We start from the raw sequence: 57,671 nt of genomic DNA, 5'->3' as shown, positions 1-57,671 counted from the left end.
TTTGTAATTTCGATTACTGCAACCCTTCTGAAATATATTTATTTTAATAACATTATGCTACAACAGTTGGTTTTTGCAATATTTGTGGTTTTGTTAATTTCGTTATTTGGTTTGCCTATGTTACTAATTCCATATTTTTATAAAAAGGCAATTTCAAGCCTAAACTCAATTAAGTATGTTAGCAATTAATATAAAAGAAAAGAAATTTACTCAAGAAATACTTCTTAAAAACATAACTATTAATATTGACAAACCTGGTATTTTCGGTTTAGTTGGTAAAAACGGACAAGGAAAAACTACTTTGTTTAAATGTGTATTAGGTTTAGAAAAATTCACAGGAACATGTACATTTAATTCAGAAAACATTAAAAAGCAAAATGTGGCATGGTGTCCTACTGAACCTTCGGTTTATGGTGAATTAACTTCCGATGAATTTTATGATTTTTACAGGAAATTGTTAGATGTTAAAAAGAATAAAACCAATGCTAATAATTTATTGTTTGAAATTCCAAAAGATAAATTAATACGAGAGTTTTCAACAGGAATGAAAAAGAAAGTATATTTAAATGCAGTCTTTCAAAAAGCTTATCCAGTTTATTTTTTAGACGAACCATTTAATGGATTAGACTTAGAGTCTAATTTTATATTAATTCAGTTTTTAAAAAAACAAGCCCAAAATAGTGTAATTATAATTTCGTCGCATATCATGGAAATATTATATGCAAATTGTTTAGAAATTTTTGTACTAAATAATAAAACAGTTGTAAAATTTGAAAAACAAAATTTTAATTTAATTGAAGAGACTCTTTTTGTGTAAATAAATTTAAAAGTCACCAATTCTCTCAAAATCTACTACTCAGAATAACCTAAAAAAGCTAAATATTAGTTATTTCGCTTTTTTATTGAAAAAAATTTAAAAAACATATTGCATAATTGCATCTAAAAAAACTATCTTTGCACTCTGAAAAAAGTATGTTTTTTTCAAATATAAATAGCTATTAAATAAATACATAAGCAATGTCTAAAGTTACAGGAAAAGTTGCACAAATTATTGGACCAGTTGTAGATGTAGTGTTTGACACTACTAACGGTGAACTTCCAAAAATTTATGATTCATTAGAAATTACTAAAAAAGACGGTACTAAGTTAGTATTAGAAGTACAATCTCACATTGGGGAAAATACAGTACGTACTATCTCAATGGACTCTTCTGATGGTTTATCAAGAGGTACTGAAGTGGTTGGAACAGGAAATCCAATCAAAATGCCAATTGGACCAGATGTTTATGGTCGTTTATTCAACGTTATTGGTGATGCTATCGATGGTTTAGGGGAATTACCTAAAGATGGAGATAACGGAATGTCTATTCACCGTGCTGCACCAAGATTTGAAGATTTAGCTACTTCTTCTGAAGTTTTATTCACAGGTATTAAAGTAATCGACTTAATTGAGCCTTATGCAAAAGGAGGTAAAATTGGTTTATTCGGTGGTGCTGGAGTTGGTAAAACAGTATTGATTCAAGAATTAATTAATAATATCGCAAAAGGTCACGGTGGACTTTCAGTATTCGCAGGAGTAGGAGAAAGAACACGTGAAGGAAATGACTTACTTCGTGAGATGTTAGAGTCAGGTATTATTAAATATGGTGATGATTTCATGCACTCTATGGAAAATGGAGGATGGGATTTATCTAAAGTAGATATGCCAGGAATGAGAGAGTCTAAAGCTACTTTCGTTTTCGGACAAATGAATGAGCCTCCTGGTGCTCGTGCTCGTGTAGCATTATCAGGATTATCTATTGCGGAATATTTCCGTGATGGAGCTGGAACTGGACAAGGAAAAGACGTGCTTTTCTTCGTAGATAACATTTTCCGTTTTACTCAAGCGGGTTCTGAAGTATCTGCACTTTTAGGACGTATGCCTTCTGCAGTAGGTTACCAACCAACTTTGGCAACAGAGATGGGGGTAATGCAAGAGCGTATTACTTCAACAAAAACAGGATCTATTACATCTGTACAAGCGGTTTACGTACCTGCGGATGATTTAACTGACCCTGCTCCAGCAACAACATTTGCTCACTTAGATGCTACAACAGTATTGTCTCGTAAAATTGCTGAGTTAGGTATTTATCCAGCGGTAGATCCATTAGATTCTACTTCTCGTATCTTAACTCCAGATGTTTTAGGTGATGAGCACTACGATTGTGCACAAAGAGTAAAAGAAATTTTACAACGTTACAAACAATTACAAGATATTATCGCGATTTTAGGTATGGAAGAATTATCTGAAGAAGATAAATTAGTCGTATCTCGTGCTCGTAAAGTACAACGTTTCTTATCTCAACCTTTCCACGTAGCAGAACAGTTTACAGGAATTCCAGGGGTTTTAGTAGATATTAAAGATACTATCAAAGGATTTAATATGATTATGGATGGTGAATTAGACCGTATCCCAGAATCAGCTTTCAACCTTAAAGGAAGTATTCAAGAAGCTATTGAAGCTGGAGAAAAAATGTTAGCGGAAGCATAATAAAAAGCTGGATGCCAGAAGCGAGAAGCCAGAAGTTAAACCTTCATCTTCCATCTTCAAACTTCCATCTTCAAACTTAAGAAAATATGATTTTAGAAATAGTATCACCAGAAGCAACCTTATTTTCAGGAGAAGTTACATCAGTATCTGTTCCAGGAATCAATGGCGAGTTTCAAATGTTAAATAATCACGCTGCTATTGTTTCCATTTTACAAAAAGGGAACATTAAAATTAGTGCAACAAGTTTTAATATTGATAAAGCCAATTTAGCAAAATTTACAAAAGTAAATGAGCAAACATATTGGTTAGCAATTAACTCTGGTACTATAGAAATGAATAACAATAAAGTAATTGTTTTAGCAGACTAATTCAGTTTTTTATTAAAATATCAATCCCGATAAGTGTTTTCTTATCGGGATTTTTTTATTTTTACCTAATGAAAATTCCAAACGTACTTCAGCAAAAATTAAACCTTCGTATCGAAACTAATGCTTTACGAAAATTGCCTATTCCCACAAATGGTATCGATTTTTCATCAAACGATTATTTAGGTTTTGCGAAAAATGAAAATGTATTTGATGCGACTCACCAATATTTAGTAGAAAACAACATAAAAATAAACGGTGCAACGGGTTCACGATTAATCTCTGGAAATCATAATCTATATTCAGTTACAGAAAATTATATTGCTAAATTTCATCAATCGGAAGCTGCTTTAATTTTTAATTCAGGTTACGATGCGAATGTGGGTTTTTTCAGCGCTGTTCCGCAACGAAATGATATTATACTTTTTGACGAATTATGTCACGCTTCCATTCGCGATGGCATTCAAATGAGTCATGCTAAATCTTATAAATTTCAACATAATGATTATGAAGATTTAGAAGCTTTATTAAGTAAATTTCAGACTTCTAACTCTGAGCTTGTTGAAGGGCAACTCCCAACTCCCAACTCCCAGCTTCCCACTATTTATATTGTTACAGAATCCGTTTTCTCCATGGATGGCGATGCACCAAACATGGAAACTTTAGTGCAACTTTCAGAGAAATTCAACGCGCTTTTAGTGGTAGATGAAGCGCACGCTTTAGGTGTTTTTGGAGAAAAAGGGGAAGGTTTAATGCAATCACAAAATCTTCAAGATAAAGTTTTTGCCAGAATTATGACTTTCGGTAAAGGCTTAGGTTGTCACGGCGCTGCCATTTTAGGAAGTGCTAGTTTAAAAGAATATTTAGTCAATTTCGCCAGAAGTTTTATTTATACAACCGGACTTTCACCGCATTCGGTTGCTACAATTTTAGTAGCGTATCAAAATGTGAATCAGTCAACGGAACTTCAAAAATTAAAAGAAAATATCAATTTTTTCAATCAACAAAAGCAATTATTAGGCATCAAACCTTTATTTGTATATAGTAAATCAGCGATTCATTCGGCCATTATTCCAGGTAATGAAAAAGTAAAACATATTGCTGCTCAATTACAAGAAAAAGGTTTTGAAGTGAAAGCCATTCTTTCACCAACTGTTCCAGAAGGACAAGAAAGATTGCGTTTTTGTTTACATAGTTACAATTCTACAGAAGAAATATCAGCCGTAATCAACTGTCTTTACTCACTTCTTTAAAAAAAAATATATTTTTTTTGTAACGTTTTTGTTTTTCTTTTACTTACGAGTTGTAATCAAATTAAACTTTTAAATTATGGAAACAAAAACAGTAAATTCACAAAAAGTAAAAAACGGAGCTAGTTATGTAATGTTATTTTTATCAGCTTTCGGAATTGGGTATTCAGTTGTAAAATATTTTATGCAATTGGAAACAGAAGTAAAATGGTCTTCAATTTTGCCACTATTTATAGTATCGGTAATTGTGTTTTCTAAAAACATAATTTCATTAACAAAAAAGTAAGCAATAACTTATATAGAGTTTCAATCATCAAATTTAAAATCAATCAAAAATGAAAAAAATAGTAAAATCAGCTTTACTAGCTGTAGTATTGTTAATTGCAAATTTTGGAAATGCTCAAACTACAAAAAAATCGGAAGTAAATAAAATTGAAAATTCTTTGCTTTGGGAAATTACTGGTAATGGGTTAGAAAAACCATCTTATTTGTTTGGTACAGTCCATATGATTTGCGAAAACGATTATGTTTTAAAAGAAAAAGTAACTATAGCATTTAATAAATCGGAAGAATTAGCTTTAGAATTAGATTTCGATGATCCTAAAGAATTGCAAAACATGCAAAAATTAGCAGTGTCTTCTGTTCCTTTATCTCAAGCATTGTCAAAAGAAGAATATGTAAAATTAGAAAATTTGTTAAAAAATAAGTATGCATTAGATATTAAGCAATTTGAAAACTTTAATTTAATTGGTATTATGAGTACAATAATGTTTAAACAATTAAATTGCCCACCTAAAATGTATGAAATTGAATTTTTGAAGATGACTAAAGGGAAAAAAACGGTTATTCACGGGTTAGAAACCGTTGAAGATCAAATTAGAACTTTTTCAGGTTCCTTTACTAATGAAGAATTTATAAATCAATTTAGCGAGTATGATTCTAGTTATTTTGAGCAATTGTATGGTTTTTATAAAAATGAAGAATTGTCTAATATTCTTGAAATGACCACTAATGATAAATTTATGGATGCTGAAGCTCAAAATTTAATGTTAGATAGTAGAAATAAAAATTGGATTAAAAAAATGCCAGAAATGATGCAGCAACATAGTGTTTTCTTTGCAGTAGGTGCAGCACATTTACCAGGTAATAATGGTGTGATAAATTTATTAAAACAAGCTGGTTATACAGTAAAACCTATAGAAAAATAAGCGTTTTGAAAGTTAAAGAACAAGAATTTTTATCTCGAATTGAAAAGCATAAAGGAATACTTTACAAAGTTTCCAAAATGTACATGGACAATATAGATGATCAAGAAGATTTGTTTCAAGAAATTGTTTGCCAATTATGGAAGGCTTACGATTCATTTAAAGGTGAAAGTCAATTTTCAACCTGGATGTATCGGGTGGCTATTAATACAGCTATTGTTTTTTTAAAAAAAGAAAAACGTAAGGTAGACAATTATGAATTGCCTTCTACGAATATTCGTGAAGAAGAAAACGATTCAGAAGTAAAAGAAAAACAAATTGAACATTTCTATAAAGCTGTTCAAAAATTGGAAAAAATTGACAAAGCCATAATTTTCTATCAATTAGAAGGGTTTTCACATAAAGAAATTGGCGAGAACTTGGGTATTTCTGAAGGGAATGCACGAGTAAAATTAAATAGAGCAAAAGAAAAATTAAAAGAATTAATTAAAAATCAAGGATATGGATTTTAATGATATGCAAAATGCATGGAATAATGATACGAATGAAAATATCAAACTTCCTGAAAATTTAGAAAAAATTCAATCGGCAAATACGCCATTGGATAAAATTAGAAAAAATTTAAGGAATGAATTTTTCTATCAAATAATTTCTATTGTGTTAATTGGTTTTTTACCAGTTATGAATGATTTCCCCTCAACAATGGTAAAGCCTTTTTATTTGTTGTTTAGCATGTTTGTAGCTGTAAGTATTTATTATTTAGTAAAATTATATTTATTTTATAAACGATTAAACAACGTGTCGCTAAACACAAAAGATAGTTTATATGAAACATATTTTGACATCCGATTGAATATGGAATTGTATAAAACGTTTGGTTTTGCCTTAACTCCCTTTATGGTTTTATTTATTGTTGGTGCGGGATATTATCAATGGTCGAAATCAGGAGAAATTGTGTTAAGTAATTTACATAATTCGCACTTTATAGGGTTGTTTGTTGTTGTTGCAATTTTTATATTATTTATGGGCTTAGCTTTGGAATGGTGGGTTCAATACTTCTATGGAAAATACGCAAAGGAAATTAGAAAAGTAATCGACGAATTAAAAGAAGATTAAATAAATTAGCCTGTCAATATGATGGGCTTTTTTTATGTTAAGCTGACAAGTATTTTATAAATTTGTTCATGGAAAATTCTAAATTTATAAAAATTGCCAATTATCAATATGCATCTGAAGCGTATTTATACAAAGCTAAACTACAATCTGAAGGAATTAAAGTTTTTTTGCAAAATGAAAACACAATTAACACCGATCCTTTATTAAGTAATGCTCTTGGTGGCGTAAAGTTATTTGTAAAATCTGAAGATGTCATGAAAGCCAAACAAATTTTAGATGCTATTCCGGAATATTCTGTTAATGATAAAGGTGAATTGTTATCTTGTCCGAATTGTGGCTCTACTACCATTACAATGGTAACTAGTATTAAAGATGTGAAATCTTTTTTTGCTTTTGTTTATGGACTTCTCACCCTATCAATGCCATTATTTTCGAAGCAAAAATATAAATGCGAAAGCTGTAATTTTGAATTTTAAATTTATTATCCAAATTTTCACAAAACATTAAGACACTTTCTTTGCGAACCTTGCAAATTCTTTGCGAACTTTGCGGTTAAATAAAACTTATGAAACTATTTATTACAGGAATTGGAACTGATGTAGGCAAAACTATCGCCTCATCAATTATTGTAGAAGCTTTAGAAGCGGATTATTGGAAACCGATTCAAGCTGGCGATTTAGATAATTCCGACACAAATAAAGTGGAGAAGTATGTCTCAAATTCCACTACTAAATTCCATAAAAACGCTTATGCGTTGCAAACGCCTGCAAGTCCGAATTTAGCTGCTGAAATTGATGGAATTACAATAGAATTAAAGAAAATTATCGAACCAACAACTAAAAATCATTTAGTAGTTGAAGGCGCTGGTGGAATTTATGTTCCTTTAAATAATTCAGATTGCGTCATCGATTTAATTCAACCTGATTATAAAGTCATTGTGGTTTCTCGTCATTATTTGGGAAGTATCAATCATACGTTAATGACTATCGAAATATTAAAATCAAGAAATTTAGATGTAGCAGGAATTATTTTTTCTGGAGATGAAAATAAAGCTACAGAAATTATTATTCTCGAAAAAACAAATGTTCCAATGATTGGAAGAATTGACAACGAACCGTATTTTGACCAAAATGTAATTAAATATTACGCCGATTTGTTTAGAGAAAACCTATTGAAAATAGAATAATTATGAAAAGAATATTTTATCTAATCCTACTTGTTTTTTTATTGATAAACTGTAAATCAAAAGAAGTTAACTATATAGAATATTATTCTAAAATAAATGAAGCGGATAGTGTTTTTAGGTATGAAAAAGACACACTTAAAGCCATTAAAATATATAAAAATGTTTTTAAAGAATTTGAACCTAGAAATCAATACGGGAAAAGAGAATTAGAACATTATATAGACTTTTGTGATAAATTCAAAATGAATTTTGGTGGCAAAAAAACATTAAGAAAATTAATAAATTTAGAGGCTCCAAATAGAGAATATTTCTATGGTTATGGTATTTTAAAAAAATATGGTATTGATAGTCTTGAAGTTGTGAGGAGATTTGATAAGTGGGAAAAAAGTTTAGATAAAGTTTTAGTTGATTCTTTTAAGGTTGCATTCGAAAGAGATCAATATTACAGAAAAAATTTTGATGAAAAATTATTGCTTTTAAATGATAGAAAGAATGAAGATTTAATATTAAAATTGATAAAGAGTAATAATTTTCCAACCATTGATAAAATTGGTTACGCAGGTGGATCTGATTACCCAATAAAAATTATTACGCTTCACATTGGTAGTAGTACAAAAAGGTTTGAATATTTTAAAGAAGAATTATATAAATGTGTTAAGAAAGGTTATATAAGACCAATTGTATATGCAGAATTTGTAGACAGAGAAAGTGTGTTTGGTGTTCGTCGTGACACAACAAATTCTATTTATGCAGCTTATAGATCACCTCATGCAATTAAAGACTCCGCTCAAGTAAATAGAAATAGAAGAAAAATTGGTTTGCCAAGTTTATATCATAATAGGGATATGATTAAAGAGTTTGAAAGGTATCTCGATGTCATGTATGAAAAGAAAATGAAATTAAAATCCAAGAACAATCAAATTAATAAATAATTAAAAAAGTTGATTCTAATTTGTTTAAAATTTTAAATACGGGTTTGCGTTAGTGGGTGAAGTGGCATCCTTTTTTTTCTAAGGAATAAGAAAGGCAAAAAAAAAGATATAACGGAACTCACGACCTAAAAGGGAACGCCAAAATAAAAATGTTTGTTTACCTTTGCACTCACGACTAATTACAAACTCTAGTCACTAACAAAATGACACTTTCAGAAAAAGATAGTTTATACAACTGGCATCCCTATACACAACATAAAATTAATTCACATTTTCCAGCTATAGTAAAAGGTAAAGATGAATTTTTATGGGATGAAAACGGGAAACAATATATTGATGCGATTGCCTCATGGTGGGTGAATCCATTCGGACATAGTAACACATTTATTGCTGATGCGATTTACAAACAACTGACCACTTTAGAACACGTTTTATTTGGTGGTTTTACACATAATGTTGTGGTAGAATTAGCGGAGAAATTAGTCGAAATTTTACCTTCCAATCAAAGAAAGTTTTTCTATTCTGATAATGGTTCGACAGCGGTCGAAGTGGCGATAAAAGCTTCCTTTCAATTTCATTATAATAAAGGTGTAGTGAAAAATACCATTATTGCTTTTGAAGATGCTTTTCACGGCGATACTTTCGGAGCGATGGCAGTAAGTGGAATTGGTTTATTTACAGAAGCTTTTCAAGATGCATTAATAAATGTAATCCGAATTCCGGTTCCAACAAAAGGGAATGAAGCCATTTCAAAAGCAGCTTTACAAAAAGCAATTTCAGAGAATGAAGTCGCGGCTTTTATTTTTGAACCTTTGGTTTTAGGAGCAGCTGGAATGGTTATGTATGAAGCTTCGGAATTAGATGTTTTGATTTCAATTTGTAAAGAAAACAATGTGTTTACCATCGCAGATGAAGTAATGACAGGTTTCGGAAAAACGGGTAAAATGTTCGCTTGTAATTATTTGAAAAACCAACCGGATATGATGTGTTTGAGTAAAGCACTAACTGGTGGAACTATTCCAATGGCTATTACAACTTTTACTCAAGAAATTTTTGATGGTTTTGTAAGCGATAATGTCAATCACGCCTTATTTCACGGACATACTTTTACGGCGAATCCAACAGGTTGTGCAGCGGCATTGGCAAGTATTTCATTATTGAAAAAACCAGAAATATTTGAAAGTATTCATAAAATAAATGCTTCGCATCTTCAATTTGAAAAACATATTGCACAACATCATAAAGTAAAAACAACTCGAGTTTTAGGTGTCATTTTCGCTTTAGAAGTTCAAGTTTCCGAAAAACAAGACTATTACAGTAATTTACGCAATCAATTTTATAATTTTTTCATAGAGAAAGGTGTAATTTTGCGCCCAGTGGGAAATATCATTTATATTTTACCTTCTTACATTATTTCCGAAGAAAGTTTGCAACAAATTTACGCCACCATCGAACAAGCATTAAACGAGATTCCATGTTAAAACAACCGGTTTTTATTAATTCAATTGCTTCCATTTCTGCTTTAGGAACTACTTCTGCTGAGATTTGGAACAATTATTTGCATGAAAATTCTTTGTTTCAAAAAATGGCTGCCAATCAGAAACACTATTGGGTGTCTAAATTTTCCGAAAAAGAATGTCAACTTCTGGAAGAAATAATAACTTCTGATTCTAAATATAAACATTTAGATAAATCGGTGGTTATGGCTATTTTGGTGGCTAGAAAGTGTTTCGAAAACAGTCATTTTTCAGATAAAAATGTCGGTATTAATTTTGGCTCGTCTCGTGGTGCTACGACTTTATTTGAAAAACATCATTCTGATTTTATAAATGAAGGAACCGTTTCTACGTTTACTTCTCCAGCCACAACTTTAGGAAATATTTCTAGTTGGGTTTCACATGATTTACAAACGGATGGTCCAGAAATTTCACATTCTATAACGTGTTCCACAGGTTTACATGCTTTATTGAATGGAGTTGCTTGGTTGCTATCAGGAATGTCTAATCAGTTTTTAGTTGGAGCAAGTGAAGCGCCTTTAACACCTTTTACATTAAGCCAATTATCTGCTTTAAAAGTGTATTCTAATGAAGAGAATTCTTTTGCTAATAGAAGTTTAGATTTTTCTAAAAATGCCAATACTATGGTTTTAGGTGAAGCAGCGGCTTGTTTGTCTTTATCACTTTCTCCAGATAATGCGATTGCTAAAATTACAGGGATTGGGTATGCAACAGAAGTTTTATCAAGCAGCACTTCTATTTCATCTGATGCAAAATGTTTTCAAAAATCTATGAAAATGGCTATTGGTTCTAATAATTTAGAGGATATTGATGCAGTTGTGATGCACGCACCTGGAACAATTCAAGGTGATAGTACAGAATTTGAAGCCATTAAAGTTATTTTTGGTAATAACTTACCTATGTTAACTTCAAACAAATGGAAAGTTGGGCACACTTTTGCCACTTCTGGTTTGTTAAGTCTTGAATTAGCTATTTTAATGTTGCAAAATCAACATTTTGTAGCCTCACCTTTTTACGAAAATTCAAATTCTAAAAATCTAAAAAAAATACTTGTTAATGCCGTTGGTTTTGGCGGTAATGCGGTTAGTGTTTTAGTAGAATTGTAGTTTTTTTTCCTTTTTTTTTCTTGTTTTTGAAATGATTCTGTGTTGTGAATCTATTTCTTACAATAATTTTGTTTTTTAAGTTTATCAAATTATTAAGTGTTTTACATCGATTTTCTAAAGCAAAATATCGATAGTTTCGGCCTATTATTTTTTTATTATATAAAATCTTAACAAAAAATACATCTATTGTTAAAAACATAAAAAAAACATCTAAATTTTAGATATTTAATATGAAATACTTTTTTTGTTAGAATATAATTCATACTTTTAACAAAATAATTAGATATATTTTAATAAATTTTAACAAAAAACAACTGTTTATTAACAATAAAATAATACAAAATGCATTGACTTTAGTTTAACCTCAAATCTTCCCCGGATATGATTAAAAAAAATACTCCTTTTAAAAGATTTCTATTAACTACAATAGTTTTCTTTTTACTTACTTCAGTAAGTTTTTCTCAAAATGCAAATTTAGTGATATCTGGAAATGGTGCTATTATTGCAAATGGTGATATTACGCCAAGTTTATTAGATTTTACTGATTTTGGAAATGTAAATATTGGTGCTACCCAAGATAATACATTCGTATTACGAAATAATGGTGTTGGCGGAACTAATGCTTCTCGTAGAATAACGTTTTCAAATCCTTCTGTGGTAATCTCTGGTGTCAATGCAGCACAATTTTCAATAGTGTCAGGACCAAATCCTGGAAATACTTTAAATGGAGGTGGAACTGTTTTTTCTCCTGATTTGGTAATTCGTTTTACTCCTGCAGCTCCAGTCGGATTTAAAAATGCAACTATTACTGTTAGATATACAAATAATGGCGGGGTTCTTACTTATGTATATGCAATAAGAGGAAATGCAGTTTCTTCCCCAGAAATGGATGTTCAAGGAAATGCAAACTCTATTGTTGATGGGGATGTTACGCCATCAATCATAGATTTTACAGATTACGGTACTACTTCTGTCGGAATAGGAGTTACTAGAACTTATTTTGTATTTAATACTGGTAATGTAAATTTAAATTTAGGTCTTATAACATTTTCAGGAGCTAATCCTGGTGATTTTTCAGTTACAACTGCTCCTTCAGCAATTGTTGCTCCAGGAGGAAATACTTCTTTTGTAGTAACATTTACACCACCGTCAATTGGAACAAAAACTGCTACAATTTCAATTGTAAATAATGATTCAAATGAAAACCCATACAACTATAATTTACAAGGAGTTTGTATTCAAACTTTTTTTGATAGTGATGGTGATGGAATTTTTGATAATGTAGATATCGATGATGATAATGATGGAATTCGAGATACAATTGAAGAAACAAACTGTAATAACGCCAACGGTCCTAAAGTAAACTATAAATTTTTAAATGAAAGTTTTGGCGCAGGAACAAGAACTACAATTAATACAACTTATAACGCTATTACTACTTATTGCTATGAAAACGGAATAGGTGCGCCAAATACAGCCGCTTGTCCAACTTTAAGTTCTATCGATTTAAACGATGGTGAATATGCGGTAGCTTCAAGTTGTCAAATCGCATCTTGGGCACCAACATATTGGCACATGGGTAGAGATCACACGGGTGATGCAAACGGAAGAATGGCTATTTTCAATGCTTCCTATACTCCAGGAATTTTTTACACCGCTTCAATCACAGGTGCTTTACCTAATATTCCAATCACTTATAGTTTCTGGGTGTTAAATATTGACAGAACCGATGCTCCAGGAATCGCAACCAGACTTCGTCCAAACGTAAGAGTAGAATTTAGAGATATAAACAACAACCTTTTAACTTCAATTAGCACGGGTAATATTGCGCCAACAACTGCAGGTAATTTAGCTGGAGATTGGGTTCAGTTTACAGCAAGTTTAAACTTAAACGTGGATGCTTTTAATGTAACTTTTATCAATAACGAAACGGGTGGTTTAGGAAACGACTTAGCTTTAGATGATATTTTAATTACGCAAGCTTTATGCGATCTTGACTTAGATGGTGTGGCGGATGTTTTCGATTTAGATTCTGATAACGACGGAATTGAAGATATTATTGAAGTAGGTTTAGGGAATTTAAGCAATGCAAAAGGAAGAATGGATGTAGCTTGGATGGATGCTAATGCTAATGGTTTACATGATAGCGCTGAAGGAATTTTATCTGCGCCTGATTTTGATGGTGATGGTGCTGCAAATTATATGGATTTAGATTCTGATAATGATACCCTTTTTGATGTAGATGAATCTGGTGCTGGAAATACAAATGCAGTTCCAGGATATGTAAATGGTGATGGAGATATTACAGGAGATGGAAGAGGCGATGGTGCAGACACAGAAAATTTTAGAAGCAAAGACACAAATGGGGACGGAATTGTTGAAGGCTTCGGAGATGGAATTTTAGATTTATACGATTATGGTTTAAATATATATGGTAATTTAGATCAAGGAACTCTGATTGCTCCATTTTTAAATTATGTTTTAGATTCTGATGGTGACGGTTCTCCGAATTATTTAGATGTAACAAGCAACGGAAGTTTTGATATTGCCAATACACTTTATGCTTCTTTAGATGCTAACAGCAACGGGATTATTGATGGTAACACAGATATTGATAAAGATGGAATTCTTGATGCTTTTGATACCAATACAGCATATTTCGGTTCGCCAAGAGATTTAAACAGAAAACTATTATTAGAATTTGATGGTAGAAACGATTACGCTCAAAGTACTGCAATATTAGGTGGTTTGCCTTCTGCAACTTTAATGTCGTGGATAAATTTAGCAAACGGATATAATGCAGATGGAGTCATAGTTGGACAAAATAATTTCCAATTAAAAATATCTAACATCAGAAGATTACAAGCTACTGTAAATGGAACTACAGTTACATTCAATACGGCTTTAAATACCAATCAATGGTATTATGTGGCAGCCATTTATTCTGGTGGAAGTGTAAGATTATATTTAAACGGATTACAAGTCGCTTCTCAAGCATTAGCGGGAAACATTGCAGCAGATGTTTCTTTACTAACTTTAGGAAAAAATCCAATCGCAAATAATTCTTATTTTAATGGGAAAATTGATGAGGTTCGTGTGTTTAACATCGGATTAACCGTTGCTCAATTACAAAGAATGGTGTATCAAGAAGTTAGAAATAACGCAACTCAGGTTAGAGGTGAAATAGTACCAAAAGATGTAGGAACTTTGCCTTTTGTTAATTTAGTAAGATACTATAGAATGGACGTGTATAAAGATGACATTATCGACGATTTATCAACTCCAGCAATTGACTTGGTAGGAACAAAAATTTTCAACCATAAAGTGATTAATGTACAACAAGCGCCAATGCCATTCTTAACGGAAAGAACTGGAGATTTTGCAACTGCTGTAAATAGTCCAACAAAAGAAATTAGAGGATTAGATATTATGGATTACGATTGGTCAATTGTAAATGTAAGTCATAATATTACTGAAACTTCCAACTCTACAGATTTAGGATTGATTTTAAATCCAGGTGCTACTATTAATATGATAAATGATAATAAATTACAAAACGATTGGTATTTATTACTAGATGGAGTAATTGATTTAGTAGGTCGTTCTCAATTGGTACAAACTACTCAAAGTGATTTAGAACCAACAAGTGATGGTTGGATTGAAAGAGACCAACAAGGATCTTCAAATGTTTTCAATTACAACTATTGGTCTTCTCCAGTTGGACCAATTAACGGTAGTACAAATAACAATAATTATACAGTTGAAACTGTTTTAAGAGATGGTACAAATCCTGCAAGTCCAACGTCAATTAACTGGATTGGTGGATATAATGGTGCGCCAACAAGTCCAATTAGCCTTGCTGGATACTGGATTTATAAATTTCAAAATGTTTCTGGTGTTTATGCCAATTGGTCTCAAGTTTTACAAACGGGAGCTTTAAGTCCATCGCAAGGATTTACGTTGAAAGGAAGTGGAGCAGCAACTCCAAAACAAAATTATACTTTCGTTGGAAAACCTTTTAACGGCGTAATCACCAATCCAATTTCTGCGAATAACTTAAATTTAAGTGGAAATCCTTATGCTTCAGCTATTGATGCGGATAAATTTATTGATGATAATATTTCTTCTGTTGCTGGAGATTCTAGCACAACAGGAACCATTTATTACTGGGAACATTCACCATTAAATAATACACATGTTTTACAAGGTTACCAAGGTGGTTATGCGGCGTACACAAAAGTTGGAGGAACACCACCAATTGCACCTCCCGGAATTAATGGGTTAGGAGGAAATACTAAAATTGCGCAACGTTTCATTCCTGTAGGACAAGGTTTCTTCGTTTTCGGAAGTGCAACTGGTGGAAATATTAATTTTAATAATACTCAAAGACTATTTGTAAAAGAAAATGATCCTAATTCTTTTGAAATGTTTAAATCAAACCATACAACAGCTGCAAATCCGAATGCGATTAAAAATGCTAATGATTCTTATAGCGTAGCTGAATATGCTAAAATTCGTTTAGGATTTAATTCTGCAAATAATTACCACAGACAAATATTATTAGGATTTATGAACGAAAGAGCTTCTGATAATATTGATCGTGGTTTTGATGGCGTACTTTTAGATGATCAACCAAATGACATGTATTTTAGAACACACAACACCAACTTAATTATTCAAGGTGTTGGTTATTTTAATGAAAGTAAAAGACATTCCTTAAGTGTAAAAGTAAATCAAACAGGTCTTGTAAAAATTGTACTGGATGGAATTGAAAATTTTGATGCGAACAGAAGAATATACATTTTTGATACTCAAACGGGTTTATATCATAATATTAAATCTCAACCTTTTAGTGTTAAGTTAAATGCTGGAGTTTATAATGATAGATTTTATTTAACTTTTACGAAAGAAAACACATCATCAGTAGCTTCAAATCAAATCAAAACAAATTCTGATGTTGATGTGAATGATAATGGATTGATAGATGCAAAATATGTAAACACCAATGAAGTATTACAAATTACCAATGAAGATAGAAACGCAACGGTTAACCAAGTGTATTTATATAATGTAGTTGGACAATTAGTAAATACTTGGGATGTTAGAAACGAAAATCAAACTAACATTCAAATTCCAATGCACGCAAACAGTACAGGAGTTTACATTGTAAAAATAGAAACCACTAACGGAAGTTTTAGTAAAAAAATAAGTATAAAATAAGTATAAAATAAGTAAGATGATTTATAACTCATATAATTAATCCCAACTTGGCAACAGGTTGGGATTTTTAGTACAATTAAGTTGCTGTTTTTACTTATTTACCACTTAAAGTAAACTTAACAGGTATTTATTTTATAAGCACTTGGAAATGTGTGGTTTTTCTTATTTCTTTGTAGGGAATTTAACTTTTCCTCCAAATGAAAAAAACATTACTTTTCCTTTTATTTTCAATATTTACAACCGCTCAAAGTTTAGATACAACTTTTGGTTATAATGGTGTTTCAACAGAATATCAAAATACTGTAAATTCTTCCCAAGTAATTTATGATGAAGTTATTCAAAATGACATTTTATATCGAGTAGGTTATGTAAGACGTAATAATGTTATTAAAGGTATAATTGCAGGATATAATACTTCTGGAATTTTCATGAATAAAGAAGTCGGTTCTGTTGCTTTACAGACTGTATGTTTTCAAGCAGACGATAAAGTAGTAACTGCTGGTCAAAACAAAATATATCGAATTTTACCAAATAATAATTTTGATACTTCGTTTAATACTTCTGGAAACCAAACAATTAATTTTGGGACTTTTCCAATGAATATTAAATGTATTTCTACACAAGCTGACGGTAAAATAGTAGTTTCTGGATATGTTTCTAACGGTACAAATAACGATTTTGCTATTGCAAGGTTAAATGTTGATGGGTCTTTTGATACCACTTTTGATAGTGATGGTATGCAAACTATTGCTCTAGGAACAAGTAATGAACAAGCTTTTTCTCATAAAATGCAAACTGACGGTAAAATTGTAGTAGTTGGAGAATCATTTATTGCTAATTATGATTTTGCCATTGTAAGATTAAATACAAACGGTTCTTTGGATACTACATTTAACGGAACAGGAAAAAAAACAATAGATTATGCTACAAGTTCCATAGATAGAGCAAGATCATTTGAAATATTGTCAGATGGTAAAATAGTAATATTTGGGCAAGTTGCAGGTACATTTGGTTGTATGAAATTAGATGCTGATGGAATAAGCTTAGATACAAGTTTTGGAAGTTCTGGAAAAAAAACATTTACTGATTTACTTTCAATGTCAACAGGAATAACACCAACTTCAGTTCATTTAATACCAAAGATTAAAGTTCTGCCTGATGGTAAAATGATACTTAACGGTACTTCAAATAGTGATGTTAAATTTATGAAGCTTCAAACAAATGGCCAGTCAGATACAACTTATGGAACAAATGGAGTTGTTGTAGTTACTAATGATATTGATACGGCAAGTTCTTTTCGTTTTAACAGTTCAGGTGGTATAATTTTTACAGGCACCACTACATCAGCTACTTCAAATGGCAATTTTAAAATATTTGATGGATTTATATCCAATAATGGATTAACAGTAAATAGTAGTACTAATTTTCTTTACAATGAAAATTATTTTAAAGACTTTCAAGTGTTATCTGATGGGAGTTATCTTAAATTAATATATATACATTATTTGAATTTAGTTAGATTAATCAAATATTTACCTGATGGAAGCATTGATGTTACTTTTGGGGTTAGTGGAATTGTAAATATGTCGTCATCTGATAATATCTTAACGGAATCATATATTAATGTTTTTTCTGATAAAATATATGTTTCTACAAACACTGAAATTTATAAATTTAATAGTAATGGAACACCAGATGTAACTTTTGATAGTGATGGTAAAATAACTATCAATGATTTAATAGTTGCTAACAATTCTAATTATGCTCTTCAATATATAAATGATTTTAAAATTGATGAATTAGGTAATTTATTTTTAGCCGTTGATTTAATAATAAACAGCCCGTTTTCAATATCATATGGGATTTTAAAAATTTCAAACAATGGAATTTTAATAAATAGTTTTGCTAATAATGGACTATATACTACTAGATTTGAAAGCGATTTAAATATAATGGAGTTTCCTAGAAGAATACTTTTCCAAAATGACGGAAAAATTGTTGTTGTCGGTTTTTCTCAATTAATTAATGGTTCTAATAATAAATATATTTCTCTAAGGCTTAATTTAAATGGTGTTTTAGACTCAAGTTATGGAACAAGTGGGAAAAATTCTATGCAATTTTCTACTGGTCCATTAGATAATGTTGTAAACAATGTATTTATTTTAAACGACAATTCAGTTTATTCTTTTGTAAATATAAATGGAGTTTATAAAAATGTAAAATTCTTAACGAATGGTAATGTAAATTTATCTCATGGTACAAATGGTGTTTCAAACGATGTTATTGGAACAACAAACTACGCAATGGCAGTTCAACCAGATGGTAAAATTTTAAAGGCTGGTAAGAAAAATGAACAATTTTCTATAAGTCGTTATAATGTAAATGGAAGTATTGATACTACTTTTGGAATAAACGGTGAGGTAAATGTAGTGAGTTTAGGTATTGATACAGATTGGGATTTTGTAGAATCAAGTTTTTCTAAAATACTACTTCAACCTGATGGTAAAATAATTTTAGGTGGTAATTCTTTTGATGGGTCTTCTCAACTTTCTACTTTAGTTCGTTTAACTAATACTACTTTAGGTACTTTAGATTTTTCTTCAACTAATAATGCACTTTCAATTTATCCAAATCCGATTGAAACTTCAGCCACTTTTGAGTTTACTTTACTTAATCCTGAAAATATTACAATAGAATTATACAATGTTCAAGGTAAATTGGTACAAACTATTGCAACAAACAAAGAAATGGCTTCGGGGAATCATAATTTACCAATTGAATTAAACCAAAACTTAACTTCAGGAAATTATTTTCTGAAATTAACAACAGCAAATGGTAGTCAATCTATTCAAATTATAAAAAAGTAGGTTTGTAAAAGTCAATCTGAAAGAAGTTCTATAGTCTTTCAGTTATCATATGCTTAAAATCTAAATCCCAACTTGGCAACAGGTTGGGATTTTTTTGGTTTTATATAGTTTGTGTTAGACCCTTTCAAGGTGACAAGTTTTCGGTGAGATTATTATCAAAATAAACCGCAAATTCGCAGATTTCAAATTTGATTTAATTAGCGAATCTGCGGTAAAAATATTACACACATCGTTTGCCACCCTGAAAGGGTCTCACGCAATCCACATCACCAATTCAACTCAAATAAATCCTTCAAATCCTTTTAATCTGCGTGCCTATTAACTCCAACTTACCCACAATCTTGTCATGCTGAACTTGCCGAAGCAATTCATAATCCAATCGTAATTCGTAAATCCCAAATTGTTAATCCTTCAAATCCTTTTAATCTGCGTGCCTATTAACTCCAACTTACCCACAATCTTGTCATGCTGAGCTTGTCGAAGCATCTCATAATCCAATCGTAATTCGTAAATCCCAAATTGTAAATCTTTCAAATCCTTCAAATCGGCGTGCCTATCAACACAATCTTTAAAATAAAAATCCCAACTTCTAATTTCTAAAAGTTGGGATTTTCTATATAAATTATTTTGGTCTTAAATCAAATTCATAATCGCATCTGGGAAGATACCAATAAGTACTAATAAAACCGTTGCTACAATTCCAACAATATAATATTCAGAATGGTTCGCATATACTTTGCCGTAATTTGGTTCTTTTGTGTACATCGCCACTACAATTTTGAAGTAGTAAAATACCGCAATCATCGAGTTGATAATCGCAACAATTGCTAAACCAATAAATCCACTTGAAATAATTTGATTCAATAAGAAAAACTTAGCAAAGAAACCTGCTAAAATTGGAATACCCGCCATAGACAATAAAGCAATTGTCATTACGAAAGCCATTAATGGATGTTTTTTACCTAAACCATTGAAGTTATCAATAAAGTCGTTGTCTTCGTTTTTAACTACGAATAAAATTACTGAAAACGCTGCTAAACCTGCAATCGCATAAGAAGTTGCGTAAAAAAGTAAATTATTTTCTGCAGAGTTGATATTTAATAAAGTCATTAACATAAACCCAGTATGAGAAATACCAGAATACGCAATCACACGTTTTACTTTTTTCTGACGCAATGCCATTACGTTACCAAATAACATCGTTGCAATAACAACAACCACAATTACTTGTGTATAACTGTATAACATTTGACTGTTTAAAATCGTAATCAATTTAAAGAAAGAAGCCATAGCTGCCACTTTTGCAAGTGTACTCATGATAGCTGTTACTTGAGTTGGCGCACCTTCGTAAACATCTGGAGCCCAAAAGTGCATTGGAGTTGCTGCTACTTTAAACAACATTCCAATAGTAATTAAAATTACACCAATGTAAAACCAAAATTCTGTACTTGCAGAAATAGACGCTTCGTATAAAGTTCCTACATCAAAAGTTCCTGTAGCACCATATAACATCGTAATTCCGAATAATAAAATTCCTGATGCAAATGAACCCATTAGGAAATATTTCATTCCGGCTTCGTTACTTTTAATGTTTAATCTGTCGCTTCCCGCTAATACGTATAATCCAATAGATAAAACTTCGATACCTAAAAAGAACATCGCCATATTACTGAAACTTACCATAGCCACAGCTCCAGAAAGCATAAATACTTTTATAGAAATGAAGTCAGATAATTTTGAACTTTTAGCGTAACTCGGTGCACTCATTAAAATTAAAAGTGCCGTTAATAATATAAATAAACTTGAAAATGCAACTGAGAATTTATTCACCTCAATCATAGATTCGTAGCCTGTAATTTCAGGTAATTGACCAGTAATGTTTAAACCAAATAATGCCATCAAAGACACAATTGACACAGGAATAATAATCTTTTTTAGATTCATTATTTCTGCTAATAAACAAAATATTCCGATTCCTATTATAGCAATTAATGTAGTCATTTTATGATGATTATTATTTAATTTGTGTTAAAATTGATTGTAAACTTGGCGTAATTAAATCGATAATTGGTTGTGGAAATAATCCGAAGAAAATAGTTAAACCTACTACAATTACTAAAACAATACTCTCTTGTTTTGATATTTTATGAAACGTTTTTGTTTCAGAACCTAACATTACTTTTTGAAACATTCTTAACATATAAAACGCTCCTAAAATAATTGTTGTTCCTGCAATTACTGCATACCAAATGTTCACTTTGAATAAACTATATAGTAAATTGAATTCACCAATAAAGTTGAAAGTTGTTGGTAAAGCTACTGAAGCCAACATGATAATCATAAATAAAGAAGCAAAATACGTATCTTGAATTCTGATGCCACCCATTTGTTTGATTTCATATGTGTTGTATCTGCTGTAAATTAATTCTACCACATAGAATAATCCAACAATTACAATACCGTGAGAAAGCATTTGTAAAACCGCACCTTGAAATCCTTCAATAGTTAAAGAATATAAACCTGCAGCAATTAATCCAACGTGTGATAAAGAAGAATACGCTAAGAATTTCTTAATGTCTTTTTGTTTTAAAGTTACAATCGCACCGTAAATAATTCCAGCAATTGATAACGCCAAAATAATTGGCATATATTCTTTAGCAGCACTATCAGACAATGGTAATTGCCATCTTAATACACTGTATAATCCCATTTTCAACATAATTCCAGATAATAACATCGTACCAACTGCTGGTGCTTTGCTATACGTATTCGCTTGCCAAGTATGAAAAGGAATTAATGGGATTTTAATCGCATACGCTAAAAAGAACGCGAAGAAAATATATGTTTTTTCAACATGAGTTAATTGTAATGCATATAATTTATTGATGTCAAAACTTCCACCTTTTGTGTACAAGTAAATGAATGCTAAAAGCATAAACAATGAACCTGCAAATGTGTAAATGAAGAATTTTAAAATGGCTTTTTTACGTTCTTCTAAATCTCCGTTACCCCAATTTAAGGCGATGAAATAAATCGGAATTAAAGCAATTTCCCAAAAGATATAATATAAAAATCCGTCTGATGCTAAGAAGGTTCCTGCCATAGCAAATCCCATGAATAACATTAAGGCATATATTGATTTTGAATTTTCAAATTTTGTGATAAATCCAGATAAGATAATTAGTGGTAACAAACCTGTTGTTAATAATAACATCACTAAAGATAAACCATCAACATGTAAGGCGAAGTTTATGTTTAGTTGAGAAATCCAAGGTAAATTCACATCTAAATTTTCGCCAGCTTGATAAGCATTTAAAGCCAATACTGTTGCTCCGAAAGCAGCAATACTTGAAACTAAAGCTATTTTAGAAGCGAACTTGTTTCCAGATAAATAGGTGACTAAAGCGCCAACTAATAATACAATTAAAACGATACTAATATCCATTATTTTAAATCTCGAATTATAAATACATAAACTAAAAACCCAACCATTCCGAATATGAATGCGAATAAATACACACCAATATTACCATTTTGAATTTTCTTTCCTTTTATAGATAATGCATAAGTAGCACCACCTAAACCAATAACTGCTTTTGAAATGAATTTCTCCACATATTTTTTAGCAAAACTTGAAATCATATAGATAGGTTTCACAATTGTTGCCATATAAATTTCATCTAAATAATATTTGTTCGATAAAACTTTGTGTAAACCTTTTATTTCTGAATCTGCTACTGGAATTTCTTTTTTCTTTAAATATTTAGAATATGCGATACCGATTCCAACTAAAGCTCCAACTGTAGCGATAGCCATTAACATATAAGCTTGACCATCTAAATGATGTGCTTCATGCTTTTTGAATAAAGGAGCTAAATAATGATTTAACCAACTGTTTCCTGGTAAGCTAATAGCTCCACCAATTGCAGCTAATGTTGCTAGAATTACTAAAGGAATAGTGATTAAAGCTGGACTTTCATGTAAATGATGTTTTTGTTCTTCCGTTCCTCTAAAGTCGTTGAAGAAAGTTAAATACATCAATCGGAACATATAAAATGCTGTCATAATAGAAGCAATCGAACCGATAATCCATAATGGAATATTTCCGTGGAAAGCTGTCATTAAAATTTCGTCTTTAGACCAGAATCCTGAGAAAGGAAAAATTCCTGAAATTGCTAACGTTGAAATCATCATTGTCCAGAAAGTAATTGGCATTACTTTTCTTAAACCACCCATATTTCTCATGTCTTGTTCTCCGTGTAATGCATGAATTACAGAACCTGAACCTAAGAACAAACAAGCTTTAAAGAAAGCGTGCGTAATTACGTGGAATACAGCAACTTCATAAGCTCCTAAACCTAAGGCTAAAAACATTAATCCTAATTGCGAAACTGTAGAATAAGCTAATACTTTTTTAATATCGTTTTGAACCAAACCAATTGATGCTGCAACAATTGCTGTGATAGCACCAACAATAGCAATTACATTTTGAACATCTGGAGTTAAGTCGAATAAGAAATTCATTCTAGTAATCATAAAGATACCAGCTGTTACCATTGTTGCTGCGTGAATTAAGGCAGAAACAGGTGTTGGTCCAGCCATCGCGTCTGGTAACCAAGTCGCCAAAGGTAATTGAGCCGATTTACCACAAGCTCCAATGAATAAACATAAAGCTGCGATGGATAATAGGCTAGGAGTGATTACATCTTTTCCTAATAAAGCTTTTATTTCTAAGAATTCTAAAGTACCGAATAAATGTCCTAAGATGAAAATTCCAATTAAGAAACCTAAATCTCCAATACGGTTCATGATGAAGGCTTTTTTAGCCGCATCATTATAATCTTGGTTTTTATACCAAAATCCGATTAGTAAGTAAGAACATAATCCAACGCCTTCCCAACCAATGAACATAATTAAAAGGTTACTTCCAGCCACTAAAGTGATCATGAAGAATACGAACAAATTTAAATAAGAGAAAAATTTGTGCATATTTTCATCTTCATGCATATAGCTGATAGAGTAGATGTGAATTAAAGATCCAATTCCTGTTACAAACAACAACCATAAAACAGATAATTGATCGAATAAGAAAGAAAAATTAATTTTGATATTTCCAATTGAAAACCAATCTGCTAAATGAAAAGTAATTGCTTTTCCGTCAGCGTTAATGCTGAAAAATAATGTTAGAGTTGCAACAAATGAAAGTGCAACGGCTAAAGTTCCAATCACACCCGAAACGGTTTTTCCTAACTTTTTTCCTAAGAAAAGCGTAGTTAAAAAACCAACAAGTGGTGCAAATAATAAGAGTAATATAGTAGTATTCATTTCAGAATTATCCTTTTAGATTTTTTAAATTATCGATGTCAATATTTCCAATATTTCTAAATACCGAAACTAATATAGCTAAACCAACAGCTACTTCAGCTGCGGCAACAGCCATAGTAAAAAATACAAATACTTGCCCAGATGGATCTTCATGATAAGAAGAAAAAGCAACTAAAAGTAAGTTTACGGCATTTAGCATAATTTCAATAGACATAAACATGATTATGGCATTTCTTCTGTATAAAAGACCAAACGCACCAATACAAAATAGCAATGCTGAAAGTGTAAGGTAGTTTTCAATACCAACGTGTTCTAATATGTTCATAATTATATTTTTTCTTCTTTTTTAGAAATTAAAACGGCACCAATCATAGAAACTAAAAGTAGGATAGAGGCAAATTCGAAAGGAACTTGGTATTCGTTTAATAACACTTTTCCTAAAACTTTAATTGATTGATAATCTACTCCAGAATTAACATATTCAATATTTTCTGGTTGTGCTTTACGTAAAGCAGCAATTAAAACTAAACCTAAAATTCCAGCAGAAAAAACAGCTGCGAATTTTGCCAATAATGGTTTTGAAGTTTCATCTTCATGGTCTAGATTCATTAACATTAAGGTAAATAATAACAATACCATAATGGCTCCAGCATAAACAATAATATGAACGATGGCTAAAAATTGTGCGTTGAACATTAAGTAATGACCTGCTAACGAAAAGAAGCAAATCACTAAATAAATCGCACTATGAATAGCGTTTTTACTAAAAACTGTTAAGAAAGCAGTTCCTAATGTAATGGCTGATAATATATAAAAAACTATTTCTAACATGATTAATTTACTGTATTAGATTGGGTGTTTTTAATAGCCATGTCTAAAGGCATAACCAATTTGTCTTTTCCGTAGATAAAATCTTCTCTTTCGTAACCCGATTTTACAATTTTTTTAGAAGTTGTTAAGTAAATGGCTTCTTTTGGACAAGCTTCTTCACATAAACCACAGAAAATACAACGCAACATATTTATTTCATAAATCTCTGCGTATTTTTCTTCTCTATATAAGTTTTTTTCTTCTGGTTTTCTTTCAGCAGCTTTCATTGTAATGGCTTCAGCCGGACAAGATAAAGCACATAATCCGCAAGCGGTACATCTTTCTCTGCCTTGATCGTCACGCATTAACATGTGTTGTAAACGTGCTACTGGACTCATTTCACGTACTTCTTCCGGGTATTTTATGGTCACTTTTCTTCTAAACAAATGTTTTAAAGTAGTCCATAAACCTTTCAGAATTGTCCAAACGTAAATTCGTTCTAAAAATGTCATTTCCTTGTTGGAAACTTCAATTTTTCTTCCTGATAATGATATTTGTTGTACTGACATTTTCTTACTAATTAAATATAACCATTACAATTCCCGTTACAATAATATTGATAACAGCTAACGGAATTAATATTTTCCAACCTAAATGCATTAATTGATCGTATCTGAAACGTGGAATCGTCCATCTTACCCACATGTAGAAAAAGATGAAGAAACATATTTTTGCAAATAAAGCTAAGAAACCAATTAGTGCTGTTAAATTCATTCCAATCGCTTCTTTACATTCTGCCATAAAAGGGAAGTGGTACCCACCAAAGAATATAACTGAAATGATTGTTGCTGAAATAAACATATTCGCATATTCAGCAAATAAATAGAATCCCATTTTCATTGAAGAATATTCGGTATGATATCCACCAATTAACTCTGATTCACATTCTGCTAAATCGAATGGCGTTCTGTTGGTTTCTGCAAACGAACAAATTAAGAAAATAAGGAAAGCAACTGGTTGATAAATCACATTCCAACCACCAGTTGTTTGCATTTCTGTAATGGCTTTTAAAGATAAAGAACCAGACATCATTAAGATAGAAATGATTGCTAATCCCATCGCCACTTCATAAGAAATCATTTGAGAAGAAGCACGAACCGCAGACATTAAGGAATATTTGTTGTTAGAAGCCCAAGCACCAATCATAATTCCGTAAACTCCGATTGATAAAACTCCAAAAACATACAAAATTGAAACATCAATATCTGTTGCTTGAAGCACTACATCTCTTCCGAAAACATGAATTTTATCTCCCCATGGAATTACAGCACTCGTAATTAATGCGGTACTCATGGCGATAGCTGGTCCTAAAATAAATAGAAATCTATTAGGTGTGTTTGGGAAAAATTCTTCTTTTGTAAATAATTTGGCTCCATCGGCAAGTGGTTGTAATAATCCACCCCAACCTGCACGGTTTGGTCCAACACGGTCTTGTAAAAATGCGGCAACTTTACGTTCTGCCCAAGTTGAATACATCGCCATAAACATGGTTAATGCAAAAACGGCAACAATTACAACACTTTTTTCTATGATAAATGCACTATCCATTATTTTTGAGTATTTTTTAATGGAACACCTGACATACTAATTTTTATACGATCTTCATCACGACCTAATAATATGTTTTTCTCTGTATCGATAATTACTTTTTCCAAAGGACGTGTGTAATTATTTTGGTTGATAACTGAATCTTTATTGAATACTTTCGGACCTTCGATTGTCCAATCTGACACTTCTTTTTTATCGAAACGACACGTATTACAAATGAATTCCTCTACTTCACCATATTGGTCTTTTCTACCTGTAACTCTTTGAATTTCGTTTCCGAACATCCAAACTGTAGTTTTTCCACAACATGTTGTACATTCTCTGTGTGCATTGAAAGGTTTGTTAAACCAAACTCTACTTTTAAAACGGAATGTTTTATCAGTTAAAGCTCCAACAGGACAAACATCAATCATATTTCCAGAAAATTCATTGTCAATTGCAGCAGAAACACAAGTTGAAATTTGTGCATGATCTCCACGGTTTAAAACACCATGAACTCTTTTATCTGTTAATTGGTCAGCTAAAGTTGTACAACGTTGACATAAAATACAACGGTTCATATGTAATTGAATTTTATCGCCAATGTTTTCTGGTTCAAAAGTTCTTTTTTCTTCAATGAAACGTGTTTCTGATTTTCCGTGTTCGAAACTTAAATCTTGTAAATTACATTCTCCGGCTTGGTCACAAACGGGACAATCTAAAGGGTGGTTGATTAATAAGAATTCCGTTACTGATTTTCTTGCTTCAGTTACTCTGTCCGAATTTTTACTATTCACTTCCATACCGTCCATACATCCTGTTACACAAGATGCCATTAATTTTGGCATTGGTCTTGGATCGGCTTCGCTACCTTTAGCCACTTCGACTAAACAGCAACGACATTTTCCACCGCTTCCTTTTAATTTAGAATAATAACACATGGCTGGTGGCACTAAATCGCCTCCAATCATACGCGCAGCTTGCAGGATCGTTGTTCCCGGTTCTACTTCAACGCTTTGTCCGTCTATGGTTACTTTCATGTTATAAATGTTTGATTCCTAGTGGAATCATTTTTGAATTTTTATTAAACAGTTTGTTTTCCAATTAAGTGACGTACTTTTTCAAATGGTTCGTTCACAAAATGGTTTCTATCTTTAATTTTTTCTGGGAATCTTACATGGTATTCAAATTCTTCTCTGAAGTGACGAATAGCAGCAGCTACTGGCCAAGAAGCAGCATCACCTAATGGGCAAATCGTGTTTCCTTCAATTTTAGATTGAATATTCCATAATAAATCGATATCTTCTTCACGACCTTGACCGTTTTCAATTCTCCACAAGATTTTTTCTAACCAACCTGTTCCTTCACGACATGGTGTACATTGTCCACAACTTTCATGGTGGTAGAAACGAGAAAAATTCCAAGTATTTCTAACAATACAAGTAGTATCATTATATACGATGAAACCTCCAGAACCTAACATCGAACCAGTTGCGAAACCTCCGTCAGATAAAGACTCGTAAGTCATTAATCTGTCAGTTCCAGCAGCAGTTTTATATATTAAATGTGCTGGTAAAATTGGCACAGAAGAACCTCCAGGAACCAAAGCCTTTAAAGGTCTGTCGTCAATCATACCGCCACAGTATTCGTCAGAATTCATAAATTCTTCTACAGTAATTCCCATTTCAATTTCGTATACACCTGGATTTTTAATATGTCCAGAAGCAGAAATTAATTTAGTACCCGTAGAACGTTCTAAACCAATTTTTGCATATTCGGCACCAGAATTCATTACAATCCAAGGCACAGCAGCAATTGATTCAACATTATTTACTACAGTTGGGTTTGCCCATAATCCTGATATTGCAGGAAACGGTGGTTTGATACGAGGATTTCCTCTTTTTCCTTCTAAAGATTCAATTAAAGCTGTTTCTTCTCCACAAATATAAGCTCCCGCACCAACGTGAACATATAAATCTAAATCGAAACCAGAACCTTTAATATTTTTTCCTAACCAACCCGCAGCATAAGCTTCTTTGATGGCTTTTTCTAAAATTTTGTAAACCCACATATATTCCCCTCTAATATAGATGTAAGAAAGATTAGCGCCAAGTGCGAAACTTGAAGTAATCATTCCTTCGATTAAAAGGTGAGGAATATATTCCATTAAGAAACGGTCTTTGAAAGTACCAGGTTCAGATTCGTCTGCATTACAAACTAAGTGACGAGGTTTTCCTGATTTTTTATCGATAAAACTCCATTTCATTCCTACTGGGAAACCGGCACCACCACGACCACGAAGTCCTGAAGCTTTTACTTCTTCCGTAATATCGTCTGGTTGCATGGTTAATGCTTTTTCCACTGATTTATAACCGCCATTTCCGCGGTATACTTCATAGGTTTTAATTCCTGGAATATTTATTTTGTCTAATAATATTTTCTTTCCCATGATATTATTTATCGTGTAAAGTTATTTTTTCTGCTTTGCAATCTTCAATCAAATTATCGAAGGATTCCTTTGATAGTTTTTCGTGATAAAAATCGCCTAATTGCAACATTGGAGCATATCCACAAGCGCCTAAACATTCTACACCAACTACTTGAAACAAGCCGTCTGAAGTAATTTCTCCTTCTTTCACGCCAAGTTTTGAACAAGCGTAATCCATTAAATCTTCTACACCACGAGTAGCACAACATGAAGTTCTACAAAATTCGAACATATATTTAGCTACAGGTTTTGTGTTAAACATCGTATAGAAAGTTACCACTTCGTACACTTCAATTGGAAGAATTTCCAATATTTCAGCCACTTTTTGTTGTAATTCTACACTTAACCAGTTGTCATGAGCATCTTGTACTTCATGCAAAACTGGGATTAATGCCGATTTCTTTTTATCTGCAGGATAATGACTGATTAATTCGTTAATACGAGTCATTAACGCTTCAGTTATGTTTATCTCTTGTTTGATATTTGATATTTCCATTTGTCTTATTTTAAATTTTGAATTTTAAGATTTTAAAACTCATCATTTATAATTTATTAAGCGTCTAATTCGCCAGCAATTACATTTAAACTTGATAAGATTACAATGGCATCTGACAACATTGAACCTTTAATCATTTCAGGGTAGGCTTGATAATATATAAAACTTGGTCTTCTGAAATGTAATCTATATGGAGTTCTACTTCCGTCTGTAATTAAATAAAAACCTAATTCACCGTTACCACCTTCAACAGGATGATATACTTCGGCAACTGGAACAGGAACTTCACCCATTACAATTTTAAAGTGATAAATTAAAGCTTCCATATTATGGTATACGTCTTCTTTTGGAGGAAGGTAATAATCAGGAACATCTGCGTGGAATACATTCCCTTCTGGCATTTTTTCTAAAGCCTGACGGATAATGCTTAAACTTTCCCAAACTTCAGCATTTCTTACACAGAATCTGTCGTACGTATCACCTGATTTTCCAACAGGAATATTAAATTCGAAATCTTCATAAGAAGAGTAAGGTTGTGCGACACGAACATCGTAATCCACACCTGCTGCTCTTAAATTCGGACCAGTAAATCCGTATGACATTGCGCTTTCTGCAGTAATCGCACCTACATTAACTGTACGATCAATAAAAATTCTATTTCTTGTAAATAAATCTTCAAATTCTTTCCAGGCAACTGGGAAATCTTTTAAGAAAGTATCTAATAATTCAAAAGCTCTTGGCGACCAGTCTCTTTCGAAACCACCAATTCTTCCCATATTTGTGGTTAAACGAGCACCACAAATTTCTTCGTAAATTTCATAAACTTTTTCACGGAATTGAAACACATATAAGAAACCTGTATACGCACCAGTATCCACTCCTAAAATTGAGTTACAAATTAAATGGTCCGTGATACGAGCTAATTCCATCACAATCACACGTAAATATTGTGCACGTTTTGGAACTTCGATGTCTAATAATTTTTCTAAAGTCATCCACCAAGCCATATTATTGATTGGCGATGAGCAATAGTTCATACGGTCTGTTAAAGGAGTAATTTGATAAAACGGACGGTTTTCAGCAATTTTTTCAAAGGCTCTATGAATGTATCCGATTGTAGGTTCTGCGTCTAAAATTCTTTCACCATCCATTAATAAGATGTTTTGAAAAATTCCGTGAGTGGCAGGGTGAGTAGGTCCTAAGTTTAAGATAGCTAATTCGCTACCATCTTCGTTGTGACGTTCCTCTATGTATTTGTAATATCTGTGATCTGCTGGTAATGCTACTGTTCCCATCTTAAATTGTTGAATTGTTAATGGTTCTACCAAAGAAACGGTCGTCTTTGTCTGTTCTTCCTGAATCTTCCATTGGGAATTCTTTTCTCATTGGGAAAGAAACCATTTCGTCCATATTTAAAATACGAACTAAATTTGGATGCCCTTTGAAAATGATTCCGTAGAAATCGAAAGTTTCTCTTTCCATCCAATCTGCGCAATTGTATAAAGAAGTGACAGATTTTACTTCAGGAGTGGTTCCGTTTAAAAAAGTTTTCACTCTAATTCTTTTGTTTTCGTACCAATTGTGTAAATGATATACGACACAAAATTGTTCGTTTTCTTCACTATCTGGATAATGAACACCACAAAGGTCAGTAAGAAAATTAAAGTTCAAAGAAGGTTCTTCTTTTAAAAACTTGATTACGTTATACACTACATCTGCATTTGCTTCTAAAACAAACATGTCGTATTCTGTTCTGAAATACTTTACATGCTCACCAAAAGTTTCTTGCAGTTTGTTTTGTATGTCTAATGATTCTAAAGCCATTATTATTCTATGTTATAGGAAGCCAACAATTCTTTGTATTCTGCAGAATGTCTTCTTCTTTGAGATTCACTTTTCACTAGTTCTTGTAATTGCATTACGCCATCTACGATTTGTTCCGGACGTGGCGGGCAACCAGGTACATAAACGTCTACTGGGATTACTTTGTCAATTCCTTGTAAAACAGAATACGTATCAAAAATACCACCTGAAGAAGCACAAGCTCCAACGGCAATTACCCAACGAGGTTCTGACATTTGTTCGTAAACTTGACGTAAAATTGGCGCCATTTTTTTAGAGATGGTTCCCATTACTAATAGCATATCCGCCTGACGAGGAGAAAAACTCACACGTTCAGAGCCAAAACGAGCTAAATCGTAATGTGAAGCCATTGTTGCCATAAATTCAATACCACAACATGAAGTAGCGAATGGCAATGGCCATAATGAATTGGCACGAGCTAAACCAACTACTTGGTCTAATTTCGTAGCGAAAAAACCTTCACCAACATGCCCTTCTGGAGCGTCAACCATATTTACTTTATTCTTTTCCATTCGTTCCAATTTGTTATTCCCAAACTAACGCTTTCTTCTTAATTACATAGAAGAAACCAATTAGTAATAAAATCATGAAAATACTCATTTTAATTAATCCATCCACGCCCATTTCTTTGAAATTTACAGCCCAAGGATACATGAAAATTACTTCCACGTCAAAAAGAACGAATAAAATAGCTACTAAAAAGTATTTTACAGAAAAAGGAATACGTGCGTTTCCAACAGATTCAATTCCGCATTCGAAACTTTTATCTTTGTTTGCAGAGGATCTTTTTGGACCTAAAAGGCTTGAGCCAAATATAGTTAAAGCAACAAACCCTACAGCAAGAACAACTTGCATCAGAATAGGTATAAAATCGATTTGAGAATTTTGCATTTTAGTGTTGATTTGAAAATAGCTACAAAAATAATTTGTATTGTGGTATTATCAAAATTTAAACCCTAATAAGAATAGTAATTTCATTAAAATGAATACATTTATAATCATTCTAAATAAAGAATAAGGCACAAAAAAAACGCTCCTTTATGGGGAGCGTTTTTAGAGGGTAATAAATTAATCGTTTAATATTACAACGTTTGTTGCTACAATTCCTTTTCTTCCTTCTTCTTCTTCGTAACTAACACGGTCTCCTTCGTTTAAGTTTTCAACCTTGATTCCTGTAGCGTGAACAAAAATGTCCTTACCTGTATCTTCGTTAGTGATGAAACCAAAACCTTTAGTCTCATTGAAGAATTTTACTGTTCCTGTTTGCATTATATGCGTATTTAATTATTAATAATGAGCAAATATATAAATTTATTTGACACAAGCAAGAAAAATGTGATTTTATTTTGTGATATTTAACTTAATACTTAGTTCTTCTAATTGTTTATCGTCAATTTGTGAAGGTGCATCAATCATAACATCTCTTCCAGAATTGTTTTTAGGGAAGGCAATAAAATCTCTAATTGTCTCTTGTCCGCCTAAAATAGCAACTAATCTGTCCAATCCGAAAGCTAAACCTCCGTGTGGTGGTGCGCCGTATTGGAAAGCATTCATTAAGAAACCAAATTGATTTTCTGCTTCTTCTTTTGAGAAACCTAACAATTCGAACATTCTAGCTTGTAAGTCTCTATCGTGAATACGAATTGAACCTCCACCAATTTCATTTCCGTTTAAAACCATATCGTAAGCATTGGCTCTAATTTTACCTGGATCGGTAGTAATTAAATGCATGTCTTCTGGTTTTGGAGAAGTGAATGGATGGTGCATCGCATGATATCTTTCAGATTCTTCATCCCATTCTAATAAAGGGAAATCTAAAACCCAAAGTGGTGCAAATACATCCGGATTTCTCAATCCTAAACGAGTTGCTAATTCCATACGTAAGGCTGAAAGTTGTGTTCTAGTCTTATCTGTATTTCCACATAAAACAAAGATCATATCTCCAGGTTTCGCGCCTGTAATTTCTGCCCATTTTTTTAAGTCTTCTTGATCGAAAAATTTATCTACAGATGATTTTAAACTTCCGTCTAATTCATATTTACAATAAATCATTCCTGTTGCACCAATTTGTGGGCGTTTTACCCAGTCAATTAATGCGTCAATTTCTTTTCTTGTGTACGATGCACAACCTGGAGCGGCAATTCCAACTACAAATTCAGCAGCATTAAATACAGGAAAATCTTTATGTTTTGTCACTTCGTTTAACTCACCAAATTCCATTCCGAAACGAATGTCTGGTTTGTCATTACCGTACGTTTTCATTGCGTAATCGTAGGTAATACGAGGAAATTTATCTACTTCAATGCCTTTTACTTCTTTCAGTAAATGACGCGTTAATCCTTCAAACTGATTTAAAATATCTTCTTGTTCTACGAAAGCCATTTCGCAGTCGATTTGTGTAAATTCTGGTTGTCTGTCGGCACGTAAATCTTCATCACGGAAACATTTCACAATTTGGAAATATTTATCCATTCCGCCCACCATCAACAATTGTTTAAAAGTTTGTGGCGATTGTGGTAACGCGTAAAATTGTCCTTCATTCATTCTACTTGGTACAACGAAATCACGAGCACCTTCTGGAGTAGATTTAATTAAATATGGTGTTTCCACCTCACAAAAACCTTCGTTAGATAAATAGTTTCTTACTTCTTGCGCCACTTTATGACGGAATAATAAGCTGTTTTTAACTGGATTTCTACGAATATCTAAATAACGATATTTCATTCTGATGTCTTCACCACCGTCCGTTTCATCTTCAATAGTAAATGGAGGCGTCAAAGAGTCGTTTAGAATGGTTAATTCAGAAACTAAAATTTCAATTTCACCAGTTGGTATGTTTTTGTTTTTAGATTCACGCTCAATTACCGTTCCTTTTACTTGAACTACGAATTCACGACCTAAAGATTTTGCTTTATCAAAAATAGCTTTGTCCGTTCTGGTTTCGTCTAAAATTAATTGCGTAATACCATATCGGTCACGCAAATCAACCCAAATCATAAAACCTTTATCACGCGTTTTTTGAACCCAACCTGCTAATGTAACTTCCTGATTAATATGTGTAGCGTTTAATTCACCACAAGTAAAACTTCTAAACATTGTTTTTTATTTTTTGCAAAAGTATAATAATTTTAAATTTTATTAAGTTTAATGGCTGATAATCTTAACAATTTTTTAGATAATTCTATTTTTAATTCTATTATATTTACGCTTTGTATTTTTAAAATTTAAAAAATGACACACAACAAAACATTTTTATTTTCAGTAGTAGCGGGTGTTTTTTCTTTAACAGCAAGCGCTCAAGTTAAATTTTCAGCAAAAATTGCTAACAAGCCAACAGATACGATTTATGTAAAATCGAGAGGTTTTAGCCAAATGATAGTTGCTGATAAAAAAGGGAATTTCAATTCAACTTTTAATGTAACTGATGGTATGTTTAAATTAGAAGTTGATGAGCAATATGCTGATTTGTATTTAACAAATACAACTGCTATTCAAGTAGCTTTAGATTATAAAGATTTTGATAATACGATTAAATTTAAAGGTAAAGGTGCAAATGAAAATACTTTTTTAGCAGCTGAAACTTTAAAACAAGCGGATCAAACTGCCTTTGAACCAATGATGAAAGCTGAAAATTTAGAAGCTTTAAATGCAGAAGTTGCTAAGTACAAAGAAAGTATTTTTGCGGCAATGCCTCAAGGTTTAGAAGCTGGTTTTGTAGCTAAATATAAAGCAGATGTGGAAAACGGTATGAAAGGTATGGTTCAATATTTATCTGCTGCTTTTGAATTGAAAAAATTAAACGGAACTACTTCACCTTCATTTAATTTCGAAAATCATAAAGGAGGTTTTACTACATTAGAAAGTTTAAAAGGGAAATATGTATATATTGATGTTTGGGCAACTTGGTGCGGACCTTGTCGTCAAGAAATTCCTTTTTTACAAAAAACGGAAGAAGCTTATCATGGTAAAAATATCGAATTCGTAAGTATTTCTGTTGATGAGCAAATAAATCATGAGAAATGGAATCAATTTGTAAAAGATAAAAATTTAGGTGGTATTCAATTATTAGCGGATAAAGATTGGAAATCTGATTTTGTACAAGGATATAAAATTAACGGAATTCCAAGATTTATTTTAATTAGTCCAGAAGGAAAAATTGTAAACGCTGATGCGCCAAGACCTTCATCACCAGAATTAGTGACTTTATTAGACTCGTTAGTAAAATAAATCACAAAAAATAAAGGAACTGCTTTCGAGCAGTTTTTTTATGATTATTAACTTTTTTTGATAAAAATGTTAGCAATAAGTTTTATACTTTTGCCTAGCTAAAAAATAATACATATAAAGATGAAATCACTAATAAAAATGTATTGCTTAAGCAAATACCAAATAATATAAAAGTGATACATTTGTTACCTCTAAAAAATAAAATCTAAACAAATGAAAGTAGCCGTTGTTGGAGCCACTGGAATGGTGGGAGAAGTAATGCTTCAAATATTAAAAGAAAGAAATTTTCCGGTTACGGAATTAATTCCTGTTGCCTCAGAAAAATCTGTGGGTAAAGAAATTGAATTCAACGGAAAAACTTATAAAGTAGTTAGTTTACAAACAGCAGTGGATATGAAAGCAGATATTGCTTTGTTTTCTGCAGGTGGTGAAACTTCTTTAGCTTGGGCACCAAAATTTGCTGCAGCGGGAACTACAGTAATTGATAATTCTTCAGCATGGAGAATGGATGAAACTAAGAAATTAGTGGTTCCAGAAATCAATGCAGATATTTTAACTAAAGACGACAAAATTATTCCAAATGCGAATTGTTCTACGATTCAATTAGTGATGGCTTTAGCACCCTTACATAAGAAATATAAAATCAAACGCGTTATTGTTTCTACATACCAATCTATCACTGGAACTGGTGTTAAGGGTGTGCAACAATTAGAAAACGAATATGCTGGTATTAAAGGCGAAATGGCTTATAAATACCAAATTCATAGAAATGCAATTCCACAATGTGATGTGTTTGAAGAAAACGATTATACCAAAGAAGAAATGAAATTGGTTCGTGAAACACAAAAAATATTAAACGACAAAACAATTGGTGTTACAGCAACTGCAGTAAGAATTCCGGTTGTTGGTGGACATAGTGAAGCGGTAAACGTAGAATTTCATAACGATTTTGATGTGAACGAAGTTCGTACACTTTTACATAACACTCCAGGAATTACAGTTCAAGATAATATTGATACTTTTACTTATCCAATGCCATTTTATGCAGAAGGTAAAGACGATGTTTTTGTGGGAAGAATCCGTAGAGATGGAAGTCAGCCTAACACCTTAAACATGTGGATTGTTGCGGATAATTTACGAAAGGGCGCGGCTACAAATACGGTTCAAATTGCGGAGTATCTAGTTGCGAATAACCTAGTATAATGCAAAAAAACTATGTAAAATATAATGTTCTGATGGCATTGGCAATACTTTTTGCCATATGCTATCAGTCGTTACATATTTTTACAGATGAAGCCCATCATTTTCATGACGCGGTTACTCAAGAAGATACTTCTAAAACGCAGGTATCTGCGGATACTCAAACCGATTGTCCAGTCTGTGATTTCCAATTCGCCGCTTTTCTTTCTACTGAAATTTTTACTTTTGATTTTATAAATCCACAACATAAATTTCATTTTTCTAATACGTACGAATCTATCGTAAAAGAAAAGGAATTTTTATATTTCTCACATCGAGGTCCACCGGTAGTATAAGTTTTTTGTACTGAACTTGTTTCAGTATTTCTCTATTTGATTTATTAAAATAGGGTTACACTTGTTACTCAAATGTTTTATTTGTGCTAATCTGTGAAATCCGTGTTTTTAATATCACTATTATATTTATTTTAAACTTATACACATGAAAAAATATATTTTTCTCATCATCTTGATGGGCTTTACAACTATGGGCTTAGCTCAAAATTCCGTTTCAGGAACAATTAAAAACAGAAACAACGAAACTATTTCTAACGTTGAAATTTCGGTTTCCGATGCGGTCATTCAAACAAAATCTAACGAAAAAGGACAATTTGAAATTAAAAATTTACCAATTGGAAAATGGATTTTAATTTTCAAAAAAGATAAATTCGAAATTAAATCTGAACAAGTTTCTATCGGAAATCAAGAACAAAAAATTCTAGATATTATCTTAGAAAATGAAGAACATCACATAGATGAAATCTTAGTTTCTTCTGTTTTCAACAAAACACAAAACGAAAATGTGGTAAAAATTGATCACATTAATCTAAAACAAATTCAAAATGCTGGGGCTATCAATTTATCAGATGCTTTGGCTACAAATCCGGGTGTAAGTGTAGTTTCGACTGGTGTTTCTATCGGAAAACCTGTTATTCGTGGTTTAAGTGGAAATAGAGTTTTAACATATGCACAAGGCATCCGATTAGAAAACCAACAATTTGGTGAAGAACACGGTTTAGGATTAAATGCCAATGGACAAGAAAGTGTAGAAATCATAAAAGGACCCGCTTCTTTATTATATGGTTCGGATGCGATGGGAGGTGTTTTGTATTTCAATCCAGAAAAATATGCGGCTAATAATAAAACGGAATTAGCTGTAAATCAGGTTGTAAATAGCAATACGCAAGGCTCAAATAGTTCGGTAACGGTAAAAGCTTCGGAAGAGAAATTTAAGTTTTTAGTTCAAAATAATTATACCACTCACGCCGATTATAAAACTCCAAATGGTGAAACGGTAGTCAATACACGTTTTATTGAAAAAGATTTTAAAATCGGAACTTCTTTTGCCACTTCACGTTATGTAGCCGATTTTCGTTACAACTATAACGATTTAAATTTAGGTTTACCAGAAGAAGAAATTGAAGATTCAAGATTTAGAACTCCTTTATTTCCAAGTCAGAAAATTGAAAATCATTTGTTGAGTTTTAATCAGAAAGTATTCTTCAAAAATTCCAAATTAGAAGCTACAGCAGGTTATGTTTTTAACGACAGAAAAGAGTTAGAAAGCATTGATGAAATTGCTCTTTTTATGAAATTGAAAACGTTCAATTATAACGTAAGATATTATTTGCCAGATTTCGGGAAGTTCGAAACAATTATTGGTTTTCAAGGAATGAATCAAGAAAATAGAAATTTTGGAGAAGAAAGATTGATTCCAAATGCGAAAATTGCTGATATTGGTTTCTTCGGAACTTCGCAATATAAATTCAATAAAAACCTGTTGCAATTTGGGGTGCGATACGATTTTAGAAACGTAACTATTCAAGAATTTGGAGAATTCGGTACAGAAGGTTCTTTTCAAAAATTGGATAAAAACTTCGAAAGTATCAACGCTTCCTTCGGATTTAAAACAGAAATTACAGAAAAAATTACAACAAGAATCAATGTAGCAACCGGTTTCAGAGCACCAAATTTATCAGAATTATCTTCAAATGGTGTTCATGAAGGAAGCAATCGTTATGAAATTGGAAATCCAAACTTGAAAAACGAACAAAATTTTCAAGTCGATTTAAATGTCGATTATAACGCAGAACATTTCGATTTCTTTGCGAACGGATTTTACAATAACATCAATAATTATATTTTTATTTCGCCAAACGGAAACACTATTGACGATAATTTCGTGTACGATTATTTACAAAATAATGCCGTTTTATTTGGTGGAGAAACCGGAATTCACTTGCATTTACACGAAATAGATTGGTTACACATGACCAGTAGTTATGAAATCGTAATTGGACAATTAAACAATAATTCGAGTTTGCCTTTACTTCCTGCTAATCAATGGAAAAACAATTTTAGAGCGAATTTTGATGTATCGAAAAACATAAAAAACAGTTTTATTTTCTTGCAAGCGAATTACACATTTAACCAAAATAATATCAGCCAATTCGAAACAAAAACCAACGATTATTTGCTGCTTTCATCAGGAATTGGAACAGATATTCAGATGAATAAATCGAAATTCAATTTATATTTAACGGCTACAAACTTATTAAACAAAGAATATGTAGCGCATTTATCTCGCTTAAAAGCAGACGGAATATATAATATGGGAAGAAATATAGTTTTAGGTGTAAATTTTGATTTGTAGAAACTATATATTTGTAACACAACAAAACAAACACGAATGAAAAAATCAATCATTTTTGCAACTTTAATTAGTTCTGTCGGAATTATGGCTCAAAATAAAATTACGTATCCAAAAACAAAGAAAATAGACCATAAAGATGTTTATTTTAATACCGAAGTTATTGATCCTTATCGCTGGTTAGAAGACGACAGAAGTGCGGAAACGGAAAGTTGGGTAAAAGCTCAAAATGTAGTTACTTATAACTATTTAGACCAAATTCCATTCCGAAAAAACATCAAAGCTAGAATGGAAAAACTGTGGAATTACGAAAAAATTTCTGCGCCATTCGTAGAAGGAAAATACACGTATTTCTATAAGAATAACGGACTTCAAAACCAATCGGTTTTATTTAGAAAAGACGCTTCTGGAAAAGAAAAAGTTTTTTTAGATCCGAATACGTTTTCAAAAGATGGTTCGACATCTTTAGCTGGAATTAATTTCACGCAAGATGGAAGTTTATTGGCCTACCAAATTTCAGAAGCAGGTTCAGATTGGCGAAAAGTAATTGTTTTGAATGCTGTTACAAAAGAAAAAATTGGTAAAACGTTAGTCGACGTGAAATTCAGCGGCGTTTCTTGGTACAAAAATGAAGGGTTTTATTATTCTAGTTACGACAAACCAACAGGTAGCGAATTATCTGCCAAAACAGATCAACATAAATTATATTATCATAAATTAGGAACAGCGCAATCGGAAGATAAAGTGGTTTTTGGTGGTGATATAAAAAGAAGATATGTTGGTGGAAGTGTTACAGAAGATAATTTATTTTTGGTAATTTCAGCAGCCAATGCGACAAGTTCTAACGAATTGTATTTAGTAGATTTGACCCAACCAAAATTCGAGATTAAAACATTAGTTGATAACATGGTTTATGATTATGATATTATCGACAATCGCGGAAGCAAGTTATATGTTATTACCAACAACAACGCGCCAAATAAGAAATTAATGATTATTGATGCGAATAATCCAGAATTGCCAAATTGGTTAGAAGTCATTCCTGAAACGGAGAACGTTTTATCGGTTTCAACAGGTGGAAATTATATTTTTGCGAATTATATGAAAGACGCCATTTCTGTAGTGAAACAATACGATTATGATGGTGCTTTAATCACAGAAGTTAAATTACCTGGAATAGGAACAGCTTCAGGTTTTGGAGGAAAAAAAGAAGAGAAAACGTTATATTATTCTTTTACGAATTATACGACTCCAAGTTCTATTTATGCATTTGATGTGAAAACAGGAAATTCTGCCGTATATCAAAAACCAAAAGTGGATTTCAAATCAGAGAAATACGAATCGAAACAAGTATTCTATACTTCAAAAGATGGAACTAAAATTCCAATGATTATCACACATAAAAAAGGATTGAAATTAAACGGAAAAAATCCAACTATTTTATACGGTTATGGTGGATTTAATGTAAGTTTAACTCCGGCTTTTAGTATTTCAAATGCCGTTTGGTTAGAAAATGGTGGTGTTTATGTAGTGGCGAATTTACGCGGTGGTGGCGAATATGGAAAGCAATGGCACAATGGAGGAATTCAATTGAAAAAGCAAAATGTATTTGACGATTTTATTGCTGCAGCCGAATATTTAATAGCACAAAAATATACTTCATCACAATTTTTAGCTATAAAAGGCGGTTCGAATGGCGGTTTGTTAGTTGGAGCAACAATGTTACAACGACCAGATTTATTTAAAGTCGCATTGCCAGCCGTTGGTGTTTTAGATATGTTGCGTTACCATACTTTTACAGCTGGAGCAGGTTGGGCATACGATTATGGAACGTCTGAACAAAGTGAAGAAATGTTTCAATACATTAAAAAATATTCTCCAGTTCATAATGTGAAATCAGGGGTGAATTATCCAGCAACAATGGTAACCACTGGTGATCATGATGATAGAGTAGTGCCAGCACATAGTTTTAAATTTGCTGCCGAATTACAAGATAAATATTCAGGTTCTCAACCTATGTTAATTCGAATTGATGTGAATGCCGGACACGGCGCAGGAAAATCAACCGATGCTATTATAAATGAGCAAGTGGATATGCAAGCGTTTACTTTGTTTAATATGGGAATCAAAAAAGTAAAGAAATAAGCAAAGAGTATATATAGAAAATGCGGCCATTGGCCGCATTTTTTATTTTAAAAATTATCTCCGTTTAATAATCTTCCTACACCACCTAATACACTTCCTTCTTCTTTTCCGCCGCCATTTTGTGGCGCGTTAGCTAAAATTCTTCCAGCTAATCGGCTAAAAGGTAAGGATTGTATAAATACAGTTCCTGGTCCGCGAAGTGTTGCGTAAAACATTCCTTCTCCACCAAAAATGGTGTTTTTTACACCGCCAACCATTTCAATATCAAAATCTATATCTTGCGTGTAACCAACCACACAACCGGTGTCAATTCGCATGATTTCACCAGATGCTAATTCTTTTTTAGCTAATGTTCCGCCAGAATGCACGAAAGCCATTCCGTCGCCTTCAATTTTTTGCATGATAAATCCTTCACCTCCAAATAAAGCTCTTCCAATTTTTTTAGAAAACTCAATGCCAACTGAAACGCCTTTCGCCGCACATAAGAAAGCATCTTTCTGACAAATGAATTTTCCGTGATACGCTTTTAAATCAATAGCTATAATTTTTCCTGGATACGGAGCAGCAAAAGAAACTTTCTTTTTTCCAGAAGCTTGGTTTTGAAAAGCAGTCATAAACAAACTTTCGCCTGTTAAAACTCGTTTTCCAGCGGAAAGTAATTTACCCATAAAACCAGCTTGTTGTTGTTGACTCCCATCACCAAAAATCGTTTCCATTTTAATACCATCTTCCATCATCATAAATCCGCCAGCTTCAGCAATTACAACTTCTTGTGGATCTAATTCAATTTCTACATATTGCATTTCTTCACCATAAATATGGTAATCTATTTCGTGAGCATTCATATTTTTTAAGTTTTTAGTTTTTTTAAATTAGTAGAAGAATTTTTAAAATGTTACACTTTTAAATTAGATTATTCGATCTGTAAAAACATAGAACTCAATTAAATGAAAAACTTTCAACATAACAAGTGTTAAATCCTTAAAAAGTTTATTTCTATTTGTTATATTTGAAGGAACTTAACTTAATAATCATTCGTTTTGAAGAAGATTTTATTTTTACTGACATTTTTGTCGATTTCTGCCTTAGCACAAGAAAAAAAATATCAAAGTTTATTTTGGGAAATTTCTGGAAACGGATTAACCAAAAAATCATATATGTATGGAACCATGCACGTTTCTGACAAGGTTTCTTTTCATTTATCGGATTCGTTTTTCGAAAAATTATTAGCCTCAGATTTTATCGCTAACGAAAGCGAACCGAATACTTGGACCGAATTATACGATTTATTTGGTTTTTACAGGTCAACAAAAACTAGTGGAAATTTCTACTCTAATTTTTATACTTCACCTGTAGAAAAAGATAATTTATCTTCTCTTTTTAGAGGTTCTAATTATAATTTAATTGGCTTATTATCTCGAACCAATCAAGCCAATCAAGAATACCAAGAAGAAACGTATTTAGATATGTTCATTTACAGAACAGGAAGAAAATATGGTAAAAAAACTTTAGGATTAGAAAACGTAAAAACGACGACATTAAATATTGAGAGAGCCCAATCTCAAATGGATATCAGTGAAATTGACGGAAATAAACAAGCTTTTTTAAAAATCTTAAAAAAACGTTCTTATGCTGAGGTTTTACGTGATGCGTATCGTGAAAAAGATTTAGATTTAATTGACACGTTAAACATGCTTTCTTCTCCAAAATCATACAATAAAGCGATGCTTTTTGACAGAAATGAAGTAATGACTAAAAGCATGGATTCTATCATGAAAACAGGAAGTTTGTTCGCAGCAGTTGGTGCCGCACATTTACCTGGGAAAAATGGAATGATTGAAATGTTACGTAAAAAAGGATATACGGTAACGCCAATTATTTCTGATTATACGGAAAAAGGAAAAAAACTTAAAAAACAAATTGAAGAGTATTTTGTAAAACCCGTTTTTGAAGTGAATACAACTTCAGACGAAATGGTTTCTTTACCTTTATTTCCTTTGGTCTTGAAAAATGAAGAAAACTTAGAATCTCCAGATTTAGGTAATGGTGGATATATCAACGTAAAACGCATGTTGTTAAAAGATTTCATCAGTAAAAAAGACGAAAAATTCAATCATAAAACATTAGACAGTTTGTTTTTCGAAAACATACCAGGTGAAATTTTGGAGAAAAAAGCGTACCAAGAAAAAAATAATTTTGTGTACGATATTAAAAGTAAAACCAAAACGGGTAAAAACGAAAGATACAGATATTACATTACGCCACTGGAAATTATTGCTGTAATTATGAGCGGTGAAGGGGATTATGTAAGAAGATATGAAGATGAGGTGTATAATAACATCAAAATCAAATCGTACAAACAAGAATTTGTAAGTATTGTTCCAAATAAACAAAATTTTAAAGTCAAAATGCCTTCTTATTATTCGTTTGTGGGAAATAAAAACGATAATAAAAAACTAGAAGATACGGAAATTTACGCATTCGATGAGCAAGAAAACGCGCACTATTTCTTAATGGAAAGCACGTTAATGGATATTTCTAATTTGGAAGATTCGGAATACGAATTGAAAAGAATGCATTATGAATTTTATACTACTCACGAATTAGATTCTACGCAAACACATTTCGATAAAAACAAGTTCGAATTTACTTCTCAATCTAAATTAAAAGAGAAAAATATTTATTTGAAATCGGTTTTAAAAGGAAATAAATATTATTTACTAGGAACTGTAAATACTTCTAAAAACAAAGTAGATGCTTTCTTCAATTCGTTTGAAATTACACCTGCTAAAGAAGAAATTGTATACAAAACGTTTAAAGATTCAACCGCGCATTTTTCTGTAGAAATTCCAAAACAACAAAACGAATATTTAGATTTTAAATTCGATAGAAAAAAACGATATGATGATGCCGATAAAACCAATCATTTTGAAGTTAAATTTAAAACGTTCGAAATATTTTCTCCAAATAAAAATGCAGTTGAAATCACGTATTCTCAACCACATAGATATGAAAGTTATGCGGTTTTAGATTCACTTTTTAATAAAGTTAAGAAAAATATTTCTACAGATTTTGAAGCTAAAAATTATTCTAGAAATAATGATTATGCAGATTTAGATGTGGCGACAGTAGTCGATGCAGCCGCAACTGATGCTTTAAATTTAACTTCTGTAGCCACTTTAAACGAAGAAAAAGAGGAAGAGAAATTTAATCCGTTAGATTATAAATCGACAACTTGGGATAAAACATTGGCTTTATCTACCAATCAAAAATTAGAATTAATCAATGAGAAATTCACTAAAGACGAAGCGAGTGATTATTATGTGTATGAAGTTTTAGCTACAAAACCAAAAAGCAGGCAAGCTATAAAGTATAAAATTGTACTTAAAAAAGGGGAATATTATACCCTTACGACTCTAGTTGACAAGAATTATAAAAACGACAATCCGTTTATAGAAAAGGTGTTTAACACGTTTAAAGTAGAAGATAAAATTACGTCTAGAACCTTTTTTGAGAATAAATTCAGCATTTTTGAAGAAGATTTAAATAGTGAACACGATAGTATTAGATATTCGGCAATAAAATCTTACAGCGATTTAAGAATCGAAGAAACGGATTTTTCTAAATTAAAAGCGTTAATTGAAAACTTCGAATTCCGTAAAGAAGAAATGGAATTTAAAGGTGATTTATACGAAAGTATTGGTTCTTTAAAATCCGCTGAAGTTATTCCGTTTTTAGAGCAAGCCTATAAAGTACAAGATGTTTCTACTCAAACGCAATTTTCAATTTTAAGAGCGTTAACGTTTCAAAAAAGTAAAATAGCGTACAAAAAAATAGCGGAATTATTAGAATACGATTTACCAATTTCTGATAATTATGTTATTTCTGGATTGTTTAATTTATTTACTTCAGATTTGGAAAATTCACAAGTGTTATATCCAAATATTTTAGAATATTATAGCATTAACGAGTTTCATGAACCAATTGTTGATTTTGTAAAAGTGTTATTAAATTCCCAAAAAGCGCAATCGAAAAAACTAAAATCGTACAAAAAAATGTTGTTGACTAATGCAAAATTAGAATACAAACGAGTTGCAAGTTGGAAATCTGAAGAGGAAGCAAGCGAAGAAGATGAATATGATTATAACGATGATGATGGCGCACCAATAGAAGCATTTAATAGCTATTTGTCTATTTTATATCCGTTTAAAAACGAAAAAGAAATTAGTCAGTTGTATCAAAAAGCTGATAAATTAAATATCGACGATTTAAATGTTGCAATTGCCAACAGAGAATTGGCAAGAAATAAAAAATTAGACAAAAACAGTATTCAAAAATTAATTGAAAACCCGAAAACCAAATATACGGCTTTTCAAATGTTGTATCATAACAAACAAAATGATGAATTAAACAAGTTTAATAGAGATTCTATTGTAAAAACAGCCATTCATTATTACGAGGATTTCAATGAAAAAAATGATTCAATTGTAATGTTGGATGAAAAAGTAATCACAGTAAAAGATAAAAAAATATCTTATTTCTTCTACAAGAAAATTGACGTTGAAGAGGATTCTTACGGGAAAAATTCCGAAAAATTGACGGCAATTGCTTTTGTTCACGACGAAAATAACAAACTAAATTTAAAAGCATTCAGAAGATTTGATGAAGTAAAAATTATCGAAGACAAAGAAATAAATCAAATCATAAAAACGATGATTAACGAATCTTTAAACGACAATCATTTGCGCGTGAGTTTCTCGAATGGTAACAGTAATGGTTATGATGAAACAGAATATTACGAAGACTAAATGCTAAGAACCAAAAAAGAAATAGTATATATTATTTTGGCGGGAATTTTTATAACCAACGCCATCACTGCCGAACTTATTGGAGGGAAACTTATTCAAGTTGGTCCTTTTGTGTTAAGTATGGGAATTTTACCTTGGCCAATTGTATTTATTACTACCGATTTAATAAATGAATATTTTGGAAAACAAGGTGTAAAAAGATTAAGTTACATCACAGCTGGCTTAATTGCCTATTGTTTTGTAGTTTTGTTTTTTTCGATGAAAATCCCAGAAGCGAAAGGAATAAGTCCAGTTTCTAACGAACAATTTATTGCCGTTTTCGGACAAAGTAATTTAATTATTGTAGGTTCGATTATTGCGTTTTTAGTCGCACAATTTTTAGATGTAACTATTTTTAGTTATTTCAAAAAGAAAACTGGCGAAAAAATGATTTGGTTACGAAGTACAGGTTCAACCGTGTTTTCTCAATTAATAGATTCTTTTATTGTGGGTGGAATTGCTTTTTATTTACCCGGAATTTGGAATACCAAACAATATATAGAATTTTCTTTAACTGGATATTCTTTTAAATTAATCATCGCAATTTGCTTAACGCCATTAATCTATTTAGGTCATTTTTTGATTAATAAATACATTCACAACAACGAAAAACCAATAGTAAATGACTAAGAAACGTTGCGCTTGGTGCGAAAAAACCGATTTATATAAAGACTATCACGATAACGAATGGGGAAAACCCGTTTATGATGATGCGACTTTGTTTGAATTTCTAATTTTAGAAACGTTTCAAGCAGGTTTAAGTTGGTATACGGTTTTGGTCAAACGAGATAATTTCAGAAAAGCATTTGCAGGTTTCGATGTACAAAAAGTTGCCAAATTTTCTGATTCCAAATTGCAAGTTTTAGCAGAAGATGTTGGAATTATCAGAAATAAATTAAAGATAAAAGCAGCGGTTACTAATGCACAAGCTTTCATAAAAGTACAAGAAGAATTTGGGAGTTTTTCCAAATACATTTGGGCTTTTGTAGATGGAAAACCAATTGATAATAATCGAAAAACATTAAAAGATGTTCCAGCAACGACTGAGATTTCTGATGCTTTAAGTAAAGATTTGAAAAAAAGAGGTTTTAAATTTGTCGGTTCAACCGTGGTTTATGCACACATGCAAGCTACCGGAATGGTTAATGATCATGTGGAAGATTGTTGGGTGAGAGGTTAGGTTTTAGTCGAAGTGAATAGTCGCAGTTTTAGAAAAAAAAAAGTTAAAAAAAATATCAGTATTTACAACACATCGTAAATCCCAAATCATAAATCGTAAATAAAATGGATCCACTTCACGGCATAACGTTAAAAGCAATTCTCGAAAAACTAGTCGATTTTTATGGTTTTGATGCGCTTGGCGAATTAATAAATATCAAGTGTTTTAAAGAAAATCCATCAATAAAATCAAGTTTAACTTTTTTACGAAAAACCGAATGGGCGCGTAAAAAAGTAGAAGAATTATATGTGAGAAGCTTGAAAAAGTTTGATGCAAGATAATACAATAAACAATGAGTAGATCTAAAAGAAACACGCCAAAAAGAGGCATTACTACTTCAGAAACTGAAAAAGAGAATAAAAAAAATGCGAATAGAAAACTTCGAAGAAAAGTAAAAATTCAAGTTAAAAAGGGAGAAATTAACCTAAGTAGATTAAGAGAGATTTCTAATGTTTGGTCTTTTGACAAAGATGGAAAAATGTATTTAAAAGATCCTTCAGCTAAAGATTTACGAAAATAATCAAACTTATAAGTTAATAAAAAACTCTGTGATTCTCTGTGTTACTTAGCGAATCTCTGTGTGACAACTACATCGTCAAAATCGCTAAAAATTCCTCTCTATCAATTTCAATACAACCTAAACTATTTAAATGATCGTTGTAAACTTGGCAATCTAATAATTTGTAATTCGCCATTTCTAATTGTTTCGCCAAATGAATAAAAGCGACTTTACTCGCATTTGGCACTTTAGAAAACATACTTTCTCCACAAAACACATCGCCTAAATCAATTCCGTATAAACCGCCAACTAATTCGTTATTTTGCCAAACTTCAATGCTTTTGGCATGACCTAATTCGTGTAGTTTGCAATACGCTTCTATAATTTCATCGGAAATCCAAGTACCGTCTTGGTCTTTTCTTGGTGCTTGCTGGCAATTAGAAATTACGTCTCTAAAAGCGGTATTAAAAGTGATTTGAAATTCGTTTCTGTTCAAAACGTTTCTCATGCTTTTCGTAATTCGTAAATTTTCGAAAAACAACACCATTCTTTCTTCCGGACACCACCAAAGTTTCGGTTCATCATTATCGTACCAAGGAAAAATTCCGTTTTGGTACGCCAATAATAATCTTTCTGGAGACAAATCGCCGCCAACAGCAATTATGCCTTCTGGTGAAGTTTCAGAAGCAGGCGGAAAATAAAGTTCGGGTGTTAAAAAATACATCTTGTTAATTTCAAAAAAATCAATTCCAAATTAGAAATATTAAAAAAAGCCAGAAATTAAGTAAACTCTTAACTTCTGACTTTTGATATCTAACGACTATCTTTTAGAAAGGTAAATCGTCGTGTTCTTCTTCTTTAAAGTTAGTGGCAGGAGCGAAAGCTTCAGCAGCTGGCATTGGAGGCATTTCTGGAGCTCCAGCAGGTGCAGCAGCAGCCATTCTTTCAATTCTCCATCCTTGGATTGAGTTGAAATATTTCGTTTCACCTTGTGGGTTTACCCATTCTCTTCCTCTTAAATTGATAGAAACTTTCACTTGTTCTCCAACTTGGTATGAATTTAAATCGTCAACTTTTGCTTGCGTAAATTCAACCATAATATGTTGTGGATACTGCTCTTCAGTAGTAACAACTAATTCTCTTTTTTTGAATGAAGCACTAACGTCTTGAGTAGCGCCAATCATTTTGATTTTTCCAATAACTTCCATAATCTCTATAATTTATTTTTCTGCTAATAATAACTTCCAAGCGTTTAAAACTTGATTGTTGTCTAAATATTCTTTTGCTTTCGCGAATTTCGTATCCAAATCGTCTGAACTTAAAACAGCTTTGACTTCAAAATTTTCTTTTACAAATATAGTAATTTCTTCTTCATTTGGAATAGCTTCTATATTACCTAATTTTCCTAAATCATTTCCATTGAAATAACCACTTTCTTTAATGAAATTCGGAATCGAATCTACACCAATTCCTAAAGTAGTTAATGGTTTTTCTACTTCAAATAATCCTGCATTCGCACGGCTGTACCAATTTCCTCCTAAGCGAGAAACTACATCAATTTTATGTTGATCAATCATTTGGTTTTCGTCTAAAATACTTTCGTGAATGTGAATTTTTACGACTTCGCAAATAATCAAATTTCCAGCACCACCTTGGTCACCCAAAGCAATAATGTCGTTAATTTTACACTCAAATTGCACCGGACTTTCAGCTACTCTAAACGGTTTTACAATATCCGAAGGCAGCATCGTAAATCCTGCTTTTTCAAATTCATTTACACCATCAGGATATTCTGTACTCGACAAACTCATTTGTTGTACAATATCATAATTTACAATATTGATCACAACTTCATTTGTGTTTTGTGCGTTAATTAAAGTATGTTTTATCGTATTATCTCGAACTCTTCGCGCAGGCGAAAAAATCAATATCGGAGGATTGCTGCTAAACACATTAAAAAAACTAAATGGCGACAAATTCGGATTTCCGTGGATGTCTAAAGTACTAGCAAAAGCAATAGGTCTAGGCGCTACAGCACTTTGTAAATACCCTTGCAATTTTACTGGCGAAATTTCTTTTGGATCAATGCTTAACATAAATTCTAATTTTTTACAAATATAGTCGAATTTCCTTTTATCTTTTTACTTTTTACTTTGTTCTTAATTCTAAAATTTCACTATTTTTACTCAAAATACATTTTATGCAGTTTTCTGAAAAAAGAAATCTTACACGTTGGATTATCATTATTTCCTCGTTTTTAATTGCTTCCTTAATTTTATGGAATACCTACATCTTTTTCCAAACGTTTAAAGAAGAGGAACGTAATAAAATGGAATTATGGGCTACAGCACAGCAGAGTTTAACAAATGCTAATGAATTTTCGGATATAGAATTGCCTCTTTTTATTTTACAAAACAATAAATCGATTCCTTTAATTTTAACCGACTCAAAAGGTAAAATTTTAAGCAGTGCCAATGTTGAAACAATTGAAAAAGATAGTTTAAAACTGAAAGAATTTTTATTAGATATTAAAAAACAAAACGCTCCTATAAAAGTTCAACTTTCCAATGATAAATATCAATTACTTTATTATGGAGATTCAGCCATATTAAATAAACTAAAATACTATCCAATCGCTTTATTGTTGGTGGCGTTTTTATTTGGTGGCGTAGTATATAATTTCTACCGCGCTACGAAAATGGCGACTCAAAACAAACTTTGGGCTGGAATGGCTAAGGAAACCGCGCATCAAATCGGAACACCTTTGTCTTCATTAATTGGTTGGTTGGAATTGTTGAAATTAGAAAATATTGATGAAAGTACGATTGAAGAAATTCAAAAAGACATTAATCGTTTGCAAACCATTACCGATAGGTTTTCGAAAATTGGAAGCGAGCCTATTTTAGAAAAAAGAGACATTGTTGAAGAAACGAAATCTTCTTTTGAATATTTACAAGCTAGAACTTCCAAACAAGTTAGTTTCGATTTCAGAGCGCCTTCAAAACCACTTTATGTGTCATTAAATCCAACTTTACACAGTTGGACGATTGAGAATTTAGTAAAAAATTCGATTGATGCCATGAAAGGAAAAGGGAAGCTTTCTATAGAAATTGTGGAAGGCGATTCATTTATCTATATCACCGTTACCGATAGTGGAAGTGGAATTCCGAAGAATAAATTCAAAACCGTTTTTGAACCAGGTTACACTTCTAAAAAACGGGGTTGGGGATTAGGTTTGTCACTTACTAAACGAATCGTACAAGAATATCACAAAGGTAGAATCAGAGTCGTGAATTCAGAAATTGGAAAAGGTACTACGATGCAAATCAGTTTTAAGAAAGAAAGTTAATTTTCTTTTTCAATGTATGGTTTTAATTTTTTGGTATTTATTAGTTTGAAATTTTTTCCATCCCAAGAATAATATTCCGTTGTTTTTGTAACTAAGAAATCATAAGTATTTGAATTCTCATCTGTGTTTTCAGCTTCTTTAATGGTTTTAATAATGGTGTTCGTTTGTCCGCCTTTCTCTTTTGGGAAAATAAATTCTTCTGAATGATAAAAAACGCCGGCGTCTCCCATATCATATTTTTCAGGAAGTTCTAAGAATTCTTTTTCGTTCCAACCGAAATAATAATACAAAGTTGGAATACCACAAGCTTCTCCGCTAAACGAAATTCTGTAAATGGAATTTAAATCTTTTAAGCCCCAACTACTTATAGCAGAGTTTTGGAAAAAATGACTTTCGGAAAGTTCTTTTGAAAATGATTTTTCACTTATAATTTGATTTTCTGAATTTATGGCTTTTACAGAGATTCTATAAAAATCTCCCTCGTATTCGTAATCATCTCGTTGTACTTTTTTACTGTATTTGGAATCTATTGTGGTTAAGAACGTAGTGTTTCCTTTAGTTGTATTTCCAACAGCGATGAATCCTTTCCAAAGAAAACCGGTTTTAATTTGGTTGTTTTTGGAATACTCAATTTCCACCCAAGATAAATTCAATCCTTTAATGTTTAAATTTTCTGTTGTGTTTTTTATGACTTTAATTTTATCACCAATTTGTAAAGAATCTAATAATTGACTGTTTGATGTAGCATCTTGTCTGATATAACAATTTTTTGCTCCAATTACAGCTTCTATTCCATTTTCATTCATATAGTTAAATTCCCAAAAATAATTTTCAGAGGCAATTTCTTGTGATAAGATAAGATTTGTGAATAGTAATAGAAAGATGATTTTTTTCATAAGTCAGCATAAAAAAAATCCACAAACTCATTTAAAATTTGTGGATGTATGTTTTATAAATTTTCAGCAATCTGTTGTGCTAGTGTTGAAAATTCTTCAGGTGTTAAAGTTGTTTTTCGTTGGAAACGCATATCGTCCATATCTTGCAATGGAATCAAATGCACGTGTGTGTGTGGTACTTCTAAACCAACAACTGCCACGCCAATTCGCTTACAAGGAACCGTTTTTTCTAAAGCAATGGCTACTTTTCTTGAAAACGCCATTAGTCTTAAATACAAATCTTCTTCCATGTCGAAAATTTTATTAATCTCTTGCTTTGGCACACATAAAGTATGGCCTTTTGCATTCGGATTCACATCTAAAAAAGCAATAAAATCTTCGTTTTCTGTAATTTTATAACAAGGAATTTCTCCGTTGATTATTTTTGTGAAAATAGAACTCATAAAATTAATTTTCAATTTGACAATTAGCCAATTTTCAATGCTATACTTTGTGAAAAATGAATAATTATTGTTGTTTATATGTTTTCAAATTGGCATATTGATTATTGCCTAATTGAACATTGTCTTAGTCGCGTGTAATTTCTAAAACTTCAAATTTCAATACACCATTTGGTACGCTGATTTCTGCAATTTCACCTACTTTTTTACCTAATAATCCTTTTCCAATTGGAGAAGTTACTGATATTTTTCCTGTTTTTAAATCTGCTTCACTTTCCGCAACTAATTTATAAGTTAGTTCCATTCCGTTTGTTTGATTTTTGATTTTTACATTAGATAAAACCAATGCTTTTGATACATCTAATGTAGATTCATCTATAATTCTTGCGTTAGAAACCACTTCTTCCATTTTAGAAATACGCATTTCTAATAAACCTTGTGCTTCTTTAGCGGCATCGTATTCAGCATTTTCAGATAAATCTCCTTTATCTCTTGCTTCTGCGATGGCTTGTGATGCTTTGGGGCGTTCTATAGATTTAAGTTGGTCTAACTCGTCTTTTAAATGTTTTAATCCTTCTGCTGTGTAGTAAGATACTGTGCTCATAACTTCATTAATTTATAAAATAGAAAAAATCCCACAACTATGGGATTCCCTTTTTGCAAAGATATAATTATTTAACTATTTTTCGTTTACTATATTAGTTTGTCAAATATAAATAAATTAAATTTGATAATTCAAATAAAAATAAAAAATGAAAAGATTTTTTTGCTTAGTTGTTTTGTTTTTAGCTAGTTTGTCTTGTGATAAAGATAAAGATTCTAATAATGGTAATCCGTTTTTACCAAATTATTCGTTTGAAGTAACTCTAAATATGAGTTTTCCTCAATATGCTAATTTAGCATTTCCATCTAATGCGGTTTATGTAAATTCTGCTGGTGCAGGAATTAGAGGCTTGATTGTTTTTAATGGTGGAAGTGGAAATTACTTAGCGTATGATGCGGCGTGTCCAAATCAAGCTTTATCCGATTGTTCTACAATGACCATTAACGGGATTAATGCAAAATGCCCTTGTGATGATGCTGAATATAGTTTATTCACAGGTTTGTCTGCAGGGAAAAAATATCCTATGAAAGCGTATCGTGTACAAGTTATTGATGCTTCAACTATAAAAGTGTATAATTAATGTTGGAACGTATTTTTTCTTTTTTCAAAAAAGACACCAAATCCTATCCAAAAGGTTCCATTCATTCATTTGTAGTGAAGAATTTACAAGGCAACGAGTTTGATTTCTCCACTTTAAAAGGAAAAAAAGTGATGATTGTAAACACAGCTTCAAAATGTGGCTTAACACCTCAATATGAAAAATTACAGAAAATTTACGACAAATATAAATCTGATAATTTTGAAATAATTGGTTTTCCAGCCAATAATTTTTTGTGGCAAGAACCAGGGAATTCCAACGATATTCAGGAATTTTGTAGTATCAATTATGGCGTTACTTTTCCAATGATGGAGAAAATTTCTGTAAAAGGAAGTTCTATACATCCTATTTATGAATTCTTAACTAAGAAATCGAAAAATGGTGTGAAAGATTCTACTGTAAAATGGAATTTTCAAAAGTATTTGCTAAATGAAAATGGCGAATTAGAAAAAGTCATTTCGCCAAAAACGCAACCAGACGACAGAAGTATTACGGCTTGGATTGAAGGAAAATAAAAAGGCTAGAATTTCTTCTAACCTTTCTAAAAACATAACTATATAAAAATACTTAAAACTTCAAGTTGATTCCAAATAAGAGATTGATTCCTGCTTGCGGATAATATCCAACTCCTTCAATGGTAGTAATTCCTGGGCCACTCCAGTTGTCATCATATGTGTAAAAATATCCGTTGGATTCGTAAGCTCTATCGAAAATATTATTTATCATTCCCGAAAACACAATAGATTTGATTCCTTCGTTAATTTTCAATTCGTAAGTAATATTAAAATCTGATGTGGTATAATCAGCTAAAACTGATTTTTTAGCATCAATATTTCCCATATGTTGTTCGCCTACAAACTTCGTTAAGAAAGAAATTTGTAAATCGTTAACTGGTGTAAATGTGATATTATTTCCAATAACTAAATTTGGAGAATAGGCAATATTAGTGCTTCCTAAATTGGTTAAAATACCATCTCTTTTAAATTCGAAATTTTCGTTTTTATTGGTGCTTAAAGTAATGTTCGGTGAAACTGTTAACCATTTTAAAGGTTTAATTGCTGATTCTATTTCTATACCTAAACGGTAACTTTTTCCGCTATTTTCAAAAACTGGACTTCCTACATCATTTAACGCACCAGTAGCTACCAATTGATCTTTGTATTTCATGTAGAAAGCATTAATATTCAGAATTGCTTTGTTGTTTTTGAATTTATAACCCAATTCGAAATCTTGTAAGTTTTCAGCTTTTGGTTTGCTAGCTTTATCTTCATAATCATCTCTTCTCGGTTCTTTGTTTGCAATTCCGAAATATCCATAAATAGAACTAGCTGTATTTATAGTATAAGTAATTCCCGCTTTCGGATTGAAGAAACGAAACGTGTCATTAACATCATTAAATTTGATACTATTCGCTTGATAGAAAACCATTCGATATTGTAAATCGGCAAATACATTAATTTTTCCAATTTGTTGCGATGCTTTTGAATAGAAATTCACATCATTTTTATTTCCGAAATTATCGTAATATTTATTGGTGTTTGGAATGTAATATTGCGTCCAAACGACTTCTCCAAAATGCTTGCCTTGGTATTTATTAGCAGCTCCACCTATAATTACATCCGTTTTTTCAGTTTTATAATTTAAAGAGAAAGTAGTTCCGAAAAAGTCATTGTCTAACCAACGTTTTCTAACTAAATCTGTAGAAGTTACTGCTCCAAAATCTGGTAAATAGTAATTTGCAAAAGTTTCATCTTCTTTATACTGTTCAAAATAACCTTTTCCTGAAGTGTAATGTAACGCCACATTTGATTGCCATTTTGAAGCTAATTTTTGATTCCAATGCAATTGAAAATGATTTTGACCGTAATTATCGACTTCATTTCCGTAAAATTGTGTTTCCCCATTTGCATCAGTATATTGTCCGGCCGAATTATACGTTCTGTCGTTTCTTAATTTTTCTTCGTCTTCTAAACCATTCCAAGATTGATACGTTTTTTCTTTTCCGCCAAAAGCAATCGCTTTAATAATAGTAGATTTTGTGATATAATTGGCATCGAAATAATAACCAAATAAATTAGAAGAAGCTCTATCAATAAAACCATCTGAATCAATTTTTGAAACACGAGCGTTCATTTCGAAATTGTTGTGTAAACCTGTTCCGAAAGCTAACGTGTGTTTTCTTGTCCCGAAACTTCCTGCTGAATTGGCTAATTCTGCATAGCCATTTGGTTGAGAGGCTTTAGTTTGTAAATTTAAACTCGCGCCAAATGCACCAGCTCCACTTGTAGAGGTTCCAACGCCACGTTGTAACTGAATACTTTCTAAAGAAGAAGCAAAATCTGGTAAGTTTACAAAATACGTTCCTTGACTTTCGCTATCATTAAACGGCACACCGTTTAAAGTTACGTTTATTCGAGAACCATCAGAACCACGAACACGCATAGAAGTGTAACCAACTCCAGCACCAGCATCGGTTGAGGTCACTACAGAAGGTAAATAATTTAATAAAATGGGAATGTCTTGACCTAAATTTCTCGGAGCAATTTGTGCTTTGGAAACATTCGTAAAGGTAATTGGGCTTTTGTCTTTAGCTCTAACGCCAGAAATTAATACTTCTTCAATTGATTTAACAGAATCTTTGGGTTGTTCTTGACTGTAAGAACACAGAGAAAAGAGAATAGAAAATAGACTCAATTTATAAATCTTTTGCCTTTTGCCTTTTGCCTTTTGCCTTTTTAAAAATAAATACATAATTCGTAAAAAAATACGAATAAAAGGGGTAATTACTCTTTGTTAAAAATAATTAGTTAATAAATGTTGGTGAGAATTCGCACTCCGTTCGGAATTACAAAAGTTTGTTTTCTCTATTTTCCTTAGCAGCATTACCTGCTCAGGTTCTATGGGTATAATCTCAGCCTGTAAAAACAAGCACCCCTTTGAGACGGGGCAAAGATAGGAATTCAATTTCAAAAATCAATAACAATTTCAAAAATCAATTTTTTATCAGTTGGAATCTATGTTTTCTTAAATAGAAGCTATAAATAAAAAAAACTATGTGGCTATGTGTTTCAGAAATCTAATTTTTTTCTTCCAGATT

The 57,671-nt window shown here is 31.8% G+C and carries 53 protein-coding genes (1 of these 53 only partly in view); 28 read left to right on the top strand and 25 right to left on the bottom strand.

All coding sequences use genetic code 11. The features are described 5' to 3' along the window. Window positions 1-175: 175 nt before the first annotated feature. The 15 genes from G6N05_RS12680 (at window position 176) to G6N05_RS12610 (ending at window position 19,293) form a co-directional block, all read left to right on the top strand. The gene (locus G6N05_RS12680) at window positions 176-817 is read left to right on the top strand and encodes an ATP-binding cassette domain-containing protein (protein ID WP_166130011.1); all 642 of its coding nucleotides are present in this window, start codon (window positions 176-178) and stop codon (window positions 815-817) included. Window positions 818-1,017: 200 nt separating this feature from the next. Next, entirely contained in the window at window positions 1,018-2,529 is a 1,512-nt protein-coding gene (gene atpD / locus G6N05_RS12675; RefSeq protein ID WP_166130007.1) for a F0F1 ATP synthase subunit beta, read from the top strand. Between the two features lie 86 nt (window positions 2,530-2,615). Continuing rightward, the gene (locus G6N05_RS12670; RefSeq protein ID WP_166130003.1) at window positions 2,616-2,897 is read left to right on the top strand and encodes a F0F1 ATP synthase subunit epsilon; all 282 of its coding nucleotides are present in this window, start codon (window positions 2,616-2,618) and stop codon (window positions 2,895-2,897) included. Window positions 2,898-2,965: 68 nt separating this feature from the next. Continuing rightward, complete coding sequence (locus tag G6N05_RS12665) at window positions 2,966-4,147, top strand: aminotransferase class I/II-fold pyridoxal phosphate-dependent enzyme (RefSeq protein WP_166129999.1); 1,182 nt, start codon at window positions 2,966-2,968, stop codon at window positions 4,145-4,147. 76 nt (window positions 4,148-4,223) lie between these two features. Next, a complete protein-coding gene (locus tag G6N05_RS12660) occupies window positions 4,224-4,430 on the top strand; it encodes a hypothetical protein (RefSeq protein ID WP_166129994.1) in 207 nt (68 codons plus the stop codon). 49 nt (window positions 4,431-4,479) lie between these two features. Further along, window positions 4,480-5,352 carry a TraB/GumN family protein gene (locus G6N05_RS12655; protein ID WP_166129991.1) on the top strand — a complete coding sequence of 291 codons (873 nt, stop codon included), beginning with the start codon at window positions 4,480-4,482 and terminating at the stop codon, window positions 5,350-5,352. A gap of 5 nt (window positions 5,353-5,357) precedes the next feature. Beyond that, window positions 5,358-5,861, top strand: coding sequence for an RNA polymerase sigma factor (locus G6N05_RS12650; RefSeq protein ID WP_166129989.1), 504 nt, complete (start codon window positions 5,358-5,360; stop codon window positions 5,859-5,861). Continuing rightward, window positions 5,851-6,465 carry a hypothetical protein gene (locus tag G6N05_RS12645; protein ID WP_166129986.1) on the top strand — a complete coding sequence of 205 codons (615 nt, stop codon included), beginning with the start codon at window positions 5,851-5,853 and terminating at the stop codon, window positions 6,463-6,465. The genes G6N05_RS12650 and G6N05_RS12645 overlap by 11 nt, the downstream gene beginning before the upstream one ends. Window positions 6,466-6,533: 68 nt before the next feature. Continuing rightward, complete coding sequence (locus G6N05_RS12640) at window positions 6,534-6,941, top strand: putative signal transducing protein (RefSeq protein WP_166129983.1); 408 nt, start codon at window positions 6,534-6,536, stop codon at window positions 6,939-6,941. 89 nt (window positions 6,942-7,030) lie between these two features. Further along, a complete protein-coding gene (gene bioD, locus G6N05_RS12635) occupies window positions 7,031-7,651 on the top strand; it encodes a dethiobiotin synthase (protein WP_166129980.1) in 621 nt (206 codons plus the stop codon). A 2-nt stretch (window positions 7,652-7,653) separates the two neighbouring features. Continuing rightward, window positions 7,654-8,583, top strand: a complete 930-nt coding sequence (locus tag G6N05_RS12630) for a hypothetical protein (protein ID WP_166129976.1) — start codon at window positions 7,654-7,656, stop codon at window positions 8,581-8,583. A 203-nt stretch (window positions 8,584-8,786) separates the two neighbouring features. Further along, complete coding sequence (bioA, locus tag G6N05_RS12625) at window positions 8,787-10,064, top strand: adenosylmethionine--8-amino-7-oxononanoate transaminase (RefSeq protein WP_166129973.1); 1,278 nt, start codon at window positions 8,787-8,789, stop codon at window positions 10,062-10,064. Beyond that, the gene (locus tag G6N05_RS12620) at window positions 10,058-11,206 is read left to right on the top strand and encodes a beta-ketoacyl synthase N-terminal-like domain-containing protein (RefSeq protein ID WP_166129970.1); all 1,149 of its coding nucleotides are present in this window, start codon (window positions 10,058-10,060) and stop codon (window positions 11,204-11,206) included. The genes bioA and G6N05_RS12620 overlap by 7 nt, the downstream gene beginning before the upstream one ends. Window positions 11,207-11,587: 381 nt before the next feature. Further along, window positions 11,588-16,426, top strand: coding sequence for a choice-of-anchor D domain-containing protein (locus G6N05_RS12615; RefSeq protein ID WP_166129967.1), 4,839 nt, complete (start codon window positions 11,588-11,590; stop codon window positions 16,424-16,426). A 197-nt stretch (window positions 16,427-16,623) separates the two neighbouring features. Next, complete coding sequence (locus G6N05_RS12610; RefSeq protein WP_166129964.1) at window positions 16,624-19,293, top strand: T9SS type A sorting domain-containing protein; 2,670 nt, start codon at window positions 16,624-16,626, stop codon at window positions 19,291-19,293. 633 nt (window positions 19,294-19,926) lie between these two features. On the opposite strand, the gene G6N05_RS12605 is transcribed toward G6N05_RS12610, so the two are convergent. The 16 genes from G6N05_RS12605 to aspS form a co-directional block, all read right to left on the bottom strand. Continuing rightward, window positions 19,927-21,294, bottom strand: a complete 1,368-nt coding sequence (locus G6N05_RS12605) for an NADH-quinone oxidoreductase subunit N (protein ID WP_166129961.1) — start codon at window positions 21,292-21,294, stop codon at window positions 19,927-19,929. A gap of 13 nt (window positions 21,295-21,307) precedes the next feature. Next, complete coding sequence (locus G6N05_RS12600) at window positions 21,308-22,738, bottom strand: complex I subunit 4 family protein (RefSeq protein ID WP_166129958.1); 1,431 nt, start codon at window positions 22,736-22,738, stop codon at window positions 21,308-21,310. Further along, window positions 22,738-24,618 (bottom strand): NADH-quinone oxidoreductase subunit L, encoded by a 1,881-nt coding sequence (gene nuoL, locus G6N05_RS12595; protein ID WP_166129955.1) that lies wholly within the window; start codon window positions 24,616-24,618, stop codon window positions 22,738-22,740. The genes G6N05_RS12600 and nuoL overlap by 1 nt, the downstream gene beginning before the upstream one ends. Before the next feature lie 7 nt (window positions 24,619-24,625). After that, on the bottom strand, window positions 24,626-24,946 hold the full coding sequence (gene nuoK / locus G6N05_RS12590) for an NADH-quinone oxidoreductase subunit NuoK (RefSeq protein ID WP_091310402.1): 321 nt from the start codon (window positions 24,944-24,946) through the stop codon (window positions 24,626-24,628). Further along, complete coding sequence (locus G6N05_RS12585; RefSeq protein ID WP_166129952.1) at window positions 24,946-25,449, bottom strand: NADH-quinone oxidoreductase subunit J family protein; 504 nt, start codon at window positions 25,447-25,449, stop codon at window positions 24,946-24,948. The genes nuoK and G6N05_RS12585 overlap by 1 nt, the downstream gene beginning before the upstream one ends. Before the next feature lie 2 nt (window positions 25,450-25,451). Further along, window positions 25,452-25,997 carry a NuoI/complex I 23 kDa subunit family protein gene (locus tag G6N05_RS12580; protein WP_166129949.1) on the bottom strand — a complete coding sequence of 182 codons (546 nt, stop codon included), beginning with the start codon at window positions 25,995-25,997 and terminating at the stop codon, window positions 25,452-25,454. A gap of 7 nt (window positions 25,998-26,004) precedes the next feature. Next, on the bottom strand, window positions 26,005-27,036 hold the full coding sequence (gene nuoH / locus G6N05_RS12575) for an NADH-quinone oxidoreductase subunit NuoH (RefSeq protein ID WP_166129945.1): 1,032 nt from the start codon (window positions 27,034-27,036) through the stop codon (window positions 26,005-26,007). After that, window positions 27,036-28,055 carry a 2Fe-2S iron-sulfur cluster-binding protein gene (locus G6N05_RS12570; RefSeq protein ID WP_166129943.1) on the bottom strand — a complete coding sequence of 340 codons (1,020 nt, stop codon included), beginning with the start codon at window positions 28,053-28,055 and terminating at the stop codon, window positions 27,036-27,038. Before G6N05_RS12570 ends, nuoH begins: the two co-directional genes overlap by 1 nt. A gap of 44 nt (window positions 28,056-28,099) precedes the next feature. After that, window positions 28,100-29,464, bottom strand: coding sequence for an NADH-quinone oxidoreductase subunit NuoF (gene nuoF / locus G6N05_RS12565; protein WP_166129941.1), 1,365 nt, complete (start codon window positions 29,462-29,464; stop codon window positions 28,100-28,102). A gap of 4 nt (window positions 29,465-29,468) precedes the next feature. Further along, a complete protein-coding gene (locus G6N05_RS12560; protein WP_166129939.1) occupies window positions 29,469-29,999 on the bottom strand; it encodes an NADH-quinone oxidoreductase subunit NuoE family protein in 531 nt (176 codons plus the stop codon). 56 nt (window positions 30,000-30,055) lie between these two features. After that, window positions 30,056-31,294, bottom strand: coding sequence for an NADH-quinone oxidoreductase subunit D (locus G6N05_RS12555; RefSeq protein ID WP_166129937.1), 1,239 nt, complete (start codon window positions 31,292-31,294; stop codon window positions 30,056-30,058). Between the two features lies 1 nt (window position 31,295). After that, window positions 31,296-31,823 carry an NADH-quinone oxidoreductase subunit C gene (locus G6N05_RS12550; RefSeq protein ID WP_166129935.1) on the bottom strand — a complete coding sequence of 176 codons (528 nt, stop codon included), beginning with the start codon at window positions 31,821-31,823 and terminating at the stop codon, window positions 31,296-31,298. 2 nt (window positions 31,824-31,825) lie between these two features. Next, window positions 31,826-32,374, bottom strand: a complete 549-nt coding sequence (locus G6N05_RS12545; protein ID WP_166129933.1) for an NADH-quinone oxidoreductase subunit B — start codon at window positions 32,372-32,374, stop codon at window positions 31,826-31,828. A 13-nt stretch (window positions 32,375-32,387) separates the two neighbouring features. Next, the gene (locus tag G6N05_RS12540; RefSeq protein ID WP_166129930.1) at window positions 32,388-32,753 is read right to left on the bottom strand and encodes an NADH-quinone oxidoreductase subunit A; all 366 of its coding nucleotides are present in this window, start codon (window positions 32,751-32,753) and stop codon (window positions 32,388-32,390) included. Between the two features lie 177 nt (window positions 32,754-32,930). Then, window positions 32,931-33,131 carry a cold-shock protein gene (locus G6N05_RS12535; RefSeq protein WP_091310371.1) on the bottom strand — a complete coding sequence of 67 codons (201 nt, stop codon included), beginning with the start codon at window positions 33,129-33,131 and terminating at the stop codon, window positions 32,931-32,933. A 72-nt stretch (window positions 33,132-33,203) separates the two neighbouring features. After that, window positions 33,204-34,958 (bottom strand): aspartate--tRNA ligase, encoded by a 1,755-nt coding sequence (gene aspS, locus G6N05_RS12530; protein ID WP_166129928.1) that lies wholly within the window; start codon window positions 34,956-34,958, stop codon window positions 33,204-33,206. Between the two features lie 135 nt (window positions 34,959-35,093). On the opposite strand from aspS, the gene G6N05_RS12525 reads away from it, so the two are divergent. The 5 genes from G6N05_RS12525 to G6N05_RS12505 all read left to right on the top strand — a co-directional run bounded on the left by G6N05_RS12525 (window position 35,094) and on the right by G6N05_RS12505 (window position 42,122). Next, complete coding sequence (locus G6N05_RS12525) at window positions 35,094-36,089, top strand: TlpA family protein disulfide reductase (protein ID WP_166129926.1); 996 nt, start codon at window positions 35,094-35,096, stop codon at window positions 36,087-36,089. 213 nt (window positions 36,090-36,302) lie between these two features. Then, window positions 36,303-37,292: an aspartate-semialdehyde dehydrogenase gene (locus G6N05_RS12520; RefSeq protein ID WP_166129923.1), complete on the top strand. Its 990-nt coding sequence runs from the start codon at window positions 36,303-36,305 to the stop codon at window positions 37,290-37,292. After that, entirely contained in the window at window positions 37,292-37,624 is a 333-nt protein-coding gene (locus tag G6N05_RS12515; RefSeq protein ID WP_166129921.1) for a hypothetical protein, read from the top strand. Before G6N05_RS12520 ends, G6N05_RS12515 begins: the two co-directional genes overlap by 1 nt. Before the next feature lie 145 nt (window positions 37,625-37,769). Continuing rightward, a complete protein-coding gene (locus tag G6N05_RS12510; protein ID WP_166129919.1) occupies window positions 37,770-39,980 on the top strand; it encodes a TonB-dependent receptor in 2,211 nt (736 codons plus the stop codon). 36 nt (window positions 39,981-40,016) lie between these two features. Next, window positions 40,017-42,122, top strand: coding sequence for a prolyl oligopeptidase family serine peptidase (locus G6N05_RS12505; protein WP_166129915.1), 2,106 nt, complete (start codon window positions 40,017-40,019; stop codon window positions 42,120-42,122). A gap of 47 nt (window positions 42,123-42,169) precedes the next feature. Here G6N05_RS12505 and G6N05_RS12500 read toward each other — a convergent pair whose 3' ends face one another. Then, window positions 42,170-42,967 carry a TIGR00266 family protein gene (locus tag G6N05_RS12500; RefSeq protein WP_166129913.1) on the bottom strand — a complete coding sequence of 266 codons (798 nt, stop codon included), beginning with the start codon at window positions 42,965-42,967 and terminating at the stop codon, window positions 42,170-42,172. Window positions 42,968-43,162: 195 nt separating this feature from the next. On the opposite strand from G6N05_RS12500, the gene G6N05_RS12495 reads away from it, so the two are divergent. From G6N05_RS12495 to G6N05_RS12475, 5 genes are all read left to right on the top strand, one after another. Further along, on the top strand, window positions 43,163-46,930 hold the full coding sequence (locus G6N05_RS12495; protein WP_166129911.1) for a TraB/GumN family protein: 3,768 nt from the start codon (window positions 43,163-43,165) through the stop codon (window positions 46,928-46,930). Next, window positions 46,931-47,599, top strand: coding sequence for a queuosine precursor transporter (locus G6N05_RS12490; protein WP_166129908.1), 669 nt, complete (start codon window positions 46,931-46,933; stop codon window positions 47,597-47,599). Next, window positions 47,592-48,149, top strand: coding sequence for a DNA-3-methyladenine glycosylase I (locus G6N05_RS12485; protein ID WP_166129906.1), 558 nt, complete (start codon window positions 47,592-47,594; stop codon window positions 48,147-48,149). The genes G6N05_RS12490 and G6N05_RS12485 overlap by 8 nt, the downstream gene beginning before the upstream one ends. 104 nt (window positions 48,150-48,253) lie before the next feature. After that, a complete protein-coding gene (locus G6N05_RS12480) occupies window positions 48,254-48,469 on the top strand; it encodes a VF530 family protein (protein WP_166129904.1) in 216 nt (71 codons plus the stop codon). An 11-nt stretch (window positions 48,470-48,480) separates the two neighbouring features. Continuing rightward, window positions 48,481-48,708, top strand: coding sequence for a hypothetical protein (locus tag G6N05_RS12475; protein WP_166129902.1), 228 nt, complete (start codon window positions 48,481-48,483; stop codon window positions 48,706-48,708). Window positions 48,709-48,775: 67 nt separating this feature from the next. Here the strand turns inward: G6N05_RS12475 and aat are convergent, their stop codons facing one another. The 3 genes from aat to G6N05_RS12460 all read right to left on the bottom strand — a co-directional run bounded on the left by aat (window position 48,776) and on the right by G6N05_RS12460 (window position 50,783). Next, complete coding sequence (aat, locus tag G6N05_RS12470) at window positions 48,776-49,411, bottom strand: leucyl/phenylalanyl-tRNA--protein transferase (RefSeq protein WP_166129899.1); 636 nt, start codon at window positions 49,409-49,411, stop codon at window positions 48,776-48,778. Window positions 49,412-49,514: 103 nt separating this feature from the next. Beyond that, window positions 49,515-49,895 (bottom strand): DUF3127 domain-containing protein, encoded by a 381-nt coding sequence (locus G6N05_RS12465; RefSeq protein WP_166129896.1) that lies wholly within the window; start codon window positions 49,893-49,895, stop codon window positions 49,515-49,517. 12 nt (window positions 49,896-49,907) lie between these two features. Next, on the bottom strand, window positions 49,908-50,783 hold the full coding sequence (locus tag G6N05_RS12460) for a flavin reductase family protein (RefSeq protein WP_166129893.1): 876 nt from the start codon (window positions 50,781-50,783) through the stop codon (window positions 49,908-49,910). A 104-nt stretch (window positions 50,784-50,887) separates the two neighbouring features. On the opposite strand from G6N05_RS12460, the gene G6N05_RS12455 reads away from it, so the two are divergent. Further along, window positions 50,888-52,036 (top strand): sensor histidine kinase, encoded by a 1,149-nt coding sequence (locus G6N05_RS12455; RefSeq protein WP_166129890.1) that lies wholly within the window; start codon window positions 50,888-50,890, stop codon window positions 52,034-52,036. On the opposite strand, the gene G6N05_RS12450 is transcribed toward G6N05_RS12455, so the two are convergent. The 3 genes from G6N05_RS12450 to greA form a co-directional block, all read right to left on the bottom strand. Next, window positions 52,033-52,932 carry a hypothetical protein gene (locus tag G6N05_RS12450; protein WP_166129886.1) on the bottom strand — a complete coding sequence of 300 codons (900 nt, stop codon included), beginning with the start codon at window positions 52,930-52,932 and terminating at the stop codon, window positions 52,033-52,035. The genes G6N05_RS12455 and G6N05_RS12450 overlap by 4 nt on opposite strands. 53 nt (window positions 52,933-52,985) lie before the next feature. Continuing rightward, entirely contained in the window at window positions 52,986-53,375 is a 390-nt protein-coding gene (locus G6N05_RS12445) for an HIT family protein (protein ID WP_166129882.1), read from the bottom strand. A gap of 124 nt (window positions 53,376-53,499) precedes the next feature. After that, window positions 53,500-53,976 carry a transcription elongation factor GreA gene (gene greA, locus G6N05_RS12440; RefSeq protein ID WP_166129878.1) on the bottom strand — a complete coding sequence of 159 codons (477 nt, stop codon included), beginning with the start codon at window positions 53,974-53,976 and terminating at the stop codon, window positions 53,500-53,502. A 148-nt stretch (window positions 53,977-54,124) separates the two neighbouring features. Here greA and G6N05_RS12435 point away from each other — a divergent pair, with 148 nt between their 5' ends. Both G6N05_RS12435 and G6N05_RS12430 read left to right on the top strand, forming a co-directional pair. Further along, window positions 54,125-54,556 carry a Rieske (2Fe-2S) protein gene (locus tag G6N05_RS12435; RefSeq protein WP_166129874.1) on the top strand — a complete coding sequence of 144 codons (432 nt, stop codon included), beginning with the start codon at window positions 54,125-54,127 and terminating at the stop codon, window positions 54,554-54,556. Beyond that, window positions 54,556-55,089: a glutathione peroxidase gene (locus G6N05_RS12430; RefSeq protein ID WP_166129870.1), complete on the top strand. Its 534-nt coding sequence runs from the start codon at window positions 54,556-54,558 to the stop codon at window positions 55,087-55,089. The genes G6N05_RS12435 and G6N05_RS12430 overlap by 1 nt, the downstream gene beginning before the upstream one ends. 52 nt (window positions 55,090-55,141) lie before the next feature. Here G6N05_RS12430 and G6N05_RS12425 read toward each other — a convergent pair whose 3' ends face one another. Next, window positions 55,142-57,268: a TonB-dependent receptor gene (locus G6N05_RS12425; RefSeq protein ID WP_317167486.1), complete on the bottom strand. Its 2,127-nt coding sequence runs from the start codon at window positions 57,266-57,268 to the stop codon at window positions 55,142-55,144. A 374-nt stretch (window positions 57,269-57,642) separates the two neighbouring features. Continuing rightward, window positions 57,643-57,671, bottom strand: the end of a protein-coding gene (arfB, locus tag G6N05_RS12420; RefSeq protein WP_166129863.1) for an alternative ribosome rescue aminoacyl-tRNA hydrolase ArfB. 373 nt of this gene lie beyond the right edge of the window; 29 of the gene's 402 nt are visible here — the last part of the coding sequence; its start codon lies off the right edge, out of view — the gene reads right to left on this strand; the stop codon is at window positions 57,643-57,645.

Source organism: Flavobacterium bernardetii (genome assembly GCF_011305415.1).
Taxonomy (GTDB): domain Bacteria; phylum Bacteroidota; class Bacteroidia; order Flavobacteriales; family Flavobacteriaceae; genus Flavobacterium; species Flavobacterium bernardetii.
This window is presented reverse-complemented; position numbering and strand designations above follow the sequence as displayed.

Excerpts from the sequence above, each read along its gene's own strand:
- G6N05_RS12510 (WP_166129919.1), top strand. The coding sequence starts at position 37,770 with ATGAAAAAATATATTTTTCTCATCATCTTGATGGGCTTTACAACTATG.
- G6N05_RS12430 (WP_166129870.1), top strand. The coding sequence starts at position 54,556 with ATGTTGGAACGTATTTTTTCTTTTTTCAAAAAAGACACCAAATCCTAT.
- G6N05_RS12615 (WP_166129967.1), top strand. The coding sequence starts at position 11,588 with ATGATTAAAAAAAATACTCCTTTTAAAAGATTTCTATTAACTACAATA.
- G6N05_RS12515 (WP_166129921.1), top strand. The coding sequence starts at position 37,292 with ATGCAAAAAAACTATGTAAAATATAATGTTCTGATGGCATTGGCAATA.
- G6N05_RS12555 (WP_166129937.1), bottom strand. The coding sequence starts at position 31,294 with ATGGGAACAGTAGCATTACCAGCAGATCACAGATATTACAAATACATA.
- G6N05_RS12585 (WP_166129952.1), bottom strand. The coding sequence starts at position 25,449 with ATGTTAGAAATAGTTTTTTATATATTATCAGCCATTACATTAGGAACT.
- G6N05_RS12605 (WP_166129961.1), bottom strand. The coding sequence starts at position 21,294 with ATGACTACATTAATTGCTATAATAGGAATCGGAATATTTTGTTTATTA.
- G6N05_RS12445 (WP_166129882.1), bottom strand. The coding sequence starts at position 53,375 with ATGAGTTCTATTTTCACAAAAATAATCAACGGAGAAATTCCTTGTTAT.
- G6N05_RS12620 (WP_166129970.1), top strand. The coding sequence starts at position 10,058 with ATGTTAAAACAACCGGTTTTTATTAATTCAATTGCTTCCATTTCTGCT.
- G6N05_RS12540 (WP_166129930.1), bottom strand. The coding sequence starts at position 32,753 with ATGCAAAATTCTCAAATCGATTTTATACCTATTCTGATGCAAGTTGTT.
- nuoF (WP_166129941.1), bottom strand. The coding sequence starts at position 29,464 with ATGGGAAAGAAAATATTATTAGACAAAATAAATATTCCAGGAATTAAA.
- G6N05_RS12550 (WP_166129935.1), bottom strand. The coding sequence starts at position 31,823 with ATGGCTTTAGAATCATTAGACATACAAAACAAACTGCAAGAAACTTTT.
- G6N05_RS12465 (WP_166129896.1), bottom strand. The coding sequence starts at position 49,895 with ATGGAAGTTATTGGAAAAATCAAAATGATTGGCGCTACTCAAGACGTT.
- G6N05_RS12665 (WP_166129999.1), top strand. The coding sequence starts at position 2,966 with ATGAAAATTCCAAACGTACTTCAGCAAAAATTAAACCTTCGTATCGAA.
- G6N05_RS12525 (WP_166129926.1), top strand. The coding sequence starts at position 35,094 with ATGACACACAACAAAACATTTTTATTTTCAGTAGTAGCGGGTGTTTTT.
- atpD (WP_166130007.1), top strand. The coding sequence starts at position 1,018 with ATGTCTAAAGTTACAGGAAAAGTTGCACAAATTATTGGACCAGTTGTA.
- aat (WP_166129899.1), bottom strand. The coding sequence starts at position 49,411 with ATGTATTTTTTAACACCCGAACTTTATTTTCCGCCTGCTTCTGAAACT.
- G6N05_RS12630 (WP_166129976.1), top strand. The coding sequence starts at position 7,654 with ATGAAAAGAATATTTTATCTAATCCTACTTGTTTTTTTATTGATAAAC.
- bioA (WP_166129973.1), top strand. The coding sequence starts at position 8,787 with ATGACACTTTCAGAAAAAGATAGTTTATACAACTGGCATCCCTATACA.
- G6N05_RS12680 (WP_166130011.1), top strand. The coding sequence starts at position 176 with ATGTTAGCAATTAATATAAAAGAAAAGAAATTTACTCAAGAAATACTT.
- aspS (WP_166129928.1), bottom strand. The coding sequence starts at position 34,958 with ATGTTTAGAAGTTTTACTTGTGGTGAATTAAACGCTACACATATTAAT.
- G6N05_RS12570 (WP_166129943.1), bottom strand. The coding sequence starts at position 28,055 with ATGAAAGTAACCATAGACGGACAAAGCGTTGAAGTAGAACCGGGAACA.
- G6N05_RS12660 (WP_166129994.1), top strand. The coding sequence starts at position 4,224 with ATGGAAACAAAAACAGTAAATTCACAAAAAGTAAAAAACGGAGCTAGT.
- G6N05_RS12655 (WP_166129991.1), top strand. The coding sequence starts at position 4,480 with ATGAAAAAAATAGTAAAATCAGCTTTACTAGCTGTAGTATTGTTAATT.
- G6N05_RS12485 (WP_166129906.1), top strand. The coding sequence starts at position 47,592 with ATGACTAAGAAACGTTGCGCTTGGTGCGAAAAAACCGATTTATATAAA.
- G6N05_RS12610 (WP_166129964.1), top strand. The coding sequence starts at position 16,624 with ATGAAAAAAACATTACTTTTCCTTTTATTTTCAATATTTACAACCGCT.
- G6N05_RS12460 (WP_166129893.1), bottom strand. The coding sequence starts at position 50,783 with ATGTTAAGCATTGATCCAAAAGAAATTTCGCCAGTAAAATTGCAAGGG.
- G6N05_RS12455 (WP_166129890.1), top strand. The coding sequence starts at position 50,888 with ATGCAGTTTTCTGAAAAAAGAAATCTTACACGTTGGATTATCATTATT.
- G6N05_RS12450 (WP_166129886.1), bottom strand. The coding sequence starts at position 52,932 with ATGAAAAAAATCATCTTTCTATTACTATTCACAAATCTTATCTTATCA.
- G6N05_RS12500 (WP_166129913.1), bottom strand. The coding sequence starts at position 42,967 with ATGAATGCTCACGAAATAGATTACCATATTTATGGTGAAGAAATGCAA.
- G6N05_RS12480 (WP_166129904.1), top strand. The coding sequence starts at position 48,254 with ATGGATCCACTTCACGGCATAACGTTAAAAGCAATTCTCGAAAAACTA.
- nuoL (WP_166129955.1), bottom strand. The coding sequence starts at position 24,618 with ATGAATACTACTATATTACTCTTATTATTTGCACCACTTGTTGGTTTT.
- G6N05_RS12435 (WP_166129874.1), top strand. The coding sequence starts at position 54,125 with ATGAAAAGATTTTTTTGCTTAGTTGTTTTGTTTTTAGCTAGTTTGTCT.
- greA (WP_166129878.1), bottom strand. The coding sequence starts at position 53,976 with ATGAGCACAGTATCTTACTACACAGCAGAAGGATTAAAACATTTAAAA.
- G6N05_RS12535 (WP_091310371.1), bottom strand. The coding sequence starts at position 33,131 with ATGCAAACAGGAACAGTAAAATTCTTCAATGAGACTAAAGGTTTTGGT.
- G6N05_RS12560 (WP_166129939.1), bottom strand. The coding sequence starts at position 29,999 with ATGGAAATATCAAATATCAAACAAGAGATAAACATAACTGAAGCGTTA.
- G6N05_RS12520 (WP_166129923.1), top strand. The coding sequence starts at position 36,303 with ATGAAAGTAGCCGTTGTTGGAGCCACTGGAATGGTGGGAGAAGTAATG.
- bioD (WP_166129980.1), top strand. The coding sequence starts at position 7,031 with ATGAAACTATTTATTACAGGAATTGGAACTGATGTAGGCAAAACTATC.
- G6N05_RS12600 (WP_166129958.1), bottom strand. The coding sequence starts at position 22,738 with ATGGATATTAGTATCGTTTTAATTGTATTATTAGTTGGCGCTTTAGTC.
- nuoH (WP_166129945.1), bottom strand. The coding sequence starts at position 27,036 with ATGGATAGTGCATTTATCATAGAAAAAAGTGTTGTAATTGTTGCCGTT.
- G6N05_RS12640 (WP_166129983.1), top strand. The coding sequence starts at position 6,534 with ATGGAAAATTCTAAATTTATAAAAATTGCCAATTATCAATATGCATCT.
- G6N05_RS12645 (WP_166129986.1), top strand. The coding sequence starts at position 5,851 with ATGGATTTTAATGATATGCAAAATGCATGGAATAATGATACGAATGAA.
- G6N05_RS12475 (WP_166129902.1), top strand. The coding sequence starts at position 48,481 with ATGAGTAGATCTAAAAGAAACACGCCAAAAAGAGGCATTACTACTTCA.
- G6N05_RS12545 (WP_166129933.1), bottom strand. The coding sequence starts at position 32,374 with ATGGAAAAGAATAAAGTAAATATGGTTGACGCTCCAGAAGGGCATGTT.
- G6N05_RS12490 (WP_166129908.1), top strand. The coding sequence starts at position 46,931 with ATGCTAAGAACCAAAAAAGAAATAGTATATATTATTTTGGCGGGAATT.
- G6N05_RS12670 (WP_166130003.1), top strand. The coding sequence starts at position 2,616 with ATGATTTTAGAAATAGTATCACCAGAAGCAACCTTATTTTCAGGAGAA.
- G6N05_RS12505 (WP_166129915.1), top strand. The coding sequence starts at position 40,017 with ATGAAAAAATCAATCATTTTTGCAACTTTAATTAGTTCTGTCGGAATT.
- G6N05_RS12580 (WP_166129949.1), bottom strand. The coding sequence starts at position 25,997 with ATGTCAGTACAACAAATATCATTATCAGGAAGAAAAATTGAAGTTTCC.